This is a genomic window from Streptomyces sp. NPDC107454 (assembly GCF_055582885.1).
This window is the reverse complement of record NZ_JBVJPA010000013.1, coordinates 171,686-227,921: the sequence shown is the minus strand read 5'-3', so window position 1 is coordinate 227,921 and position 56,236 is coordinate 171,686. Positions and strand designations below refer to the sequence as shown.

49 protein-coding genes and 1 pseudogene (1 of these 50 only partly in view) are annotated in these 56,236 nt (G+C 71.7%); 28 read left to right on the top strand and 22 right to left on the bottom strand.

Features of this window, described 5'->3' with window-relative positions:
- The first annotated feature begins 172 nt into the window (after nucleotides 1-172).
- From groL to ACZ69M_RS32035, 4 genes are all read left to right on the top strand, one after another.
- Nucleotides 173-1,795 (top strand): chaperonin GroEL, encoded by a 1,623-nt coding sequence (groL, locus tag ACZ69M_RS32050; protein ID WP_075027029.1) that lies wholly within the window; start codon nucleotides 173-175, stop codon nucleotides 1,793-1,795.
- Nucleotides 1,796-1,985: 190 nt separating this feature from the next.
- Nucleotides 1,986-3,110 carry an NADH:flavin oxidoreductase gene (locus ACZ69M_RS32045; protein ID WP_470055307.1) on the top strand — a complete coding sequence of 375 codons (1,125 nt, stop codon included), beginning with the start codon at nucleotides 1,986-1,988 and terminating at the stop codon, nucleotides 3,108-3,110.
- Between the two features lie 70 nt (nucleotides 3,111-3,180).
- On the top strand, nucleotides 3,181-4,062 hold the full coding sequence (locus ACZ69M_RS32040) for a metallophosphoesterase family protein (protein ID WP_470055305.1): 882 nt from the start codon (nucleotides 3,181-3,183) through the stop codon (nucleotides 4,060-4,062).
- Between the two features lie 41 nt (nucleotides 4,063-4,103).
- Complete coding sequence (locus ACZ69M_RS32035; RefSeq protein WP_470055303.1) at nucleotides 4,104-5,654, top strand: carboxylesterase/lipase family protein; 1,551 nt, start codon at nucleotides 4,104-4,106, stop codon at nucleotides 5,652-5,654.
- Between the two features lie 28 nt (nucleotides 5,655-5,682).
- Here ACZ69M_RS32035 and ACZ69M_RS32030 read toward each other — a convergent pair whose 3' ends face one another.
- Nucleotides 5,683-6,672 carry an NAD(P)-dependent oxidoreductase gene (locus tag ACZ69M_RS32030; RefSeq protein ID WP_470055301.1) on the bottom strand — a complete coding sequence of 330 codons (990 nt, stop codon included), beginning with the start codon at nucleotides 6,670-6,672 and terminating at the stop codon, nucleotides 5,683-5,685.
- A 59-nt stretch (nucleotides 6,673-6,731) separates the two neighbouring features.
- Here ACZ69M_RS32030 and ACZ69M_RS32025 point away from each other — a divergent pair, with 59 nt between their 5' ends.
- The 4 genes and pseudogenes from ACZ69M_RS32025 to ACZ69M_RS32010 all read left to right on the top strand — a co-directional run bounded on the left by ACZ69M_RS32025 (nucleotide 6,732) and on the right by ACZ69M_RS32010 (nucleotide 11,472).
- Nucleotides 6,732-7,082, top strand: a complete 351-nt coding sequence (locus tag ACZ69M_RS32025; RefSeq protein WP_470055299.1) for a MerR family transcriptional regulator — start codon at nucleotides 6,732-6,734, stop codon at nucleotides 7,080-7,082.
- Between the two features lie 244 nt (nucleotides 7,083-7,326).
- On the top strand, nucleotides 7,327-8,868 hold the full coding sequence (locus ACZ69M_RS32020; RefSeq protein ID WP_470055297.1) for a subtype B tannase: 1,542 nt from the start codon (nucleotides 7,327-7,329) through the stop codon (nucleotides 8,866-8,868).
- A 9-nt stretch (nucleotides 8,869-8,877) separates the two neighbouring features.
- A pseudogene (locus tag ACZ69M_RS32015) lies at nucleotides 8,878-10,018 on the top strand (CapA family protein).
- 95 nt (nucleotides 10,019-10,113) lie between these two features.
- The gene (locus ACZ69M_RS32010; RefSeq protein WP_470055295.1) at nucleotides 10,114-11,472 is read left to right on the top strand and encodes a phosphoribosyltransferase family protein; all 1,359 of its coding nucleotides are present in this window, start codon (nucleotides 10,114-10,116) and stop codon (nucleotides 11,470-11,472) included.
- A gap of 10 nt (nucleotides 11,473-11,482) precedes the next feature.
- Here the strand turns inward: ACZ69M_RS32010 and ACZ69M_RS32005 are convergent, their stop codons facing one another.
- The 4 genes from ACZ69M_RS32005 to ACZ69M_RS31990 form a co-directional block, all read right to left on the bottom strand.
- Entirely contained in the window at nucleotides 11,483-12,070 is a 588-nt protein-coding gene (locus ACZ69M_RS32005; RefSeq protein ID WP_352044081.1) for a hypothetical protein, read from the bottom strand.
- Nucleotides 12,067-13,515: a PTS transporter subunit EIIC gene (locus ACZ69M_RS32000; RefSeq protein ID WP_470055293.1), complete on the bottom strand. Its 1,449-nt coding sequence runs from the start codon at nucleotides 13,513-13,515 to the stop codon at nucleotides 12,067-12,069. Before ACZ69M_RS32000 ends, ACZ69M_RS32005 begins: the two co-directional genes overlap by 4 nt.
- Before the next feature lie 16 nt (nucleotides 13,516-13,531).
- On the bottom strand, nucleotides 13,532-14,479 hold the full coding sequence (gene murQ, locus ACZ69M_RS31995) for an N-acetylmuramic acid 6-phosphate etherase (RefSeq protein ID WP_470055291.1): 948 nt from the start codon (nucleotides 14,477-14,479) through the stop codon (nucleotides 13,532-13,534).
- Nucleotides 14,480-14,610: 131 nt separating this feature from the next.
- Nucleotides 14,611-15,534: a MurR/RpiR family transcriptional regulator gene (locus ACZ69M_RS31990; protein ID WP_352044084.1), complete on the bottom strand. Its 924-nt coding sequence runs from the start codon at nucleotides 15,532-15,534 to the stop codon at nucleotides 14,611-14,613.
- A gap of 55 nt (nucleotides 15,535-15,589) precedes the next feature.
- Here ACZ69M_RS31990 and ACZ69M_RS31985 point away from each other — a divergent pair, with 55 nt between their 5' ends.
- Together ACZ69M_RS31985 and ACZ69M_RS31980 are read left to right on the top strand one after the other, a co-directional pair.
- Nucleotides 15,590-15,985 (top strand): hypothetical protein, encoded by a 396-nt coding sequence (locus ACZ69M_RS31985; RefSeq protein ID WP_067371819.1) that lies wholly within the window; start codon nucleotides 15,590-15,592, stop codon nucleotides 15,983-15,985.
- Nucleotides 15,982-16,248, top strand: coding sequence for a DUF4031 domain-containing protein (locus tag ACZ69M_RS31980; RefSeq protein WP_470055288.1), 267 nt, complete (start codon nucleotides 15,982-15,984; stop codon nucleotides 16,246-16,248). The genes ACZ69M_RS31985 and ACZ69M_RS31980 overlap by 4 nt, the downstream gene beginning before the upstream one ends.
- A 40-nt stretch (nucleotides 16,249-16,288) precedes the next feature.
- On the opposite strand, the gene ACZ69M_RS31975 is transcribed toward ACZ69M_RS31980, so the two are convergent.
- The 3 genes from ACZ69M_RS31975 to ACZ69M_RS31965 are packed head-to-tail and all read right to left on the bottom strand — an operon-like array spanning nucleotide 16,289 to nucleotide 19,355.
- Nucleotides 16,289-17,392 (bottom strand): GNAT family N-acetyltransferase, encoded by a 1,104-nt coding sequence (locus ACZ69M_RS31975; protein ID WP_470055286.1) that lies wholly within the window; start codon nucleotides 17,390-17,392, stop codon nucleotides 16,289-16,291.
- Between the two features lie 20 nt (nucleotides 17,393-17,412).
- The gene (locus ACZ69M_RS31970) at nucleotides 17,413-18,642 is read right to left on the bottom strand and encodes a Cmx/CmrA family chloramphenicol efflux MFS transporter (protein ID WP_470055563.1); all 1,230 of its coding nucleotides are present in this window, start codon (nucleotides 18,640-18,642) and stop codon (nucleotides 17,413-17,415) included.
- Nucleotides 18,643-18,671: 29 nt separating this feature from the next.
- A complete protein-coding gene (locus ACZ69M_RS31965) occupies nucleotides 18,672-19,355 on the bottom strand; it encodes an HD domain-containing protein (RefSeq protein ID WP_470055284.1) in 684 nt (227 codons plus the stop codon).
- 672 nt (nucleotides 19,356-20,027) lie between these two features.
- Here ACZ69M_RS31965 and ACZ69M_RS31960 point away from each other — a divergent pair.
- Entirely contained in the window at nucleotides 20,028-20,732 is a 705-nt protein-coding gene (locus ACZ69M_RS31960) for a copper homeostasis protein CutC (protein WP_470055283.1), read from the top strand.
- A 22-nt stretch (nucleotides 20,733-20,754) separates the two neighbouring features.
- On the opposite strand, the gene ACZ69M_RS31955 is transcribed toward ACZ69M_RS31960, so the two are convergent.
- The gene (locus tag ACZ69M_RS31955) at nucleotides 20,755-22,797 is read right to left on the bottom strand and encodes a HelD family protein (RefSeq protein ID WP_470055281.1); all 2,043 of its coding nucleotides are present in this window, start codon (nucleotides 22,795-22,797) and stop codon (nucleotides 20,755-20,757) included.
- Between the two features lie 352 nt (nucleotides 22,798-23,149).
- Here ACZ69M_RS31955 and ACZ69M_RS31950 point away from each other — a divergent pair, with 352 nt between their 5' ends.
- Both ACZ69M_RS31950 and ACZ69M_RS31945 read left to right on the top strand, forming a co-directional pair.
- A complete protein-coding gene (locus ACZ69M_RS31950) occupies nucleotides 23,150-23,344 on the top strand; it encodes a hypothetical protein (protein ID WP_403689426.1) in 195 nt (64 codons plus the stop codon).
- 234 nt (nucleotides 23,345-23,578) lie between these two features.
- On the top strand, nucleotides 23,579-24,610 hold the full coding sequence (locus ACZ69M_RS31945; RefSeq protein ID WP_470055278.1) for a glycosyltransferase 87 family protein: 1,032 nt from the start codon (nucleotides 23,579-23,581) through the stop codon (nucleotides 24,608-24,610).
- On the opposite strand, the gene ACZ69M_RS31940 is transcribed toward ACZ69M_RS31945, so the two are convergent.
- Nucleotides 24,568-26,211: a DNA repair helicase XPB gene (locus ACZ69M_RS31940; protein ID WP_351308044.1), complete on the bottom strand. Its 1,644-nt coding sequence runs from the start codon at nucleotides 26,209-26,211 to the stop codon at nucleotides 24,568-24,570. The genes ACZ69M_RS31945 and ACZ69M_RS31940 overlap by 43 nt on opposite strands.
- 75 nt (nucleotides 26,212-26,286) lie before the next feature.
- Nucleotides 26,287-28,887, bottom strand: coding sequence for a helicase-associated domain-containing protein (locus tag ACZ69M_RS31935; RefSeq protein ID WP_470055276.1), 2,601 nt, complete (start codon nucleotides 28,885-28,887; stop codon nucleotides 26,287-26,289).
- 200 nt (nucleotides 28,888-29,087) lie between these two features.
- On the opposite strand from ACZ69M_RS31935, the gene ACZ69M_RS31930 reads away from it, so the two are divergent.
- Nucleotides 29,088-30,149: a hypothetical protein gene (locus ACZ69M_RS31930; RefSeq protein ID WP_470055274.1), complete on the top strand. Its 1,062-nt coding sequence runs from the start codon at nucleotides 29,088-29,090 to the stop codon at nucleotides 30,147-30,149.
- A gap of 55 nt (nucleotides 30,150-30,204) precedes the next feature.
- Nucleotides 30,205-30,876: an HAD family hydrolase gene (locus ACZ69M_RS31925; protein WP_470055272.1), complete on the top strand. Its 672-nt coding sequence runs from the start codon at nucleotides 30,205-30,207 to the stop codon at nucleotides 30,874-30,876.
- Here ACZ69M_RS31925 and ACZ69M_RS31920 read toward each other — a convergent pair.
- A complete protein-coding gene (locus tag ACZ69M_RS31920) occupies nucleotides 30,852-31,118 on the bottom strand; it encodes a hypothetical protein (RefSeq protein ID WP_470055270.1) in 267 nt (88 codons plus the stop codon). The two genes, ACZ69M_RS31925 and ACZ69M_RS31920, sit on opposite strands and share 25 nt — an antisense overlap.
- 206 nt (nucleotides 31,119-31,324) lie before the next feature.
- Between ACZ69M_RS31920 and ACZ69M_RS31915 the strand changes: the two genes are divergently transcribed.
- Nucleotides 31,325-31,708, top strand: coding sequence for a cold-shock protein (locus tag ACZ69M_RS31915; protein WP_352044096.1), 384 nt, complete (start codon nucleotides 31,325-31,327; stop codon nucleotides 31,706-31,708).
- A gap of 94 nt (nucleotides 31,709-31,802) precedes the next feature.
- Here the strand turns inward: ACZ69M_RS31915 and ACZ69M_RS31910 are convergent, their stop codons facing one another.
- From ACZ69M_RS31910 to ACZ69M_RS31895, 4 genes are read right to left on the bottom strand one after another with little or no spacing between them, the layout of a single operon-like run.
- Nucleotides 31,803-32,666 carry a 1,4-dihydroxy-6-naphthoate synthase gene (locus ACZ69M_RS31910; RefSeq protein ID WP_470055268.1) on the bottom strand — a complete coding sequence of 288 codons (864 nt, stop codon included), beginning with the start codon at nucleotides 32,664-32,666 and terminating at the stop codon, nucleotides 31,803-31,805.
- Nucleotides 32,644-33,381, bottom strand: coding sequence for a futalosine hydrolase (locus ACZ69M_RS31905; protein WP_470055266.1), 738 nt, complete (start codon nucleotides 33,379-33,381; stop codon nucleotides 32,644-32,646). The genes ACZ69M_RS31910 and ACZ69M_RS31905 overlap by 23 nt, the downstream gene beginning before the upstream one ends.
- Nucleotides 33,382-33,407: 26 nt before the next feature.
- On the bottom strand, nucleotides 33,408-33,893 hold the full coding sequence (locus tag ACZ69M_RS31900; RefSeq protein WP_382183447.1) for a DUF2771 domain-containing protein: 486 nt from the start codon (nucleotides 33,891-33,893) through the stop codon (nucleotides 33,408-33,410).
- A gap of 59 nt (nucleotides 33,894-33,952) precedes the next feature.
- Entirely contained in the window at nucleotides 33,953-35,383 is a 1,431-nt protein-coding gene (locus ACZ69M_RS31895) for an MFS transporter (protein ID WP_470055264.1), read from the bottom strand.
- Nucleotides 35,384-35,859: 476 nt separating this feature from the next.
- Between ACZ69M_RS31895 and ACZ69M_RS31890 the strand changes: the two genes are divergently transcribed.
- From ACZ69M_RS31890 to ACZ69M_RS31875, 4 genes are all read left to right on the top strand, one after another.
- Nucleotides 35,860-36,786 carry a DUF3027 domain-containing protein gene (locus ACZ69M_RS31890; RefSeq protein WP_470055262.1) on the top strand — a complete coding sequence of 309 codons (927 nt, stop codon included), beginning with the start codon at nucleotides 35,860-35,862 and terminating at the stop codon, nucleotides 36,784-36,786.
- Nucleotides 36,787-37,095: 309 nt separating this feature from the next.
- Nucleotides 37,096-40,311 (top strand): sacsin N-terminal ATP-binding-like domain-containing protein, encoded by a 3,216-nt coding sequence (locus ACZ69M_RS31885; protein ID WP_470055260.1) that lies wholly within the window; start codon nucleotides 37,096-37,098, stop codon nucleotides 40,309-40,311.
- 238 nt (nucleotides 40,312-40,549) lie between these two features.
- On the top strand, nucleotides 40,550-41,332 hold the full coding sequence (locus tag ACZ69M_RS31880; RefSeq protein ID WP_470055258.1) for a DUF5707 domain-containing protein: 783 nt from the start codon (nucleotides 40,550-40,552) through the stop codon (nucleotides 41,330-41,332).
- Between the two features lie 111 nt (nucleotides 41,333-41,443).
- Nucleotides 41,444-42,208, top strand: a complete 765-nt coding sequence (locus ACZ69M_RS31875; RefSeq protein WP_470055256.1) for a calcium-binding protein — start codon at nucleotides 41,444-41,446, stop codon at nucleotides 42,206-42,208.
- A gap of 10 nt (nucleotides 42,209-42,218) precedes the next feature.
- Here ACZ69M_RS31875 and ACZ69M_RS31870 read toward each other — a convergent pair whose 3' ends face one another.
- Together ACZ69M_RS31870 and ACZ69M_RS31865 are read right to left on the bottom strand one after the other, a co-directional pair.
- Nucleotides 42,219-44,618, bottom strand: a complete 2,400-nt coding sequence (locus tag ACZ69M_RS31870; RefSeq protein WP_470055254.1) for a cation-translocating P-type ATPase — start codon at nucleotides 44,616-44,618, stop codon at nucleotides 42,219-42,221.
- Between the two features lie 133 nt (nucleotides 44,619-44,751).
- Nucleotides 44,752-45,030, bottom strand: coding sequence for a DUF2530 domain-containing protein (locus ACZ69M_RS31865; RefSeq protein WP_403689396.1), 279 nt, complete (start codon nucleotides 45,028-45,030; stop codon nucleotides 44,752-44,754).
- A 322-nt stretch (nucleotides 45,031-45,352) separates the two neighbouring features.
- Between ACZ69M_RS31865 and ACZ69M_RS31860 the strand changes: the two genes are divergently transcribed.
- Nucleotides 45,353-46,804, top strand: a complete 1,452-nt coding sequence (locus tag ACZ69M_RS31860; protein ID WP_470055252.1) for an NCS2 family permease — start codon at nucleotides 45,353-45,355, stop codon at nucleotides 46,802-46,804.
- Between the two features lie 39 nt (nucleotides 46,805-46,843).
- Here the strand turns inward: ACZ69M_RS31860 and ACZ69M_RS31855 are convergent, their stop codons facing one another.
- On the bottom strand, nucleotides 46,844-47,029 hold the full coding sequence (locus ACZ69M_RS31855; RefSeq protein ID WP_403689393.1) for a ribbon-helix-helix protein, CopG family: 186 nt from the start codon (nucleotides 47,027-47,029) through the stop codon (nucleotides 46,844-46,846).
- A gap of 143 nt (nucleotides 47,030-47,172) precedes the next feature.
- Here ACZ69M_RS31855 and ACZ69M_RS31850 point away from each other — a divergent pair, with 143 nt between their 5' ends.
- The 3 genes from ACZ69M_RS31850 to thpR all read left to right on the top strand — a co-directional run bounded on the left by ACZ69M_RS31850 (nucleotide 47,173) and on the right by thpR (nucleotide 49,896).
- A complete protein-coding gene (locus tag ACZ69M_RS31850) occupies nucleotides 47,173-47,610 on the top strand; it encodes a MarR family winged helix-turn-helix transcriptional regulator (RefSeq protein WP_054235179.1) in 438 nt (145 codons plus the stop codon).
- Nucleotides 47,611-47,954: 344 nt separating this feature from the next.
- Entirely contained in the window at nucleotides 47,955-49,238 is a 1,284-nt protein-coding gene (locus tag ACZ69M_RS31845) for an MFS transporter (protein WP_470055249.1), read from the top strand.
- An 85-nt stretch (nucleotides 49,239-49,323) separates the two neighbouring features.
- Nucleotides 49,324-49,896, top strand: a complete 573-nt coding sequence (gene thpR, locus ACZ69M_RS31840) for an RNA 2',3'-cyclic phosphodiesterase (protein ID WP_470055247.1) — start codon at nucleotides 49,324-49,326, stop codon at nucleotides 49,894-49,896.
- A 250-nt stretch (nucleotides 49,897-50,146) separates the two neighbouring features.
- Here the strand turns inward: thpR and ACZ69M_RS31835 are convergent, their stop codons facing one another.
- Entirely contained in the window at nucleotides 50,147-51,139 is a 993-nt protein-coding gene (locus tag ACZ69M_RS31835; RefSeq protein WP_470055245.1) for an aldo/keto reductase, read from the bottom strand.
- A gap of 60 nt (nucleotides 51,140-51,199) precedes the next feature.
- Entirely contained in the window at nucleotides 51,200-51,328 is a 129-nt protein-coding gene (locus ACZ69M_RS31830; protein ID WP_470055243.1) for a hypothetical protein, read from the bottom strand.
- A gap of 138 nt (nucleotides 51,329-51,466) precedes the next feature.
- Here ACZ69M_RS31830 and ACZ69M_RS31825 point away from each other — a divergent pair, with 138 nt between their 5' ends.
- Complete coding sequence (locus ACZ69M_RS31825; protein WP_470055241.1) at nucleotides 51,467-52,402, top strand: MerR family transcriptional regulator; 936 nt, start codon at nucleotides 51,467-51,469, stop codon at nucleotides 52,400-52,402.
- A 52-nt stretch (nucleotides 52,403-52,454) separates the two neighbouring features.
- A complete protein-coding gene (locus tag ACZ69M_RS31820; protein WP_470055239.1) occupies nucleotides 52,455-52,904 on the top strand; it encodes a nuclear transport factor 2 family protein in 450 nt (149 codons plus the stop codon).
- Here the strand turns inward: ACZ69M_RS31820 and ACZ69M_RS31815 are convergent.
- Nucleotides 52,892-53,566: an SGNH/GDSL hydrolase family protein gene (locus ACZ69M_RS31815; protein ID WP_470055237.1), complete on the bottom strand. Its 675-nt coding sequence runs from the start codon at nucleotides 53,564-53,566 to the stop codon at nucleotides 52,892-52,894. The two genes, ACZ69M_RS31820 and ACZ69M_RS31815, sit on opposite strands and share 13 nt — an antisense overlap.
- Before the next feature lie 137 nt (nucleotides 53,567-53,703).
- Here ACZ69M_RS31815 and ACZ69M_RS31810 point away from each other — a divergent pair, with 137 nt between their 5' ends.
- Nucleotides 53,704-54,693 (top strand): YncE family protein, encoded by a 990-nt coding sequence (locus ACZ69M_RS31810; protein ID WP_470055235.1) that lies wholly within the window; start codon nucleotides 53,704-53,706, stop codon nucleotides 54,691-54,693.
- Between the two features lie 135 nt (nucleotides 54,694-54,828).
- Nucleotides 54,829-56,236, top strand: partial view of a cellulase family glycosylhydrolase gene (locus ACZ69M_RS31805; protein ID WP_470055233.1) — the 5' portion only. Its footprint extends 104 nt past the window's final position; the window shows 1,408 of its 1,512 coding nt (coding positions 1-1,408); the start codon lies at nucleotides 54,829-54,831; its stop codon lies off the right edge, out of view.

Genomic DNA, 56,236 nt, shown 5'->3' with positions numbered 1-56,236 from the left:
CGAGTGCTAATCATTGGCGTTAGCACTCTGAAGGTGAGAGTGATAACGAAGGACCGGGTCGGTGAGGCCCGCAGGCCAGGTGGTGCAAGGAACCACGGGGCAGGCAGGCCGTCCGTCGCGGGCGCCAGCGCGGTCCGGAGCAATCCACCCCAGTCCGGGAGGACCACTTCACATGGCCAAGATCATCGCGTTCGACGAGGAGGCACGGCGCGGTCTCGAGCGCGGGATGAACCAGCTCGCCGACGCCGTCAAGGTCACCCTTGGCCCCAAGGGCCGCAACGTCGTCCTCGAGAAGAAGTGGGGCGCCCCCACGATCACCAACGATGGTGTTTCCATCGCCAAGGAGATCGAGCTCGAGGACCCGTACGAGAAGATCGGCGCCGAGCTGGTCAAGGAAGTCGCCAAGAAGACGGACGACGTCGCCGGTGACGGTACGACCACGGCGACCGTTCTCGCCCAGGCGCTCGTCCGCGAGGGCCTGCGCAACGTAGCCGCCGGTGCCAACCCGATGGCTCTCAAGCGCGGTATCGAGAAGGCCGTCGAGGCCGTCTCCGGTGCCCTCCTTGAGCAGGCCAAGGATGTCGAGACCAAGGAGCAGATCGCTTCCACGGCCTCCATCTCCGCCGCCGACACCCAGATCGGCGAGCTCATCGCCGAGGCGATGGACAAGGTCGGCAAGGAAGGCGTCATCACCGTCGAGGAGTCCCAGACCTTCGGTCTGGAGCTTGAGCTCACCGAGGGTATGCGCTTCGACAAGGGCTACATCTCGGCGTACTTCGCCACCGACATGGAGCGTATGGAGGCCGTCCTCGACGACCCGTACATCCTGATCGCCAACTCGAAGATCAGCAACGTCAAGGACCTGCTGCCGCTCCTCGAGAAGGTCATGCAGTCCGGCAAGCCGCTGCTGATCATCGCCGAGGACGTCGAGGGCGAGGCCCTGTCGACCCTGGTCGTCAACAAGATCCGTGGCACCTTCAAGTCCGTCGCCGTCAAGGCTCCGGGCTTCGGTGACCGCCGCAAGGCCATGCTCGGCGACATCGCCATCCTCACGGGCGGCGAGGTCATCTCCGAGGAGGTCGGCCTCAAGCTGGAGAACGCGGGTCTGGACCTGCTGGGCCGTGCCCGCAAGGTCGTCATCACCAAGGACGAGACCACGATCGTGGACGGCTCCGGCTCTGCCGACCAGGTCCAGGGCCGGGTCAACCAGATCCGTGCCGAGATCGAGAACTCCGACTCGGACTACGACCGCGAGAAGCTCCAGGAGCGCCTGGCGAAGCTGGCCGGCGGCGTGGCCGTCATCAAGGCCGGTGCCGCCACCGAGGTCGAGCTCAAGGAGCGCAAGCACCGCATCGAGGACGCCGTTCGCAACGCGAAGGCGGCCGTCGAGGAGGGCATCGTCGCCGGTGGTGGCGTGGCCCTCATCCAGGCCTCCTCGGTCTTCGAGAAGCTCGAGCTCTCGGGTGACGAGGCGACCGGCGCCAACGCCGTGCGGCTCGCCCTGGAGGCCCCGCTCAAGCAGATCGCCGTCAACGGTGGTCTCGAGGGTGGCGTCATCGTCGAGAAGGTGCGCAACCTGCCCGTCGGCCACGGCCTGAACGCCGCGACCGGTGAGTACGTCGACATGATCGCCGAGGGCATCATCGACCCGGCGAAGGTGACGCGCTCTGCCCTGCAGAACGCCGCCTCCATCGCCGCGCTGTTCCTGACCACCGAGGCCGTCATCGCCGACAAGCCGGAGAAGGCCGCCGCGGCCGCTCCGGGCGGCATGCCGGGCGGTGACATGGACTTCTGATCCTTCCGAGGACCGGTTTTCCTGCCGAGGGCGGTACCCCCTGGAAACAGGGGGTACCGCCCTCGGGCGTGTCCGGGGTCACAGGGCGAGGTGCCCGGCGGCCGGAATGACATGACCGGCCGGGGAGTTGTCGCTGACGCATGATCGATGCATACGCACATACCAACCGGTACCCGAGGAGCCCCCACACGTGTCTACGACTGCCCCCGCCTCCCGCGCGGCCGAGATCCTGTCCCGCCCTGTCTCGCTGAACGGCCTGACGGTCCCGAACCGGATCGCGATGGCACCGATGACCCGGCAGTTCTCCCCGGGCGGCGTCCCCGGTGAGGACGTGGCCGGGTACTACGCCCGCCGCGCCGCCGCGGGCGTGGGCCTCATCGTCACCGAGGGCACGTACGTCGGCCACGACTCGGCCGGGCAGAGCGACCGTGTGCCGCGCTTCCACGGCGAGGAGCAGCTCGCGGGCTGGGCGAAGGTCGCCGACGCCGTGCACGCGGCGGGCGGCACGATCGTTCCGCAGCTGTGGCACATCGGCATGGTGCGCGAGGCGGGACAGCCGCCGTTCGCGGACGCGCCGGCCGTCGGCCCGTCCGGCATCGGCTCCGCGGACGCCGAGGTCACCGGCAAGGCCATGACCCAGCAGGACCTGGACGACGTCGTCGAGGCGTTCGCCAAGGCCGCGGCCGACGCCGAGCGCATCGGCTTCGACGGAGTCGAGCTGCACGGCGCGCACGGCTACCTCATCGACCAGTTCCTGTGGTCGGGCACCAACCGCCGCACCGACACGTACGGCGGCGACCCCGTGGCCCGTACGAAGTTCGCGGCGGAGATCGCGGCCGCGGTCCGCGCCGCCGTGTCGCCCTCCTTCCCCGTCCTCTTCCGCTACTCCCAGTGGAAGCAGCAGGCGTACGACGCCCGGCTCGCCGAGACCCCGGAGGAGCTGGAGGCGATCCTGACCCCGCTGGCCGAGGCCGGTGTGGACGCCTTCCACGCCTCCACGCGCCGCTACTGGCTCCCCGAGTTCGACGGCTCCGACCTCAACCTCGCCGGCTGGACGAAGAAGCTGACGGGCAAGCCGGTCATCACCGTCGGCTCGGTCGGCCTCGACGGCGACTTCCTCAAGGGCTTCCAGGGCGAGGGTGCCCCGGTCAAGGGCATCGACGAACTCCTGGACCGCCTGGAGCGCGACGAGTTCGACATGGTCGCCATCGGCCGCGCGCTGCTCCAGGACCCGGAGTGGGCGGCGAAGGTGCTGGACGGGCGCTTCGACGAGCTGAAGGCGTACGACGCGGCGGCGCTGCGCACCCTCAGCTGAGCCTCTGGGACTCCCCCCGGCCAGGGCGGTGCCCTGGCCGGGGGGTCCCACTCCCGCTAGCGTTCGGCGCATGCGGATTCTGCATCTGTCGGACACCCACATCGACCGCACCGACGCCCCGAACCGCCACGGCGTCAACGCCACCGAGTCCCTGCGTCTGATGCTCAGCGAACTCCGCCACCAGCGGGACGTGGACGCCGTCGTCGTCAGCGGCGACCTCGCCGACGACGGGTCGCCCGAGGCGTACGCCGGTGTGCGCGGCCTGCTGGACGGGTTCGCCGTGCGCATGGACGCACCGGTCTTCTACAGCACCGGCAACCACGACGAGCGCCAGGCCTTCGCCAAGGTGCTGGGCAGCGGGCACGTGGCGCCGGACGGCACCGACCGTGCCGAGGCCGTCGTCCCGTCCGACGAGCGGGAGCGGGCGGCCGTGAGTCTGGTCGACGGCTACCGGTTCGTCACGCTCGACTCGCTGGTGCCGGGCAGGATTCACGGACACCTCGGCGGCGGGCAGCTGGACTGGCTCCGTGAAGTCCTGCGGACGCCGGCGCCGCACGGCACGGTCCTTGTCCTCCACCACCCTCCGATCACCCTCGACGTCGAGGTCCAGCGGGTGTTCGGGCTGCGCAATCCGGCGGACCTGGCCGACGCGATCCGCGGGACGGACGTCCGGGTCATCCTCTGCGGCCACTTCCACCTCCAGATCCTCGGCTTCCTGGAGTCGACGCCGGTGTGGGTCACCCCGGGCGTCGTCAACCGCATCGACCTCACCACCGCCGCCGGCACCGAACGTGCCGTACGCGGGGCGTCGGCGTCTCTCGTGGAACTGGACACCCCGGGCGGTCCGCTCTTCCACACCTTCCACGCACGCGATCCGCGGGCGCACGAGACCGTCTACGAACTGGACGGGGACCAGACGCGTTCCTTCCTCGAGGGATACGGCACCGGCTGACGACCGGTCTCCCGCACGCAGCCTTCAGCAAGGAGTCATCCATGACGACAGCCGCATCCCGACAGCCCGCCGCCGGGCCCGCCGAGCCCGTGGTGCGTACCGCCGCCGGTGCGGTACGCGGGCGGCGGGAGGACGGCCTGGCGGTCTTCCGGGGTGTCCCGTTCGCCGAACCTCCGGTGGGAGAGGCGCGGTTCGCCGCGCCGCGCCCCGCGCGGGCCTGGGACGGGACACGGGAGGCGTACTCCTTCGGGCCGCCGCCCCCGCAGGAGGCGGGAATCCAGGGCCGCACCGGTGTGCTGGACGCTCCGACGGGCGACGACTGGCTGACGGTGAACGTCTGGACGCCGGACCCGGACCCGGCCGCCCGCCGCCCGGTGATGGTGTGGATCTACGGCGGTGCCTACAAACTCGGTCACTCCGGCAGCCCCGGGTACGACGCCCGGCTCATCGCCCGCGAGGGTGACCTCGTCGTCGTCACCTTCAACTACCGCGTCGGCATCGAGGGATTCGTCCGGATCGAGGGGGCGCCCGCCAACCGGGGCCTGCTCGACCAGGTCGCCGCCCTGGAATGGGTGCGCGAGAACATCGCGGCCTTCGGCGGCGACCCCGGCCAGGTCACCGTCTTCGGGGAGTCGGCCGGTGCCGGTTCGATCGCCTCACTGCTGGCCATGCCGCGCGCGGCCGGGCTGTTCCGGCGGGCGATCGCGCAGTCCGTGCCGGGCACGTTCTTCTCGGACGAGCTGGCCCGGGACATCGCGGCCGCCCTCGCCGCCGAGGCGGGCCTGCGTCCGACGGCCGCCGACCTGACCACCGTCGACCCGCGTCAACTGACCGAGGCGGGGGCGGCGTTGGGCGCCAAGATGCGGACGTACGAGGAGAGGTGGGGGCCGGTGGTCCATACGCTGACGCCCTTCTCGCCGGTCGTCGACGGTGACGTACTGCCGACCACTCCCTGGCGGGCGCTGGCGTCCGGCACGGCCCGGGACGTGGAACTGATCGCCGGTCACAACCGGGAGGAGTACCGGCTGTTCGTCGGGCTCGGCGGGCAGCTCGGAAAGATCACGGAGGAGGCGGCGGCAGCCGCGCTGCGCAGGTTCGCGCCGGGCCCTGACGGCGAACGGGCCTACCGCGCCGCCTTCCCCGAGGCCTCGCCGGGAGAGTTGTACGAACGCGTCCAGACCGACTGGCTGTTCAGCATGCCCTCGCTCCACCTCGCCGAGGCGCAGATCGCCGGGGGTGGACGTGCGCACGTCTATGAGCTGACCTGGCCGGCCCCGGGCAACGGCGGCGTCCTGGGTGCCTGCCACGGCCTGGACATCCCGCTGCTGTTCGGCACGTTCGGCGCGGACCTCGGCATGCTGCTGTTCGACGGCGCCGAGCCCTCGCCGGAGGCCCAGGCGCTGTCGTCCCGCTTCCGGACGTCCTGGACCGCGTTCGCGGCGACGGGCGATCCGGGCTGGCCGGCCTTCGACGGTGAACGTCGGATGACGCAGGTGCTCGACACCGATCCGTCGGTCACCGGATACCCCGAGGAGACGTCGAGGCGGCTGTGGGAGGGGCACGGGTTTCCGGCCCTCCCGTTGGTCCGGTGACAGAGCCGGGCGGTTCTTCCGGGTCGGCTCAGTCCGCGTGGTCCTTGAGCTTTGCGGTGGCTCGGGGCTGGGGACTTGAGCGTCGGGGGGCTGGTCGGAGCCGGGTGCGCAGGACCGTGGCCAGGCGGGGAAGTCCGTCCGGTCCGTGGCCGGCGGCGACGGCCCGGTCGGCGGCGCCCTTCGCCGCGGTCAGCGCGCCCACCTCCAGGCCATGGGCGGTGGCCGCGTCGATCAGGTGGGCGATCGTCGTCGCCGCCGAGGCGATCGTGGAGCGCTCACCGGGGTAGTCGCCGGTGCGGAGCTGGCCGGCGAATCGCGGGATCATCTCGGACAGCAGACCGCTGATCCCGAGGGCGAACGGGGCGAGGTCGTCGGGTGCGATGCCCTCGGCCGAGGCGAGGGCGAAGGCGTGCGCGACGCCGTACACCGACGTGGTGAACAGGTCGAGGAGCGCCACCTCGTATGCCGCCGCCCGGCCGGGATCGGCACCGAGATACGTACCGGTGCCGCCCAAGGCGGCCATCGTGTCCCGTACCGCCTCGTGGACCTCGTGCGCCCCGCTGTAGAGGACGGCGGTGGCCGCCGTGCCGACGACCTGGGTCGGGGTGAGGATCGCGCCGTCCAGGTAGCGGATGCCGTGCGCGGTTGCCCAGTCCGCCATCGAGCGGGCTCGGGCCGGCTCCCCGCTGGTGAGGTTGGTGAGCAGGCGCCCCTCCCAGCGCGCCGGCGCGACCGGCTCCAGCACCGCTCGTACGGCGTCGTAGTCCCGCAGACAGGCGACGACCACCCGCCCGGCACCCACCGCGTCCGCCACCGACCCGGCGACGGCGGCACCCCGGCCGGGCAGGTCGCCGGCCCGGCCGGGGGTGCGGTTCCACACCGTCACCGGGTGACCTGCCGCCAGGAAGGCGCAGGCCAGGGCGCGGCCCATCGGGCCGAGGCCGAGGACGGTGACAGGGGCGGGCGGGGCGGACGGATCGGGGTACGGCCGGGTGGTGTCCTGTGTGGATGAGGTCATGCTTCGACGCTAGACATTCACGTTGACGTGAGAGTCAAGTCCCTGTTGGACTCGGCCTCATGAGGATTGGTGAGCTCTCACGGCGTACGGGTGCGAGCCCGCGGGCCCTGCGCTACTACGAGGAGCAGGGGCTGCTGACGCCGACCAGACTGCCGAGCGGATACCGGGAGTACGGCGAGCGGGACGTGACGACCGTGCGGCGCATCCGGGTCCTGCTCTCCGCCGGACTCGGCACGTCCGTCATCGCGGAGATCGTGCCCTGCGTCCAGGACGACACCGTCGTCCTGGCGGGCAAGTGCCCGGAGCTCCTCGAAGGACTCGCGCAGGAGCGCGGGCGGATCACGGCGACGATCGACGACCTGACCGCCGCGCGTGACATCCTCGACTCCCTCGTCGGCCGACCCCTCTAGCCACCCCTCTTCGGCCGGTTCGGCCGGATCGTCAGCCGGATCGAAATCGCGCCAAAATTGCTGACAATTTTGTGGGCGATTGGTTCGGTTTGCTGGTCGGCGCGGCAGGACGCCCGTGGTTGCGGCTGGCCAGGGCGGTGGCCGGATCCCGGTGCCGTCACGGGAGGCACAAAGGAACGCTTAAGGAACGGCTGTTGTCCTGGGGCCTCGTTGTTCGAACGAGCCGCGAAGACAGGAGACGGCAGTGAAGCGTAGGACAGTGGTCATGGGGCTCACCGCGGGTGCCGTGGTGCCGGCGGTCGGGTTCGCTTCAAGTGCGCGGGCGGCGAGCCGAACGTCAGCGGCGTCGTCCGCGGCGTCCACGGACTCCTCCCTGGTCTTCGATCCGGGCAGCTGCACGGAGTTGACCACCAGCATCACGGACACCACCGGCACCGCCCACGAGGTCGTCTACCACTTCTACAAAGTGGCCTCGTACGTGGCCGACCCGGTGGACGCCACCTATCAGTCCCTCAACGTCAGCGTTCCCGTGAGGATCGACGGGAGCGTCGTGGACGCGTCCGGCGCCCCCATCCTCTTCGCCAACCAGGTCGGCGGTTACATGCCCTCGTCCGTCGCGAACGCCACGGGCGTCGGCGCGGGCGGCGGGATGGGTCCAGGCGGCCCGGGCGGCCCCGCTCCCGCTGCCGACTCCGCCGCGAGCCGCCAGCAACTGGCGCTCGCCGCCGGGTACGTCGTCGTGGAGCCGGGCGCACGCGGGCGGTCGCTGGTCGACTCCAGCGGGACGTACTACGGCACCGCGCCCGCCGCCATCGTCGACCTCAAGGCCGCGGTGCGGTACGTGAAGTTCAACAAGGGGCGCATCCCGGGCAACGTGGACCGGATCGTCTCCTGCGGCACCAGCGCGGGCGGCGCGCTCTCCTCGCTGCTCGGCGCGTCCGGCGACAGTCCGGCCTACCACCCCTACCTGGAGGAGCTGGGCGCGGCCGACGCGAGCGACGCCATCTTCGCCACCGGTGCCTGGTGCCCGATCACCGACCTCGAACACGCCGACATGGCGTACGAGTGGAACTGGGGCGCCAACGCGCTGAGCAGCGGCTCGACCGTCGACCAGACCGTTTCCAAGGCGCTGGCCGGCGCGTACGGCGACCATCTCGCCTCCCTGCGGCTGACGGCGAAGGGCTTCGGCACCCTTACGGCGCGCAACCTCGACGAGTACCTGGTCAGGACCCACCTGGAGCCGTCGGCCACCCAGTACCTCGCGGCGCTGTCGGACGCGGATCGCGCGACCTATCTGGCCGCGAACCCGTTCATCACGTGGTCCGGCGGCAGGGCGGCCTTCTCCTGGGCCGATTTCCTCACCCATGTGGGCGCCCGCAAGAAGGACACCCCGGCGTTCGACGCCTTCGACCTGTCCGCCGGGGAGAACAACGAGTTCGGTACGGGGACCACCGCCAACCGGCACTTCACCCTCTACAGCCTGCGCCACGAGGAGGGCGCCAGTGCGCGCCTCGACGGTGACATCCCCGCGAAGCTCCATCTGATGAACCCGATGCACCACCTCGTGGACAAGGCCAACGAGAACCGGTCGAAGCACTGGTGGATCCGCCTCGGCACCAAGGACAGCGACACCGCGCTCACCGTCGCGAGCAACCTCGCCGCCCGCCTGAAGAACCTCGGCGACGACGTCGACACCTCGTACTACTGGGACGCCGGTCACGGCGCGGACAACGACCCGGGCGACTTCGTCAAGTGGATCGCGACGGTGTCGGGCCACAGGTCCTAGCCTGGAGGCATGGGCGGTGGCCTCGTCACGCTGTTCCTGGCCGGTGATGTGATGCTCGGCCGGGGAGTCGACCAGATCCTCCCGCACCCCGGCGATCCGAAGCTGCGCGAGTCGTACGTCAAGGACGCCCGCGCCTATGTGGAGCTGGCCGAGGCGGCGAACGGCGTGATTCCCCGCCCGGCCGGCTTCACCTGGCCCTGGGGCGACGCGCTGGACGTGCTCGCCGCGGTGGCCCCCGACGCCCGGATCCTCAACCTGGAGACCGCCGTCACGCGCAACGACGAGGCCGCGCCCGGCAAAGAGATCCACTACCGGATGCACCCGGCCAACCTGCCCGCCCTCGCCGCCGCCCGTCCGCATGCCTGCGCTTTGGCCAACAACCATGTGCTGGACTACGGCCGCGGCGGGCTGGAGGAGACCCTCGGCGCCCTGGCGGACGCGGGTCTTCGCGCGCCGGGAGCGGGACGGGACGCCGACGAGGCCCGGCGTCCCGCCATCGTCCCCGTCACAGGAGGCCGGCGCGTCCTGGTCTTCTCCGTGGGAGTGGCCTCCAGCGGCATACCCCGCGGCTGGGCCGCCACGGCACAGCGCAGCGGGGTCGACTTCGTCGCCGAGCCGTCGGACGCCGCCGCGGCCGGGATCGCGACCCGGCTGCGTTCGGCCAAACGGCCGGGCGACATCGTGGTCGTCTCGGTCCACTGGGGCTCCAACTGGGGCTACCTCGTCCCCCGTGACCAGGTCCGCTTTCGGCCATGCGCTCGTCGACGGCGGCGCGGACGTCGTGCACGGGCACTCCTCGCACCATCCGCGGCCGCTGGAGTCGTACCGGGGAAAGCTCATCACCCACGGCTGCGGCGACCTGATCAACGACTACGAGGGCATCGGCGGCTACGAGGAGTACCGGGACGATCTCCGGTTGCTGTACTTCGTCACCGTGGACCCGGACGACGGCAGGTACCACGACGTGCGCGTCGTCCCGATGCGGTCCCGGCGGATGCGGCTGGAGCGCGCGACGGCCGAGGACTCGCGGTGGGTGCGGGACGTGCTGAGCCGGATCAGCCGGACCTACGGCTCACGGGTCGCACTCGACCCGGACGGCACCCTCACCGTCCGGCCGGCCCTGGGAGCCGTGCGTGGCAGCGCCCCATAATGGACTTGTCCGCCCGGAACGGACTTGTCCGCCCGGCAGTGCGGACCGGACTTCACTCGGGACCCGAGGAGCTCACCTCACCCCGGGAGGCGACCATGTACTTCGCTGATCGAACCGACGCGGGCCGGCAGCTCGCCGCCCGGCTGCACCACCTCAAGGGCCAGGACCTCGTCGTCGTGGGACTTCCCCGCGGCGGCGTCCCGGTCGCCGCGCAGATCGCCGAGGCCCTCGGCGCCCCGCTCGACGTCTGCCTCGTGCGCAAGCTGGGGGTGCCCTTCCAGCCGGAGCTGGCCATGGGCGCCATCGGCGAGGAGGACGTCCGCGTCATCAACGAAGAGGTGCTGCGGGGGACGGGTGTGACGGACCGTGCCCTGGCGGCGGTGGAGGAACACGAGCGCGGCGTCCTGCAGCAGCGGGCCCGCCGCTACCGGGGCGAGCGGCAGCCGGCCAGGTACGAGGGACGGACGGTCCTGGTGGTGGACGACGGGCTGGCGACCGGCTCCACGGCACTCGCGGCCTGCCGGATCGCGCGCGCCCGCGGCGCGTCCCGGATCGTGCTGGCGGTTCCCGTGGCCCCGCACGACTGGTCGGCCCGCCTCGGAGGCGCGGCGGACGAAGGCGTCTGTCTGCACACACCCCGGCTGTTCTACGCGATCGGCCAGTTCTACACGGACTTCGGGCAGACGAGCGACGAGGAGGTCATCGCCTGCCTGGAGCACAACCGCGCGGCGCACGCCACGTCCGACGCACCGCCGGCCGCGGGCAGCGCCTCCCCGGAGCACGCTCCCCCGCCCGCTGACGAGGAGGTCCGGATAGCGGCCACGGGCGCCGCGCTCGACGGGCGGCTGACTGTCCCCCGCGGCGCCCCCGGGATCGTCCTCTTCGCCCACGGCAGCGGCAGCGGCAGGAAGAGCCCGCGCAACCGCTTCGTCGCCACCGGGCTGAACCGCGCCGGTCTCGGCACCCTTCTGTTCGATCTGCTCACCGAGGCCGAGGCGGTGAACCGGGACAACGTGTTCGACACGGAGCTGCTCGCCCGCCGCCTGATCCAGGCGACCGCATGGCTGCGTGAGCAGCCCGGCGTCCAGGGCATGGAGTTCGGTTACTTCGGTGCCAGCACAGGCGCCGCCGCCGCGCTGTGGGCCGCGGCGGAGCCCGCGGCGGACGTCGCGGCAGTCGTCTCCCGCGGGGGCAGGCCGGATCTGGCCGACGCCAGGCTGCCGGAGGTGAAGGCTCCGACGCTGCTCGTCGTCGGGGGCCGCGACCACGTCGTACTGGACCTCAACCGGCAGGCGGCGGCGCGCCTGAGCTGTGAGCATCAGCTGGCCGTCGTCCCCGGTGCCACCCATCTCTTCGAAGAACCCGGCACCCTGGAATCGGTCACCGAGCTGGCCACGGACTGGTTCAGTGGACACCTCGCCTCCGCCGTCCCGAGCGCGGGAGCCCGCAGGTGACGCGGATCGGCTACAGGTTGCCCATCGGCTCGATGTCCACCTTCACCGGTGTGCCCCAGATGCGCAGCACCTCGTAGTCCGTGAACTCGTGGACCAGGCGGTAGGCCATGCCGGGGCGCGGGGTGCGGCGCTCCGCGGCGAGATACCGCTCCGCCTCGACGCGGTCGCGGCGCGGGGTGCCGCACAGCTGCCACGCCTGCCCTGTCCACACCTCCGGCAGCCAGCGCTGCTGGGGCTGGGGGCGGTCGGCCCGCACGCCGTACCGCGACATCGTGCGCTCGGGTGCGTCGTCGGCGCCGCCGGGGCGGCCCTGCGGGAAGGCGTCGTTGACCTCGGTGCGGCGGGCGGTGCGCCGCCGTGTCTCGCAGAGCAGACAGAGGTCGACGGCGCCCTCGTCCACCGGGCCACTGGGGTGCTCGGCGCAGCGCGTCGTGGGCACCGCCGTCGTCACCGTCTCCTCCAGCAGGTCCAGCGCCCGCTTCAGGTCGGCCTTCACCTCGTGCAGCTTCGCGTCGGGCGTGTCGGCGTTCAGCGCGTCGCCGTGCTCGCCGAGCACGCGCAGGGCGCGGCCGAGGGCGGTCAGCTGTGCGTGGTTCACGGTGGTGGATTCCCTCCCGGGTCGGTGTCCTGCCCCTCCTTCGAAGAATCGCACACGCCACTGACAGTGCCCCCGAGGCCGAAGAAGTACGTCGCCGCGAACCCCACCACATACCCGGTGAGCAGCCCGCCCGCGTAGATCGCCGCCGTCAGGGCCAGTCCGCCCGTGCCCTTGAGCAGGGGGAACAGGGCCCAGCCCGAGGGGCCGATCGCCGTGGAGCCGATCTTGTCGCCGAGCATCGAGAAGAAGCCGACGAACGCGCCGCCCGCCGCCCCGCCCGCGCAGGCGGTGACGAAGGGGCGGCCGAGGGGGAGCGAGACGCCGTAGATCAGGGGTTCGCCGACGCCCAGGAGGCCCGCGGGCAGCGCCGACCTGATCGTCGTACGGAGGGACTGGTCGTGGTGGAGGCGGACGTAGACCGCGAGTGCCGCGCCGACCTGCCCGGCGCCCGCCATCGCCAGGACGGGCAGCAGGACCGTGTAGCCCTGCTGCTGGATGAGGGTGGTGTGCAGCGGGATGAGGGCCTGGTGCAGGCCCAGCATCACCAGGGGGAGGAACAGGCCGCCCAGGACCAGGCCCGCGAAGACGCCCGTGTGGTCGAGGAGCCAGTTCGCACCCGTCCCGATGGCCGTCGACAGCTCGCCGGCCGTGTACATGAGGACGTAGAGGGTCACCAGGCCGGTGAGCAGGACCGTGAGGGTGGGGGTGACGAGGACGTCGAGGGCTTCGGGGACCCAGCGGCGGCACCACTTCTCCACGTACGTTCCCAGGAGCGCGGCGGCCAGTGCGCCCAGTACCCCGCCCTGGCCCGGCGCCAGGGTCATGCCGAAGGCCGTCACCTTCGCGACCCCCGCGTACACGACGATCGCCGCCACCGCCCCGCCCAGGACCGGGGTGCCGCCGAACTCCTTCGCCGTGTTGTGGCCGACGAACACCGCGATCAGGGCCATGAAGCCGGAGGCGATCGCGGCGAGGGCGGGGGTGAGGGAGGGGAGCCACCCCAGATTGACCAGCAGGCCGCCCAGGCCCGCGACGACTCCGCAGCCGATCAGGGCGGGGATCAGGGGGACGAAGATGTTCGCGATCCGGCCGAGGAGGAGTTTGAAGGGGGTCGCGTTGCGCTGCTGCCGGGCCGCCTTCCACTCGGCGCCGCGTGCGGCCAGCGCGTCGGCCGTGCCGGCGACGAGCGCCTCGAACTCGGGGGTCACCCGCGCGACCGTGCCCGGCCCCAGGACGATCTGGTGGCCGGCGTCGTCCGCGACCACGCCCAGGACGGCGGGCAGGGACCTGAGAGCGTCCTCGCGTACGAGCGTCCGGTCCCGCAGGCCCAGGCGCAGGCGGGTCATGCAGTGGGCGACGGAGGTGACGTTCGCGGCGCCGCCGACCAGGGGGAGGATCGCGGCGGCCGTGGCGGCATGGGGGGTGAGGTCGTTCGCTGTGCGCACTCCACGAGGGTGCTGGTCAGCCCGTCGATGCGGCGAGCGCCGCGCGCAGATGGCCGTCGCTCTCCTCCAGAAGGCGGGCCGCCGTGGACCCGTCCACGCCGCCGAGGATGGTGAGGATGGCGTTCTTCACCTCGCCGTCGGTGGCCGCGAGGGCCTGTTCGATCTCCTCGTCCGAGGCGCCGGTCGCGAGGGCGACGATACGGCGGGAGCGGGCCCGCAGCTTCTCGTTCGAGGCGCGGACGTCGACCATCAGGTTCCCGTACGTCTTGCCGAGACGGATCATCGTGATCGTCGAGAGCATGTTCAGGACGAGTTTCTGCGCCGTGCCCGCCTTGAGGCGGGTCGAGCCGGTCAGCAGCTCGGGCCCGACGACGATCTCGATGCCGTGCTCGGCCGCGGCGGCCAGCGCGCTGTGCGCGTTGCAGGACAGGCCGATCGTCAACGCGCCGTGCGCGCGGGCGTGTTCGACCGCGCCGACGGCGTACGGGGTGCGGCCGGAGGCGGAGACGCCGACCACCGTGTCGTCGGGGGTCAGGGAGAGCCCCTTCAGGTCCGCCTCGGCCAGCTCCTTGGAGTCCTCGGCGCCCTCGACCGAGGTGACCATGGCGCTCGGGCCGCCCGCGATCAGGCCCACGACCTCGGACGGGTCGGTGTTGAAGGTGGGCGGACACTCGGAGGCGTCCAGCACGCCGAGGCGGCCGGCGGTGCCCGCGCCCGCGTAGATCAGCCGGCCGCCGCGGGACATGCGCTCGGCCACGGCGTCGATCGCGGCGGCGATACGGGGCAGCTGGGTCGCGACGGCCGTCGGCACGGTCGCGTCCTCGGCGTTCATGATCTTCGCGATCTCCAGCGTCGGCAGCCGGTCGATCTGGGACAGCTCGGGACGGAACGCCTCAGTGGTCAACGTCTCCAACTCGGCCCGCAGGGAGTGGTAGTTGGAGGAGGCGTCGGCGGTGGAGGTCATGACGAACGGCTCTTTTCAGCGCGGGGTGGTGAAGGCGCGCGCCCTGAGGGGCGCGGGGAACTGCGCGACCAGCCACAACGGGCCCGCAGCGTAACGACGGCATCCAGTTTTTCCAGGCTCCCGGCGGAGCACTAGCGCATACGGCCGCGCGGGCTATGTCGGTGCGCCAGCGCCTCGTACGACGCGGACAGCGCGGGCGCCGCCGTCTCGTACGTCCGCTGGGCGACTCCCACGAACAGGCAGTCCACCACCAGCAACTGGCTGGTGCGCGACGACATCGCCGCGGGACGCAACTCGCTCTCGCGGGCCGTGGACGTGGTGAGTATGTGATCCGCGTACTGCGTGACGGGCCCGTCCGGGCGGCCGGTGATCGCGACCGTCGTCGCCCCGCGTTCGAAGGCGACCCGCAGCGGCTCGATGACGTCGCCCGTCGAGCCGGAGTGGGTGATCGCGATCGCCACGTCCTTGGCCCGCAGCTGCACCGCGTTGGTGACGGCGAGGTGCGGATCGCTGTGCGGGTGGGCTATGAGTCCGATGCGCAGCAGCTTCTGGGCCAGGTCCTGGGCGACGAGGCCGGACGCGCCGACGCCGTAGATGTCGATCCGGCGGGCGGCGGCGAGCGCCGTGACGGCCGCGCCCAGCTGGACCGTGTCGAGCCCCGCCGCGGTGTCGGCGAGGGTCTGCTGCTCGTCGTACGCGAGTTTCGCGACGACGTCCGCGATGGGGTCGTCGACCGCGATGTCCGCGGTGACGGCGGGCGCGCGGCCCGACTGCTGCTGGGCGGCGAGGCCGGCGAGCGCGAGGCGCAGGTCGCGGTAGCCGGGGTAGCCCAGCAGGCGGGCGGTGCGCACGACCGTGGCCTCGCTGGTGCCGGTGAGCTCGGCGAGGCCGGTGACCGTGAGGGCCGCGCAGCCGGCCGGGTCGCCGGCGACGGCCTCGGCGACCCGTTGCATGGAGCGGGTCATCGACGGGGCGAGCGTCCGCACCTTGGCCGCGAGGGCGGCGGGAGCGGGCGGAGCCTCACCGGCGAAAATTTCCTTCACGTCTGGGGTCACTTGTGAAAGATATTTTCTGCTGGGGTATGCGGTCAAGGGTGCGCACAATGGGTGCATGGATCCCACCAGCCATCCCGTCAGCCCCTTGGAGCAGGCGTTGCACGCGGCCCGCGCCCTCGTTCTCGCCGATCTCGTCGCGGGTGAGGTCGCCGAGGCGGATGTCGTCTCGCTCGTCGAGGACTCGGTGGTGCAGCGCCGCTGGTGGGTCGAACAATGGCCGGAGGGCGTCGGTTATGTGGCCGGGCTCGTCGCCCAGGACGTACAGGACGCGTTGCTGGAGCGGTACGGGCGGTGGCCGCTGTGTCCGGTCTGCGGCTCGGGCGACCCGCACGCCCTCGACGTCGAGCCGGAGCTCGGGCCCGACCCGCACTGGGTCTGCCACAAGGCGGGCGTGAAGGTCGCGTCCGTGGGATGCCTGGGGTCGGCGACCGGCGAGATGCCGTCCTCGTGACCGTCTACATCGACCCGCCCATCTGGCCGGGCCACGGTCGGCTCTGGTCCCACCTGGTCAGCGACGTCTCGTACGACGAACTGCACCTGTTCGCCGCGGACTTGGGCATACCTCCGCGCGCCTTCGAGCGCGATCACTACGACCTGCCCTCCCACCGGTACGCGGACGCCGTGCGCGCCGGGGCGGTGGAGGTCAGCAGCCGCGAGGTGGTGCGGCTGCTGTACGGGGCGGGGCTGCGCCGGCGCAAGTACGTCGGTCGGTAGTCGGTAGGAGGACCGCCCGGCCCCTCCCGGTGGGCGGAGGTCAGTCCGTACGGGCGTACACCCGCAGCGAGGGATCCTGCGCGCGCAGCTCGTACGCGTACTCCTCCTCGTCCTCGCTCACCCGGGTGAAGCCGGCGCGCGCGATGACCCGCTGGGAGGGCGCGTTGGTCCGCTCTATGGCCGCGAAGAGGATGTCGAGCTCGTCGTGGGCGAGGGCCCAGGCGGCCAGGGCGCGCAGGGCCTCGGTCGCGTAGCCGTGGCCGCGGGCGTTCTCGGCGAGGTCGTAGCCGACTTCCGCGCGGCCGTCCTCGTCGGGGGCGCCGTGGAAACCCATCGCGCCGACCGCCCGGCCGTCCTCGCTCCGTACGAGCACGAACATGCCCCACTCCGGGCGGTGCACCCCGCTCTCGTACGCCTTCAGGACCATTCCGGCGGCGTCCCGCGTGCCGTCGAAGGGGCCGCCCTCGATCCACTCGAAGCCGCCGGTGCCACCCGCGCGCAGATCGGCGGCGGCCGCCGGGGTGACTCCTTGGAGCGTGAGCCGTCCGGCCTCGATCACCAGGTTGTTGCTCCAGCGCCACTCGGTGAGCGGGGCGCGGCCCGGCAGCTCGCCGCGTCCGGTGGCCCACAGGAGCGTGGGCCACGGCTCGGACCCCGGCCTGACGTGCGGAAAGATCCGGGAGAGTACGTCCGCGCAGAGCTCGGCCGGCGGCTCGTAGGCGACCCCGAGACCCTGCGCGATGTCATGCGTGTGCAGCAGCACCTCGGTGACACCCATCGCGGCGAAGCCCTCGCGGTTCGCGCTGCGGAACGGATACGGGTGGAAGGCACGCACCTCGCGCGGCGTGGTGCGCACGACGGCGGCGAGCAGGGCGCCGGTCGTCTCGATCACGTCGACGACGCCCGCGTTGTCGGTGCCGTCGTCCAGGGTGATCTCGAAGGGCACGTACGCCGTGGTGGCCCGCCCCGCCAACTGGCCCGCGTACGCGAGGAGATCGTCGGCGATGTGCTCGGCGGTCTTCCGGCAGCTCCACTCGAGACGGCCCGCCCCGACGCCGTCCCAGTCCCGCCCGGCCACCGCCCGCAACAGCGCGACGGCGCCCGCGACGGCTTCCTCCACCTGGTCCCCACCCATGGATCGCATGCGGCTGAGGATAGGCGCGGTCAGACGTCGTTACGTACTGGATTGTTGGTCCTGTCCGCGTTTTCGGCCTTCTTGTTCATGGACACCACCACGCGGGAGGCCCGGGTACGGCGCTGGAGGCGCAGCGAGACCGCGGCCACCCCCAGGCCCGTCACCGTCATGGCCGCGCCCGCCCAGGCCGTCGCCGCGTAGCCGAGACCCGCGTCGATGACCGTGCCGCCGACCCAGGGGCCGCCGGTGTTGCCGAGGTTGAAGGCGGCCGTGGTGGTGGCTCCGGCCAGGGTGGGGGCGGCCCCGGCGAGGTTGAAGAGCCGGGCGTTGAGCGCCGGGGCGGTGAAGAAGCAGGTGACGCCGAGGAGGAAGGAAAGAGCCACGGCAGCGATCGCGTACTGCCCGAGGAGCGCGAGCGCCACGAGGACGGTGGTCGAGGCCGCGGTGCCGGAGAGGAGCACCCCGAAGAGGTGCGCGTCGGCGACCCGCCCGCCGATCGTCGTACCGATCAGCGCCCCGACCCCGAAGAGCGCGAGCACGCTCGGCACCCAGCCGTCGTCGAGCCCTGCGACATCCGTGAGCAGCGGGGAGAGATAGCTGAACGTGCAGAAGACCCCGCCCGCGGCGAGCATCACGAGAGCGACGGTGAGCCAGACCTGCGCGTCACCGTATATGGAGACTTCCCGCCTGAGCTGCGGCTTCTTGTCGGGGAGCGGGATGCGGGGGATGAGGGTGACGACCCCGACCAGAGCGATCGCGGAGGCCGCGCCGACGGCCCAGAACGCGGACCTCCAGCCGAGATGCTCGCCGAGGAAGGCACCGGCCGGAACCCCGAGCACGTTCGCGATCGACAGACCGCCGATCATCACCGCGAGCGCGCGGGCCCGGGAGGTCACCGGGACCATCGCGATCGCCACCGCCGCGCCCACCGCCCAGAAGCCCGCACAGGCGAGGGCGCTGACGATCCTGGAGGCGAAGAGCACGGCGTACGTCGGCGCCAGCGCGCCGGCGATCTGGCCGAGCCCGAAGACGGCGATGAGCGAGACGAGGGTGGTACGGCGGGGGAGGCGGAGGGTGGCCACGGCGAGCAGCGGCGCGCCGACGACCATGCCTATGGCGAACGCAGATATGAGCAGACCCGCCTGCGGAATCGTGACACCCATGTCGTCGGCGATGGGCGGCAGGAGCCCCGAGAGCATGAACTCGCTGGTCCCGAGGGCGAAGACGGAGAGGGCGAGGATGTAGACGGCGAGGGGCATACGGGGGCCGGGCGGCGGACCTGGACGGCTCACTTGGCGGCCTTCCGGGACGGGTTCGGTGAGTCCGGGGCGGTTTCGGTGAGGTGGGCGAGCTCGCGCCGGATGTTCTCCCGGGCCCGCTCCTCCCACTCCCGTGTTCCGTACGGCGTCCTGAACAGCCTCGGCAGGTCGAGGAGTTGACGCAGCACGGCCGCCCGGCCCGCCCGGAACGCCTCGTCCGGGACGAAGGCGTACTCCTCGCGGACGGCGGCGGTGTAGGCGGCGTAGGCGTCCGGGGCCGAGGCGAGGATCGCGAGGTCGGCGTCGCAGAGGACCTGGCCGTTGCGGTCGTCGTCGGCCGGGGCGTGGGTGACGGTGAGCCGGACCAGACGCCCGACCTCGGCCGACTTCTCCTCCCCTACCCCGGCCTCGGGGAGGGCGCGTTCGGCGAGGCGGGCGGAGCGTTCCTCGTTCTCGGAGCGGTCGGGGAGGTAGACGGCGTCGTGGAACCAGGCGGCGAGGCGGACGAGGGCGGGGTCGTCCGCGTACTCCTCCAGTACGTCGATGTGGTCGAGGACCGCGGTGAGGTGCGCGACGGCGTGATAGCGGCGCTGTGGCTCCCCCCAGCGGGCGAGGAGGTTGTCCGCGTACGGGGCAGGGTCGGGGCCGCCGGGTGAGCGGGCCCCGTCGAGGGCATGGGACCAGCGGGTGCGCAGCGCGTCGAGGTCGGGCATACACCGATTCTCCCGCTTGGGCGGACCTGTCCGGCGGACGGGCTGAGTGATGCGGGCCGGGGTGGGTGGTGTGTCCCCCCCGAGGACAGGTGGTTCCTCGAACGCCGGACGGGCTGAGGCTTTCAGGGCCGCGGGGAACTGCGCGACAAGCCCCCACCATCCCGCAGGCGAAGCACTACACGCGGACGGGGAATTCGGGGCGGAGCCCCGTCTTGGGGGCGCGGGGAACTGCGTGATCGGCCCTGGCTGTCCCGCGGGCGACCGTATTCGGGTGGACGGGTTTTCGGGGCGAAGCCCCGTTTCGGGGCCGCGGGGAACTGCGCGACAAGCCCCCACCGTCCCGCAGGCGAAGCACTACACGCGGACGGGGAATTCGGGGCGGAGCCCCGTCTTGGGGGCGCGGGGAACTGCGCGACAAGCCCCCACCGTCCCGCAGGCGAAGCTCTACGCGCGGACGGGGAATTCGGGGCGGAGCCCCGTCTTGGGGGCGCGGGGAACTGCGCGATCGGCCCCCGCCGTCCCGCGGGCGAACGCCTGCGGGTGGACGGGGATTCGGGGCGGAGCCCCGATGGTGTGCCTCGGGAAACGGCGAGGCCTTCTCGCGGTGGTCGCCAGGCGCGGCGTACCCTGAGATTGGACTAGACCTGTAGCCGCCCCAGAGGAAGAGGCCCCATGAGCGAGCGCAAGCGTGCAGTTCTGGAGGTGATCGCTCTCGGCGTGGAGGACGCGGTCGCCGCCCAGGCCGGAGGCGCCGACCGGCTGGAGCTGGTCACCGACATGGCCGCCGACGGGCTCACCCCGCCGGTGGAGACCTTCGCCGGGATCCGCGCCGCCGTCGACATCTCGCTGCGCGTGATGCTGAGGCGTGCGGACGGCTTCGCGGCGGGCGGCGCGAGGGACGTCGACGCGCTCGTACGGGTCGCGGGGGAGATGCGGGCCGCCGGAGCGGACGAGTTCGTGCTCGGCTTCCTCGACGAGCACGGCGGTCCCGACCTGCCCGTCGTGGAGCGGATCGTCGCCGAACTGGACGGCTGCCCCTGGACGTTCCACCGCGCGATCGACCGCGCCGCCGACCGGGACTCCCTGCGCAAGCAGCTCGTGGACCTGCCGGGCCTGGACGCGTACCTCACGGCGGGTTCCCCGGACGGCGTGGACGACGGTTTCCCGACCCTCCTCGCCGAGGCCGCCCGCCGCACCGAACCCGGTTACGAGCCCCGGATCATGGTGGGCGGCGGGCTGCGTCTCGATCATGTTCCCCGGCTGAGGGCCGCGGGGATCGACGCCTTCCACATCGGTGGGGCGGCCCGTCCCGGCGGATGGAACGGACCGGTGACGGTGGCGGCCGTACGCGAGTGGCGGCAGGCCCTGGACGCGTAGCGGACGATACGGACCAAACGCCCTAGCCCAGTTGCTCCGGCAAGGGGGCCGCGTGGGTGACGGTCAGGCCCGAGACCGCTCGGGTCAGGGCCACGTACAGGCGGCGCAGTCCGGTCCGCTCGTCCGGCTCGCCGTCGACCACGGCCCGCGGCTCGTCCAGGACCACGTAGTCGTACTCCAGGCCCTTGGCGAGGGAGGCGGGGACGAGGGTGAGGCGGGTCTGCGCCGTCGTCTCCTCGCCGGGGCCCAGGTACGTGAGGCCCGCCGCCGTCAGCGCCTCGGTGAGCGCCGGGATCCGGGCGTCGGCGGCGATGAGACCGACCGAACCCTCGTTGCGCAGCAACTCCTCGCAGGCGTCCACGACCTGTTCGTCGGCGGTCGTCGGCCGCACCTCGAAGAAGCCCGGGTTCTCGCGGACCGACGCCACCGGGGTCAGGCCCGGCGCGATGTGCGGCAGCAGCCGGGAGGCGTAGGTGATGACGTCGGTGGGGACGCGGAAACCGGCGGTCAGCTCCTCGATCACCGCTTCCCCCTTGCCGAGGTGTGTGAGGGCCTCGTCCCAACTCCTTGTCGCCCAGGGGGTCGTGCCCTGTGCGAGGTCACCGAGCACGGTCGCCGAACCCGTCGTGCAGCGCCGCCCCACCGCCCGGTACTGCATCGGCGACAGATCCTGCGCCTCGTCGAGCACGACATGACCGAGGGAGTGGGTGCGCTGGACGAGATCGGTGGCCTCGTCGATCAGCACGGCGTCGGCGGGCGACCACCTGGCCGACTTCACCGACCGCACCGGCTTCGACCAGAGGATCTCCTTCTGTTCGTCCTCGTCGAGGATTCCGTCCGCGTGGACGGCCAGGAAGTCGGCGTCGGTGAGCAGGCGAAGGACCAGCTTGGCGGGGTCGACCGGCGGCCAGATCGCCTTGACGGCCGCCTTCACCGCGGTGTTGCGGGCCACGGCGTCCTGCACCCGGTCGTCCGGTGCCTCGCCCGAGCGCTCCATCTGGACCAGCACGGCGTGCGCGATCCGCTGCGGAAGGGCGTCGCGGGCGGCGCCGTACCGGATGTCGCGGTCCAGCAACTCCCCGACGATCGTCTCGAGTTCGTACGCCGGGACACGCCAGCGCCGCGAGCCGCGCACGACCACGACGCCCTCGGTCGGGAGCGTCACGTGCGAGCGGACGGCCCGGCGCAGCACCTCGGCCATCCGGGCGTCGCCCTTGACGACGGCGGCGGTCGCGTCGTCCGTCCCGCGTACCTCCACATGCGCGACGAGGTCGTCGACCGTCGCCTGCCTGACCTCGAGCTCGCCCAGCGCGGGCAGCACCTGCTCGATGTAGTGCAGGAAGGACTTGTTCGGCCCGATGACCAGGGTGCCGGTGCGGGCCAGCCGCTCCCGGTGGGCGTAGAGGAGGTAGGCGACGCGGTGCAGGCCGACGGCCGTCTTCCCGGTGCCGGGGCCGCCCTGCACGCAGACGGAGCCCGCGAGACCCGACCGTACGATCTCGTCCTGTTCCGGCTGGATGGTCGCCACGATGTCCCGCATCGGGCCGACGCGCGGGCGCTCGATCTCCTGCTGGAGCAGCTTGCTGGTCGCCGCGGTCTCGGAGGGGTCGGACAGGTGCTCGTCCTCGTACGCCGTGAGGTCGCCGCCGGTGTACCCGAAGCGGCGGCGCAGTCCGACGTCCATCGGGTCCTTCTTCGAGGCCCGGTAGAACGGCTGCGACACCGGCGCGCGCCAGTCGATGACCATCGGGTCGCCCTCGGCGTCGTGCACATGCCGGCGCCCGATGTAGAAACGCTCACCCTCCGCGCCCTCCGCCTTGTCGGCGCCTGGTGCGTGCAGATAGTCGAGCCGGCCGAAGAACAGCGGGGTGTGGCTGAGGTCGGCGAGGGCCTTGATCCGCTCGTCGATCTGGCGCTGGAGGACCGCGGCGTTCACCCAGTTCGCGGTGACGTCTGCGATGTCGAGGTTCTCCACGTCCTCGCGCATCGCGCGCAGTGCCGCGCGGGACGAGCCGAGGTGGGCGCGCTCGCGGGAGAGGGGGTCCTGGGCGGGTGGGGTGGACAACGTGGTGCCTCCGGAAGACCTGCTGCGTGTGAGTGGGTACGGCGGTCGAGCCGTTGGATGCTGTCCGGTTTCCGGCCGGGCGGCGGCACTCCGTCGAGGGAGGCGGGCAAGAGCGGAGATTCTAGGTCAGGGGAGGAGGTCCGGGCCAACTCTTTTTCGCGGATCGCTCGCGGCATCGTTCGCGGAAGCGTTCGCGGCGTCCTGCGCGGCATCAGGGATGCGACCCCCATATCCCTAGGGGTCGCCGTCCGTCGTGAGGCGTACACGCAGAGGCCTGGAGGCGTACGAGGGGCCGCCGAGGTTCGGTCCATAGGCCGACGCCATATGGGGTCGCGCATTCCATCATGGATACATGAGCGCAGCAACCTTCACCCCAGGCCCTTCCCAGCGCGGTCCCGCCGCTCATGGCGCGACCGCCTTCTCCGCCGCCCACCACCGCCACCGTGTCGGCGACGCCCTGCACGCCGTCAAGGTCTTCGTGGGCGCGGCGTTCGGCGTGGTGCTCCTCGGGGAGTACGAGGAGGAGGCGGGCGTACGACGCCGGTGAGCCGTCCGCCGGGGTGAACCGTCCCGGCACTAGGGTCACTCCGTGCTTCAGCGGAACGTGACCGATCGCTCACTCGACGAAGTTCTCCCGTTCTCCGGCCCTCGTCCTTCCGACCCTCGTCTCCCCGTCTCCCGTTTCTCCGCCTCCCGCCTCCCCGCGTCTCTTCTTCCCTTCCTCCTGCTTGCCACTTCCCTCGCCGCGTTCGCCGCGCTGTGTCTTCTCCGGCGCACCCCGATGGCCGACGCGCTCGTCTACCGGGCCGAGGGTGCGGCCGTCGTCCACGGCACGGATCTCTACGGGTTCAGCGTCACCGAGTGGCAGCTGCCCGCCACGTACCCGCCCTTCGCGGCGATGCTCTTCGTCCCGCTGGCCTGGCTCCCGCTGCCCGTCCTCAAGGCCGCCTTCGTCGCCGGGAACGTGGCCCTGCTGGCCGTGCTGGTCCGGCTCTCCTGCCGTCTCGCGGGCCTGCCGACGCGGCTGCCCGCGCTCTGCGCCGCCACCGCGCTCGCCCTGTGGCTCGAACCCGTCTTCCAGAGCGTGCTCTTCGGCCAGATCAACCTCGCCGTCGCCTGCCTGATCCTCTGGGACCTGACACGGCCGCCCGGCGCGCCCGGTAAGGGCATCGCCCTCGGCATCGCGGCCGGGGTGAAACTGACCCCCGCCGTCTTCGTTGCGTATCTGCTGCTCAGGGGCCGGCGACGGGAAGCGGCCACCGCTCTGGCGGCCTTCGCCGGGACCGTACTCCTGGGAGCGCTCGCCCTTCCCGGCGCGAGCGTGGACTTCTGGACCCGGCGGCTCTACGAGACCGGCCGCGTCGGCAAGGTGTGGATCGTCGACAACCAGTCGCTCCAGGGGCTGATCGCCCGGGCGCTGGGGGACCCGGCACCGGGTCCGCTGTGGGCCGTACCCGCGCTGGCCGTCGCGTCGGCGGGACTGTGGCTGGCCCGCCGCGCGCGCACCGACCGCGAGGGCGTCCTCCTCACCGCCCTCACGGCCCTGCTGATCTCACCCATCAGCTGGTCGCACCACTGGGTGTGGTGCGTCCCGCTGATCGCCGTGCTGTACGCCGAACACGGCCCGCGCCCGGCCGCCGTCACCGCCGCGGTCTTCACGGCCCGCACCCTCTGGCTGGTCCCCCACCAGGGCGATCTGGACCTTCGGCTGCCCTGGTGGCAGCAGCCGTTCGCCTCGCCGTACCCCCTGCTGGGGCTGGTACTGCTGGTTCAGTTGTCGGCCAGGAGCTCGTCGGCGTCGACGATCCGGTAGGCGTACCCCTGCTCCGCCAGGAACCGCTGCCGATGGGCGGCGAAGTCCTGGTCGATGGTGTCGCGGGCGACGACGGAGTAGAAGTGCGCCTGGTGGCCGTCGGCCTTCGGGCGCAGTACGCGGCCGAGGCGCTGGGCCTCCTCCTGGCGCGAGCCGAAGGTGCCCGACACCTGGATGGCGACGGTCGCCTCCGGCAGGTCGATGGAGAAGTTGGCGACCTTCGACACGACGAGCACGCTGATCTCGCCCTCCCGGAAGGCGTCGAACAGCTTCTCCCGCTGCGCGTTGCTGGTCTCGCCCTTGATGACGGGCGCGTTCAAGTGCTCGCCCAGCTCGTCGAGTTGGTCGATGTACTGGCCGATCACGAGGATCTGCTGCCCCGCGAACTTCCGTACCAGCGCCTCGGTCACCTTCCGCTTGGTCGCGGTCGTCGCGCAGAAGCGGTACTTCTCCTCGGTCTCGGCGGTGGCGTACGCGAGCCGCTCGGAGTCGGTGAGATTGACGCGGACCTCGACACAGTCGGCGGGCGCGATGTACCCCTGCGCCTCGATCTCCTTCCAGGGCGCGTCGAACCGCTTGGGCCCGATGAGCGAGAAGACGTCCGACTCGCGCCCGTCCTCGCGGACCAGGGTCGCGGTCAGGCCCAGCCGCCGTCGCGCCTGGAGATCGGCCGTGAACTTGAAGACGGGCGCGGGCAGCAGGTGCACCTCGTCGTAGACGATGAGTCCCCAGTCCCGGGAGTCGAACAGCTCCAGGTGGGGATAGACGCCCTTCCGCTTGGTCGTCAGCACCTGGTAGGTGGCGATGGTGACCGGGCGGATCTCCTTCCGCGTCCCGCTGTACTCGCCGATCTCGTCCTCGGTCAGCGAGGTCCGCTTCACCAGCTCGTGCTTCCACTGCCGGGCGGAGACGGTGTTGGTGACGAGGATGAGCGTGGTGGCCTTGGCCTGCGCCATGGACCCGGCGCCGACGAGCGTTTTCCCGGCTCCACAGGGCAGGACGACCACGCCCGACCCGCCGTGCCAGAAGTTCTCCACGGCCTGCTTCTGGTACGGCCGCAGCGCCCAGCCGTCCTCCGCCAGCTCGATCGGGTGCGCCTCCCCGTCGACGTAACCGGCGAGGTCCTCGGCCGGCCAGCCCAGCTTCAGCAGCGTCTGCTTGATCTGCCCGCGCTCGGAGGGGTGCACGGCCACGGTGTCCGGGTCGATCCGGTTGCCGACGAGCGGGATGATCCGCTTCGACCGCAGGATCTCCTCCAGGACGGGCCGGTCGGTGGTGGTCAGCACCAGCCCGTGGGCCGGGTGCTTGCTGAGGGTGAGACGGCCGTAACGGTCCATCGTCTCGGCGATGTCGACGAGCAGCGCGTGCGGCACGGGGTAGCGGCTGAACTCGACGAGCGCGTCGACGACCTGCTCGGCGTCGTGGCCCGCGGCGCGCGCGTTCCACAGGCCGAGCGGCGTCACCCGGTAGGTGTGGATGTGCTCGGGCGCGCGCTCCAGCTCGGCGAACGGCGCGATGGCCCGACGGCAGGCGTCGGCCTGCTCGTGGTCGACTTCCAGGAGCAGGGTCTTGTCGCTCTGGACGATGAGGGGTCCGTTCACACCCGTCCCTTTCTGCGTGCCGTCACCCCGCGCGGATGACCGGCCAAACGTCCAGTGTGCCTCAAGGGGCGGTGATCACGGCTGGTCGTCGGCGAGCTCGGCGACCCCCGTCACGCGGTGCAACGGATAGGTGCGGACCTCGTCCGCGGTGTGGTCGTACGCCGTCACGAAGCCGCCCTCCACCCGGATCGGGGCGATCACGCGCTGGCTGGCGGCGCCCTCGGCGTTCACATACCCGATCCACACCGCCTCACCGGTCATGACGGCGGCCTGCATGGTGGCGAGGGTCTCGGCGGAGCTGGTGCGCGGCAGCTCGCCGGTGCCCGGCGCCGGTGCCTGCGTGTCCTTGCGCGGGGTCGTGGAGGCCAGGTCACCGGCGCGGATGGCGCGGATCGCGGCACCGAGGAGGGTGGCGTCGGGTACCGGCGGACCGTCCGGGACCGGCACGGGGGCGGAGCGCGGCGGGGTGCGATGGGCGTGCGCGCGGGTGATCAGCACATCGCCCTCGGCGGACTCCGCGGCGGGCGCGAAGCCCATCGAGCGCAGGCCCTCCAGCAGGGCCGCCGGGTCGGCCTGGGCGGCGAGCACGGTGGGTGCGAGGCGGCGCAGCCGCAGTCCCTGCGAGCGCTTGTCGGCGAGGATCTCGCTCAGCAGCGCGTCGTCGTCGCAGCGGACGTACGCCGAGGCCGCTCCGATCCGCAGATGGCCGTGCCGGCGCGCCACGTCGTCGATCAGATAGGCGAGCGGCTGCGGGACGGGTGTGCGGGAGTGGGCCGCGAGGAACGCGTGCAGGTCCGAGGCCGACCGGCCCGCGTCCAGAGCGCGCCGTACCGACCCCGGGGTGAAGCGGTAGACCGTCGCCCCGCCCTTCGACTCGACGTCCGCGAGCACGCCGAGCGTGTCGGCGAGGGGCCGCTCCAGCGGGCCGGGGGCGACGGCGGTCAGGTCCGCCTGGAGGAGGACGTGGTCCAGGGGCTCGGGCAGCAGCGGGGCGAGGAGCCGGGCGGCGTGGGCGACGGCTGCGGCCTGCTCGGCGGGGGAGCGCGGGGTTTCGGAGAGGGGGGTCTCGACGGCGGGGCGGTGGTGCTTGTGGGCGGGGAGCTTGTCGCCGGGACCGGACGGGGCGCGCGTCCCGGTCTCCCGCACGCTCCCCGACGGCAGCCCCAGCAGCGCCCGGCCCTGCGCCGAGAGGGCGCCCCGGCCGGTGACTCCCAGCAGCTCCGACTCGGAGAGCGTCCACCGGGCGAGCCGGGCCCGCAGATCCTCGGCCGTGCTCCGGTCCCCGCGCAGCGGACGCTCCCACTGGAGGTGGGCGAGGACCGAGTCCGGGGTGGCGGCGGTGCCCTCGGGCAGGGTGGCGAGGAGGGCGAGGACGCGGTGGCGGACCTCGGGGGCCGCCGAGCGGTCGAGGCCGGGCCCCAGCGCCGACAACGTACGGTCCTTCGTGTCCCGCCCGCCGATCAGGCCCGCCGTACGGGTCGCGGCCAGCCACGCCGAGGCGAGCGTGGCCCACCGTTCGGCGGCGGGCCTCTCCAGCCACTCGTCATAGGCGGGGGTGGCCGCGTACCGCTCGTCGGCCTCCCCGTCCGAGGCCAGCAGTCCCGCCGCGTAGGCGAGCTCGACCCAGAACGCGGCCACCGGCTCCGCGACGTCCAGCGCCACCGCCGTCCGCTTCAGGTCCCGCACGCTGAGCCCACCGGCGCGCAGGACGGCGGGCCCGCCCTCGTGCCAGTCCTTGAGCAGCTCCTCGACGGTGGCGAGCGCCGTGTACGCCTGGCCCGCCGCCGCGCTGTCCACAGCCTGTGGACGGTGCGTCCGCGCGGCCTCGACCGCCGGGGCCACCGGTTCCGTCGCCCGGTGCGCGCGGCCCGCCCGCAGATGCAGGGCGACCTCCCTGGGCAGTACGACCGTGCCGGGCGCCGTCGGCAGCAGCAGCCCGCGGTCGATCAGCCAGCGCAGATGGCGTGCGGGGTCGGCGGTCACCTGGCCGTAGGGCGGCCCCCACACCAGCCGGGACAGCACCTCCACCGCCTCGGCCGGGGCGGTGTCGAGGAGCGTCGACATCCGGGCCCTGTCGGTGAACAGCGCGGTGAGCGAGGTGACGGCGGAGACGGCGTCGTGGGTGGTCGGCAGTCCGGCCTCGGCCACGATCTCCTGGATGCGCCCCGGGGACATCCCGGCCGTGGCTTCGGCGACGGTCGGGCCCAGGCCGGTGGGGGACGGGTGCTGAGGAGACGGTGCGAGCAGCTCGCGCGCCGTCCGGACGAGGCGCAGGCGGTCGTCGGGGCCCCACACCAGGGCCTGCTCGCGGAGCGTCCCCAGAGCGCGCGGGAACGCCGCCGTGACCGCCGGGTCCTTGTCGTCGCCCGCCAGCAGTGCGAGCAGTTCGTCGTGCGCCGCCGGGTCCGACGCGACGGCGAGGGCCTCCGCGGTCTGGAGCGCGAACCGGTCCAGGCGCTCCAGGGCGCGGACCACCGAGGCGCGGGTGCCGGCGCGGGTGGCGAGCTGGGTGAGGTCCGTGGGGACGGGGGTGATGAGGTCGGGGCGGGTGCGGAGGAGGGCCGACAGGGAGGCGTCGTCCCGGGCGCGGAGGGCTTCCGCGAGGGAGCGCGGAGCGGTGCCCTGCGGGGCGGGGTCCGGGGTTCGGTCCGGCGTGGGGTGCTCCTCTGTGCTCATCCGCTCAACGGTAGTGGTTTCTCGCCCCCGCCGCCCCTACCCGTCCCATCCCCGGGGCTGCGCCCCGGACCCCGGGTGTGTTGCCCACCCACCCGTCGGCCGAAGAACCCACCTGGGGGTCTGGGGGCGAAGAACTCGGGGTGTACGCGGTACCGTCGTGGCCGCGGGGTCTACAACGTGCGCGCCCCGGAGGGGACTTCGTGGGGATTGAGAGCGACCAGCTCGTATTCGACTATCTGAGCCGCGTCGGAGACCTGGCCCAGCAGCGCCAGCTGCCCTCGGCCACCCGCATGCGACTCGTGTCGGAGCTGCGCAACGAGATCGACCGACGCCGGGCGAAGGCCCCCGTCGACAGCCCGGCCGCCGTCCGCCGCATCCTCTCCCGCCTCGGCACCCCGGACGACATCGTCGCCGCAGCCCGCGAGGGCGCCTCCGAGGCCGGTACGGACACCTGGGCCGCCGTCCCCACCCAGCGCGCCGGCGAGGACGCCGACCGCCCCAAGGGCCTGCGCCGAGTCGTCCCGAGGCCGCGCCCGGCGGAACCGAAACCCGCGCCCCGCCCCACCGAGGCCGACGACGCCCCCTCCCCGCCCCACCTCGCGAGCACGCACGAACTGGGCGACAGCTCCGCGGATCCGGACTGGTGGCGCAAGGACACCAGCCCGTTCGGGCTGGGGGACAACGTGCCGGGATTCGTCGGCGGCGTGGAGATCCCCGAACTCCTCAAACCGCCACCGCAGCACGAGGACGACGACGAGGACGCGACCGGGGACGAGGACGATCCGGCCAAGTCCGCCAAGTCCTCCAAGTCCTCCGGGTCTTCCAAGCCCTCCAAGTCGGCCAAGGCACCCAAGACCGAGAAGCCCGCCCCCGCCGAAGACCCCGACGTCGCCGCCGCGCCCCGTCGCCGGCTCCCCCGCCCCGGCAACTGGAGCAACCCCCTCCTTCTGCTGGCCGCCGTCCTCCTCGTCGTCGGCGCCGCCCTCGGCAACTGGTTCGCCCTCGGCCTCGGCTGGCTCATCGCCTGGGCCTCCCGCCGGCTGAGCCCCGTCGAGTCGAAGTGGGCCGTGCTCGGCATGCCGGGGCTGGCCGTGACGGCGGGCGTCGTCTGGCTGTGGGGCCGTACGGACGGCCGCTGGGGCGATCCGATCGTCAAGGGGCACATGAACGAGGCGGTCGCGCAGACCTGGCCGTGGGTGGTCAGGGGCGCGGCCGTGGCCTCGGCGCTGTACCTGGTGTGGCGCTCACAGCGACGCCGCTGACCCGCGCGAGCGACCGCCACCGGCCATCACATGGGCACATGGGCGCGTGGGCACAATGGTCCATATGCCTATCGCATCGACGACCCCCCGGACTCCCCACCTGCTGACCGTCGGCTTCGACCTCGACATGACCCTGATCGACTCCCGCCCCGGCATCCACGCCTGCTACCAGGCACTTTCGGAGCGCACGGGGACGTACATCGACTGCGACCTGGCCGTCACGCGGCTCGGACCGCCGCTGGCGGAGGAGTTGATCAACTGGTTCCCGGCGGACCAGGTGCCCGCGATCGCCGACCTCTACCGCGAGATGTACCCCGGGCACGCCATCACGGGCACACTCGCGATGCCCGGCGCCCGCGAGGCCGTCGCGGCGGTCCGCGCGGCGGGCGGGCGCGCGGTCGTCGTCACCGCGAAGTGGGAGCCCAACGCCAAGCTGCATCTGGACCACCTGGGCATCGACGCCGACGCGGTCGTCGGCAACCTGTGGGCCGAGCAGAAGGCGCAGGCGCTGCGGGAGCACGGCGCGAGCGTGTACGTCGGCGACCACACCGGCGACGTCCGCGGCGCGCGCACCGCGGACGCGTACTCCGTCGCGGTCGCCACCGGCCCGTGCGACGCGGCGGAGCTGCGCGCGGCGGGCGCGGATGTCGTGCTGGCCGACCTGACGGAGTTCCCGGCGTGGCTGAGCGACTACCGGGGGGATTACCGGGAGGCCGTACGGGCCTGAATCGCGCGGGCCTGACGGCGTCCCGCGGCGATGGACCGGAACACCCCCGCCGCGGCGATCAGGAAGCCGACGCCCATGAGCATGCTCAAGCCGAACATGTACGTCGGAAAAGGCGTCGTATGGAGGAGTAGCGGGGCCACGGTGACGAGTGTGGCCACGGCTCCGACGAAGAACACGATGGCACCGGCACGGATCAGCCGGTCACCGGGCTCGGTGGAATTCGGTTGGGTTTTGTCACGCACCGGACCAGGGTAGTTCCCAGCGCGAAGGAACAATCCGGCGACGTCTTGTCACCGGCCCCGGGACCATTAGCCTTGGTACCGGCGGGTCCGACGACCCGCTGTAGTGCTATCCGGGGCAGTTTCCGACCGTTGCCCGTGCAACGGCCCGAGTGTGCGCCCGTGCAGTTTCAGAGCAGTTCCCGACGAGTACGAGGACGAGGACAGACGTGCCTACCGGCAAGGTCAAGTGGTTCAACAGCGAGAAGGGCTTCGGCTTTCTCTCCCGCGACGACGGCGGCGACGTCTTCGTTCATTCCTCGGTCCTGCCCGCCGGAGTAGATGTGCTCAAGCCCGGCCAGCGCGTGGAGTTCGGCGTCGTCGCCGGACAGCGCGGTGACCAGGCGCTTTCGGTGACCATCCTGGACCCGACCCCCTCCGTCGCGGCCGCCCAGCGCCGTAAGCCGGACGAACTGGCCTCCATCGTGCAGGATCTGACGACCCTTCTCGAGAACATCACGCCGATGCTGGAGAAGGGCCGCTACCCCGAGAAGACCTCCGGCAAGAAGATCGCGGGCCTTCTGCGAGCGGTCGCCGACCAACTCGACGTATAGCCCGCGGGCGGGCGGCGGAAGGAAGCGCCGGAGGCGTGTCCGGGCCGAGGGGCTTGAACTGCCCCCCGGCCCCGTCCATGCCGTCGGCCGGGGATCAGGGGAACGACAGGGCGTCGGGTCCGAGTGCCGGGACCAGTCCTTCGGCGGCGGCGCGGGTGAGCAGACCCCGGATCGCGGCGTAGCCGTCCTCCCCGAGGTCGGCGGTGAACTCGTTGACGTACAGGCCGATGTGCTGGTCGGCGACGGCCGGGTCCATCTCCTGGGCGTGTTCGAGGACGTAGGGGCGGGAGACCTCCGGGTCGTCCCAGGCGGCGCGGACCGAGGCACGGACGGCGTCGGCGAGGCCCTTCAGACGCTCCTCGCCCAGCGCGCGCTTGGCGATGATCGCGCCGAGGGGGATGGGCAGTCCGGTCGTGCGCTCCCAGTGCTCGCCCATGTCCGCGAGCTTGTGCAGCCCGTAGTTCTGGTACGTGAAACGGGCCTCGTGGATGACGAGTCCGGCGTCGACCTTCCCGTCCCGTACCGCCGGCATGATCTCGTGGAAGGGCATGACGACGATCTCGCCGACCCCGCCGGGAACGGTGTCCGCGGCCCAGAGACGGAAGAGCAGGTAGGCGGTCGACCGCTCGCTCGGCACGGCGACCGTGCGCCCGGTCAGGTCCGCGTCCGGCTCACGGGTGAGGACCAGGGGCCCGCAGCCCCGGCCCAGCGCGCCCCCGCACGGCAGCAGCGCGTACTCGTCGAGGACGTACGGCAGGACGGCGTACGACACCTTCAGCACGTCGAACTCGCCGCGCTCGGCCATGCCGTTGGTGATGTCGATGTCCGCGAAGGTCACGTCGAGCGCGGGCGCGCCCGGGACGCGGCCGTGGGCCCAGGCGTCGAAGACGAAGGTGTCGTTCGGGCAGGGCGAGTACGCGATCTGCAGCGTCTTCTCAGGGCTGGTGGTCTGGGTCATGTGGGTTCCAACTCTCCAGGACGGGCGCGAGCTTCCCGAACGCCTCGGTGAGGGCCGCGAGAGCCTCCCCGATGCGCCAGGCGGCGCGGTCGCGCGGCCCGACGGGGTTGGAGACCGCGCGCATCTCCAGTACGGGCACACCGTGCGCGGCGGCCGCCTCGGCGACGCCGAAGCCCTCCATGGCCTCGGCGAGGGCGCGCGGGTGGCGGGCCCGCAGCTCGGCGGCGCGCGCGGCGCTGCCCGTCACGGTGGACACGGTCAGTACGGTTCCGGCGCGTCCACCCGTGGCCGACACGACTTCTCGTACGAGTGATGGTGGAGGACGGTGGCTGACGGTCCCGAACCCGAGCTCGGTGACCGGCAGGAACCCGTCCCCGGTCTCGGCGCCGAGGTCCGCCACGGTGATCTCGTCGGCGACGACGAGAGATCCCACCGGAGCCTCCGGCTGAAAACCGCCCCCGATCCCGGTGGAGACGACGAGGTCGTAGGGGGCGCCGTCCAGGGCGGCCGCGGTGAGGGCGCCCGCGGTGGACGCGGCGGCCGGAGCGGGCCCCACCCCGGCGGCCAGCAGATCGAGGCTCACGCGGGCGGACGTGCTGTCGCCGGCGGCCGGTGACAGCCGCTCCAGGGTCGCCCCGGGCAGCCGCAGCGAACGGCCGGTGGCAGTGAACGCCCCGGCCACCGCGTCCCTCTCCACGGGAACGGCGGTGGCCACCAGCACCTTCAGCCCAGCGGCAGCGATCAGGCGTCCTTCTTGAACTTGAAGGTCCACAGACCGGTCACCGTCTTGTCGCCCTCCTTGATGGAGACCAGCGTGGAGTTGCCGCTCGCGCCGTACTGCGCGTTGAAGAACACGCTGCCCGGGATCGTGCGGTACGTCTTCTTGCTGGAGTCGGTCAGCGGCTGACCGTTCATCAGGATCGTCCAGCCGTTGTCGGCGATCTTCGGGTCCACACCGAACCGGACGGTCTCGTCGGGGTCGACCTTGATGGACTTGATGTCCGTGCCCTTGAGGCACTTGGCCAGGTCCGCGGCCTTCACCTCCTTGCCGTCGTTGTAGCAGTCGGTCTCGGAGCTGACGGAGTTCTTGCCGACCGTGATGGTGGCCAGCGGCGTCGGCTTGTCACAGGCGGACAGGACGAGAAGTCCGGCGGAAACGGCGCCGAGAGCGGCAACGGCGCGACGGCGATGTCCATTGGCGGCTCTGCCGCGGGGCAGGGAGGTCATGGCCGAAGGCTATCGGGCACGTCCACCGCTCTCCCCACGTGGGGTACGGCGTGCCGCCGTCAGGCCACGCGTGAGCGCGCCTGGCCCCCGCGCCGCGCCGCGCCGAGCAGCCCCCGCGTGGTGGTCAGCCATCCGACGGCGACGATCGCGGCGGCCACCGACAGGCCGAGCGTGCCGTTGAGGGGCAGCACGATGCCGATCGCGCCGCCGAACACCCAGGCCACCTGCAACAGCGTCTCCGAGCGCGCGAACGCCGACGTACGGACGAGTTCTGGCACGTCCCGCTGGATCAGCGCGTCCAGAGAGAGCTTGGCGAGCGCCTGCGAGAACCCCGCGACCGCCGTCAGACAGGCCACCAGGAAGGCCCCGAAGAAGAGGGCGGCGGTGATCGCGGCGCCCAGCACACACGCGACGACCGTCACGATGATGATCTCCGGGGCGCGCGATTTCAGCCAGGCCCCGACCGCCGTGCCGAGCGCGTTGCCCGCGCCCGCCGAGACGCCCACTATCCCGAGCGAGACGGCCGCGCTCTCGCCGGTGAGCGGGTGCTCGCGGAGCAGGAAGGCGAGGAAGAAGATCAGGAAGCCGGAGAGGCAGCGCAGGGCCGCGTTGGCGCCGAGGGCGTGGGTGACGGCCGTGCCGACGGTGCGCAGTCCCGGCCGCCGCAGCTTGTCCTTGATGAGCTGCGGTCCGTGCAGATGCTCCTCGTCCGCGACCAGCAGCGCCCGGTCCTCGCCCTTGGCCGAGTCGACCTTGGGCGGCAGCGTGAACGACAGGAACGTGCCCGCGATGAAGATGACGAAGGCGCCGTAGAGCGGATAACGCGGGCCGAGGGCCTGCAACCCCGCCCCGATCGGCGCGGCGATGCCGGTGGCCAGGAGTCCGCCCAGGGTGACCCGGGAGTTCGCCTTCACCAGGGAGAACCGGGGTGGCAACAGCCGTGGCACCACGGCGCTTCGTACGACCCCGTACGACCTGGACGCGACCAGCACGCCCAGCGCGGCGGGATACAGCTCCAGGCTGCCGGTCACGACCGCGCCCGACAGCAGCAGCGCGAGCAGGGCCCGGGCGAACATCGCGCCGGCCATCGCGGCCCGGCGGCCGTGCGGCAGACGGTCCAGAAGCGGGCCGATCACCGGGGCGAGGACGGTGAAGGGCGCCATGGTGATGGCGAGGTAGAGAGCGACGCGCCCCCGTGCCTCGTCGGTGGGCACCGAGAAGAAGACGGTGGAGGCGAGCGCGACGGTGATCATGACATCGCCGGCGCCGTTCACCGCGTGCAGCTCGATCAGTTTCCCGAGGCCGGATTCGCCCGCCCCGTGGGCGTGCGTCGCCTTGCGGATCCCGCGCGCCGTTCCGGTCACCGGGAAATGCAGGGCACGGCCCATCGCGCGGACGGAACCGGTCATCCGGCCCGATCCGCCACTTCTGGTGCCTCCCTTGGCAGCGCCGACACCGGCGGCTCCTTGGGGCGACCTCGCGGCTGCCACTCCGCAATAGTGCCCCGAGAACTGCGTACGTAGTGGGGTTACCGCGCGTATGGCGGCCGAGTGGGCTGGTGACGGGCCGTATGCGGGGCGCGTGTCGGGGTGCCGAACCGGACCGGGGCGGGGGCGAGGAGCGTTTTCCGGCCGACCGCGACGGTTGTGCGAGGTTCTTTTCGATCCGTACGAGAGGGCGTGTGGGGTGCGAAAACACTGCCTCGGAGCGGTCCGGAAACCTGGCGCGGAGTGCGGAAGCGCCCCGCCGGTGTGGGCCCAGGGCTCAGGAGAAGGTAGCGTGCGTAGCGCGCCTGCGGCGGTTGTTCTCGGCCGCGCGCCTCTCGGTCATCCCGCAGAATGGATGACGTAGGTGCGCCCGAGTGCGATCGGGCGTGGACGTCGACGCGGCCCACCGGTCCGCTCCGTCCGCACTCCCGCCGAGGAATGGCGCACCCGTGAGACGGCGTAGGAGAGAAGCGATACCTGTGAGCGCAGCGACAACGCGAAGCCGCACCCCCGACCGCCTGTGCGCCGAGGCCGTCGACCTCGCGCGCACCGCCGCCGAGGAGGCCGCCGCCCCCGGCGTAGTCGGCGAGCACGTGGGACTGGTCTCCGAGGGGGACCGCGTTGTCACGCACTACTTCGAGTGCAAGGAGTTCGGGTACCGCGGCTGGCGCTGGGCCGTCACCGTCGCCCGTGCCTCCCGCGCGAAGGCCGTCACGCTCGACGAGACGGTGCTGCTGCCCGGCCCCGACTCCCTGCTCGCCCCCGAGTGGGTGCCGTGGAGCGAGCGGCTGCGTCCCGGGGACATGGGCCCGGGCGACCTGCTGCCCACGGACGCCGAGGATCTGCGTCTGGAGCCCGGTTTCTCCGGCGAGGACGAGCCCGCGCCGAACTCCGCGGTCTCCCAGGACATGGCGGAACTGGTCGAGGCGGAGGACGCCGAGGTCACCGCCGGTACCCCCGCGCACCTGCCGTTCGCCCCGCGCCGCGGCTCGATCGCGGCCGTCGCGGAGGAACTCGGCCTGCGCCGGGCGCGTGTCCTCTCCCGTTACGGCCTGCATGTCGCGGCCGACCGCTGGGAGGAGTCGTACGGCCCCAAGACGGCGATGGCCCAGGCCGCCCCGGCGTCCTGCGTCAGCTGTGGCTTCCTGAACCCCATCGGGGGCTCGCTCGGGCAGGCGTTCGGTGTCTGTGCGAACGAGTTCTCTCCGGCGGACGGGCGTGTCGTCTCGCTCTCCTACGGCTGTGGCGGCCACTCCGAGGCCGCGGTCATGCCCAAAACTCCCCGCCCGGCCCCTCCGGTCATCGACGAGACCCAGGTCGACCCCTTCCCCCTGCGCCCGTCCCCGGACTCCGGTTCGGTCTCCCTCACCCCCGACGAAACCGCAGCCGAACTGGGCCACTCGTAGGGTCCCTCGCCCCCGCCGCCCCTACCCGTCCCCTCCTCACTCGGGGGCTCCGCCCCCAAACCCCCGATCGGCCTGAAGGATGCGCGCAGCGCCCCGTCAGGGGCGCGGGGAACTGCGCGACCAGCCCCCACCGGCCCGCAGACACAGGGGATCTGTGGGTGGGGACTGCGGGGCGTAGCCCCGGTTCAGGACCGCCGGCGGCTCGCACGCACCGTGGGCCGGGCCGGAACCCCTTCCGCCGCGCGGTACCTTCGTGCCGCGGCCGGGCCCAGCGCTCGCGATCGCGCGAAGCGAGAGGGAGAGTGAACCGTGAGCAAGTTCGTGCGGCCGGCAGCCGAGGGCGCGGACCCGTTCGGCACGGCCCGCCTGCGCCGCGGCGTGCAGGACGCCTGGGCCACCAGCCCGGCCCGGTTCCGCGAGGACGCCAACGCCGAGGAGGACCTCGTCCTCGGCGGCTACCGGGACCGGCTCGTCGTGGAGCTCGCCCAGAACGCCGCCGACGCGGCAGCCCGCGCCGGCGTCCCCGGCCGTCTCCGCCTCACCCTCCGCGACGGAGTGCTCCTCGCGGCCAACACCGGCGCCCCCCTCGACGCGGCCGGCGTCGAATCGCTCGCCACCCTCCGCGCCTCCGCGAAGCGGGACGCGCACGACACCGCCGTCGGCCGCTTCGGCGTCGGCTTCGCGGCCGTCCTCGCGGTGACCGACGAGCCCGCGGTGGTCGGCCGGCACGGCGGCGTGCGCTGGTCCCTCGCCGAGGCCCGCGAACTGGCGGCGGACACCGCCCGCCACAGCCCGGGCCTCGGGGACGAGATCCGTCGGCGCGACGGCCATGTGCCGCTGCTGCGGCTGCCGTTCGCGGCCGAGGGCACCGCCCCGGAACCGTACGACACCGTAGTGATCCTCCCGCTGCGCGACCCCGCCGCCGAGGGCCTCGCCGAGCGCCTCCTGCAGAACATCGACGACGCCCTCCTGCTCGCCCTCCCGGGCCTGGAGGAAGTGATCGTCGAGGTCGGGGAGGGCGACGAGGACGTACGCACGCTGCGGCGCCGCGGCGACGAGCACGGCGTCACCATCGAGGACTCCCGCCACGGCAGCACGCCCTACCGCACCGTCTCCCACCACGGCCCCCTCGACCCCGTCCTGCTCGCCGACCGCCCGGTGGAGGAGCGCCTGCGCCCCCACTGGTCGGTGACCTGGGCCGTCCCGGTGGACGAGGACGGCACGCCCGCCCGGCCCCGTACCAGCCCCGTCGTGCACGCGCCCACCCCCAGCGACGAACCCCTCGGCGTGCCGGCCCTCCTCATCGCCTCCCTCCCGCTCGACACCACCCGGCGCCATGCCGCGCCCGGCCCGCTCACCGAGTTCCTGGTGGAGCGCGCCGCGGACGCCTACGCCGAACTCCTCGCCGCCTGGCGCCCCGTGGACACCGGGATCATCGACCTCGTGCCCGGCCCCCTCGGCAAGGGCGAGCTGGACGGCACCCTGCGCCAGGCGATCCTGGACCGGCTGCCGCGTACCGCCTTCCTGCCGCCCGCCGTCCCGCAGGCCAAGGACCAGGACACTCCGGTGGACTGGCCCGAGGGCGAGAGCGACGCGACCGGGGCCGGGATCGGTCTCGCGGAGATCGCGGAGAACCCGGACGCCCTGCGGCCGCGCGACGCCGAGGTCGTCGAGGGCGCCGGTGCCGACACCGTCCGCGTCCTCGCCGAGGTGATCCCCAGCCTGCTGCCCGCCGGTCTGGAACGCCGGGTGGAGCTGCGGACGCTGGGTGTCGCCCGCGTCCCGCTCACCGAGGCCGTGGACCGGCTGGCCGGCCTGGAGAAGGACCCGGGCTGGTGGCGGCGGCTGTACGACAGCCTCGCCGGCGTCGACCCGGACCGGCTCTCCGGCCTGCCCGTACCGCTCGCCGACGGCCGTACGACCATCGGCCCCCGCCAGATCCTGCTGCCGCTCCCCGAAGGGCCCACTCCGGACGACACCTGGGCCGCCACCTCCGACGCCCTCGCCCGCCTCGGCCTCAAGGTCGCCCACCCGGACGCCGCCCACCCTCTCCTGGAGAAGCTGGGCGCCCTCCCGGCCACCCCCCGCGCCGTCCTCACCACCCCGCAGGTGCGTGCCGCCGTCGCCGCCTCCCTCGACGACGAGGGCGCGGCCTGGGACCAGGAGACCCCGGACACCGAGGAGCTGGCGGACCTCGTCCTCGCCCTCGTCCGTGACGCCGGCCTCGAACCCGGCGACGAACCCTGGCTGGGCGCTCTCGCCCTGCCCGACGAGGAGGGCGAACTCCTCCCCGCGGGCGAACTCGTGCTGCCCGGCAGCTCCTTCGCGCAGGTCATGCGCGAGGACGAACTCGCCTTCGTCGACGGCGAGCTGGCCGACCGCTGGGGCGAACAGCCGCTGGCGGCCTGTGGTGTGCTCGCCAACTTCACCCTCGTCCGCGCCACCGACGTCGTCCTCGACCCGGACGAACTGGAGCCTCGCGACTCGGACTTCGCCGAACCCGACGACGCGGGTCTGCTGGACGCCGTCGACGTGTGGTGCGAGGACGTCCTCGACCGGCTGCCCGACGCACCGGTGCCGCCGGTCGCGACGGAGATCGTCGCCGTACGGGACCTGGACCTGGTCGACGACGACCGCTGGCCGCAGGCACTCGCCCTGCTCTCCCGGCCGCCCCTGCGGGACGCGCTCACCCAGCCGGTGCGGATCCTCCTCCCGGACGGCACGCACGAGATCGTCCGGCCGTACACGGCGTGGTGGCTGCGCGACCACCCCGTCCTCGACGGCCGCCGCCCGGCCGGTCTGCGGGCGGAGGGCGGCGACCCCCTCCTGCACGGCCTGTACGACGCCGCCGACGCCACCGGTTTCGACGACGAGCAGGTCCTGCGGGCGCTGGGCGTACGCACGTCCGTGGCCGCCCTCCTGGGCGAGCCCGGTGGCGCCGCCGAACTCCTCGACCGGCTCGCCGACCCCGACCGCGAGGTCTCCGGAGCGCAACTGCACGCTCTCTACGGGGCCTTGGCCGACCTCGATCCCGAACAGGTGACCCTGCCGGACGAGTTGCGGGCCGTGGTGGACGGCGAGGTGGCCGTGGTGGACGCCGCCGACGCCGTGGTCGTCGACTCGCCCGACCTGCTGCCCTTCACCGGCGGCATGCCGCTGCTCCCCGTACGGCCCGCGCGCGCCGCCGATCTCGCCGAGCTGTTCCAGGTGCGGCGGCTCAGCGAGTCGGTGACCGGCGAGGTGACCTCGGAGGGCACCGAGCACGACGTACCGGAGTCCGTGCGGGTCCTGCTGGGCCCCTCGACCCCCACCTCGTACGTCGAACACGAGGAACTCGTCGTCGACGGCACCGAATTGGACTGGCGCCGCACGCGGGACGGGGTGCTGCACGCCGCCACCCTGGAGGGCGTGGCGGCCGGCCTCGCCTGGGCGGCCGGACAGTGGCCGCGCCGCTTCGAGGTCGCGGCCCTGCTGGAGGACCCGTCCCGCACGGAGGAACTGGCCCGGGACCGCTGGTTCGACTGAGCTCGGGCAGGGGCCCGTCGGAGGGTGTGCGCGGTCGTCCGCGTCCCCTCCGGCGGGCTCGCACTGTGACCTTCGTCATACCCGCACAAAGGTTCCACGGGCCGTACAACCATTCGCTCGCCTCGCGAATCTGATCACCCGAGTCAACAGACTCCACGATCACTTGGGCCCCAAGGGAAGACGAGCCGTGAGGAACGACCACTCACCACCGGGGCCCCTTTCTCCACTTGGGGATCGCATGCGCATCCGCGCCACTGTGGCCGCCGTCTCCGGCGCCCTGGCCCTCTCCGCCTTCGTCGTACCGGCCGCCCACGCCGACGACGTCCATGGCGACACCAAGATCTCCAACGTCGTCGTCAACGGCGGCAAGGGGGTCGTCTTCGGCACGACCACGAAGAAGACCTTCACGGTCACCTTCACGGCCACTGACAACTCCGGCATCAAGATGGCGCTCGCGGTGCTGTACCACGGCGCGAACATCGACGACTCCGACAACGGCGCCGTTCCGAACGAGAACGGCGGCGCGAAGGCCACCTGCACCGCGGTCAGCAGCACGACCTCGAACTGCAAGGAGACCTTCACGATCCAGGCCAACGAGCAGCTGCTCAACGCGCACGCGGGCACCTGGAAGGTCTGGGCGATCGCGCAGGCCAAGGACAACAACTACGTCCAGAAGGACAACGCCAAGAGCTTCTACGTCCAGCGCGCCTCCAAGCTGACGGTCAACGCGGCTCCGGAGCCGGTGAAGAAGGGCAAGACCATCACGGTCACCGGTGCCCTGACCCGCGCCGACTGGCAGACCGGCAAGTACACGGGCTACACGGGCCAGCCGGTGAAGCTGCAGTTCAAGAAGAAGGGCGCCGGCGCCTACACCACGGTCAAGACGATCAAGACGACCTCGGGTGGCGCGCTGAAGACGACGGCCACGGCGTCCGTCGACGGCACCTTCCGCTACTCCTTCGCGGGCACCACGACGACCCCGGCCGTCAGCGCCACGGGCGACTACGTCGACGTGCAGTAGTCACCACCAGCTGCTTCGTGCTTCTCCCCGCGTCCCATCCAGGGGCGCGGGTTCGTCGTTTGGCACCTCGCCCGGTTCGTCAGCGGGCACCTCAACCCATGGGGGGAATCCATGCGCAAGCGCACCACCACCGTCGCCCTGCTCGCGTCCTTCGCCGCAGCCGGAGCCGCTCTGGCGCCCGCGGCCTTCGCGGACGGCAGCCAGGGGGACACGAAGATCACCAAGGTCGTCGTGAACGGCGGCAAGGACGTCGTCATCGGCGCGGCGACCGTCAAGAAGTTCACGGTCGCTGTCACCGCCACCGACGACAAGGGCATCAAAGGCGCCGACATCACCCTCAACGGCCCCGGCTACGGCATCCTCACCACGTCCTCGGTGAAGTGCGTCGCCGCGAGCGCCACGACGTCGACCTGCTCCACCAGCTTCACCGTCGACCCGCGGGTGTACGACGTCACGAGCGACCAGGCGGGCACCTGGTACGTGGACGCCTGGGTCGACGCCAACGGCGACGACTCCAACTTCATCTGGAAGGAGAAGGCGGGCAGCTTCAAGCTCCAGCGCCTCTCCAAGCTGACGGTCAACGCGGCCCCGGAGCCGGTGAAGAAGGGCAGGACCATCACGGTCACCGGTGCCCTGACGCGCGCGAGCTGGGAGTACGGGAAGTACGTCGGCTACACGGGTCAGTCGGTGAAGCTGCAGTTCAAGAAGAAGGGCGCCGGCGCCTACACCACGGTCAAGACGATCAGGACGACCAGCGGCGGCGCCCTGAAGACGACGGTCAAGGCGTCCGTCGACGGCACCTACCGCTACGCCTTCGCCGGCACCACGACCACCCCGGCGGTCAACGCCACCGGTGACTACATAGACGTGCGCTGACCCACTCGGGCTACGCCGGGAAGCGGCGGTCCACCCATTTCCACAGGAACTCCAGGGTGGCCGCCGCCACCACCGAGATGCCCACCGCGATCCACGGCATCTGCACGCCCACCAGCTTCAGGGCGAAGAAGTGCTGGAGCCACGGCACGATCAGCACGACGAGGAACGCCAGGCCCATCGAGGCCACCAGGGCGACGCGCCACCAGGTGTACGGGCGGGCGATGATCGCCAGCACCCACATCGAGATCAGGAACAGTGTCAGCGTGGCGGCGCTGGTCTGCGCGTCCAGCTCGCCAGGACCGGTGTAGTGGTGACGGGCCACCAGATACGTGATGAAGGTGGCGACGGCCGCGACGACGCCGCCGGGGATCGAGTACCGCATGACCCGCCGGACGAAGTGCGGTCTCGCCCGCTCCGTGTTGGGCGCGAGCGCGAGGAAGAACGCCGGGATGCCGATGGTCAGCGTGGACAGCAGGGTCAGGTGCCGGGGCAGGAAGGGGTATTCGACCCGCCAGCACACCACCAGGATGGCCAGCAGCACCGAGTAGACCGTCTTCACCAGGAAGAGGGACGCGACGCGGGTGATGTTGCCGATGACCCGGCGGCCCTCCGCGACCACCGAGGGCAGCGTCGAGAAGCTGTTGTTGAGCAGCACGATCTGGGCCACCGCCCGGGTCGCCTCCGAGCCCGAGCCCATGGACACGCCGATGTCGGCGTCCTTCAGGGCGAGCACGTCGTTCACGCCGTCGCCCGTCATCGCCACCGTGTGGCCGCGTGACTGGAGCGCGCCCACCATGTCCCGCTTCTGCTGCGGGGTGACCCGTCCGAACACCGTGCCCTTGTCCAGCGACTTCGCCATCTCCTCCTTCTCGTCGGGAAGGTGGCGCGCGTCCACGACAGTGCCGCTCAGGCCGAGCTTCCCGGCCACCGCGCCCACCGATACCGCGTTGTCGCCGGAGATGACCTTCGCCTTGACGTCCTGCTCGGCGAAGTAGCGCAGGGTGTCCGCCGCGTCCGGGCGCAGCCGCTGCTCCAGGACCACCAGGGCGGTGGGGCGGGCGCCCTCCGTCACCTTGGGGTCGTCGAGGTCCTTCGAGGCCTTGGCGAGCAGCAGCACCCGCAGCCCGTCCTCGTTCAGCCGGGCGGTCTCGGCGAGCGCCGGATCCCCGTCGGGCAGCAGGACGTCGGGGGCGCCGAGCAGCCACGTACTCGACTCGCCGTTGCCCTCGCTGAAGGACGCCCCGCTGTACTTGCGGGCCGAGGAGAAGGGCAGCGACTCGGTGCAGCGCCAGTCCTCGGTGTCCGGGTAGGAGTTGATGATCGCCTGGAGGGAGGCGTTCGGGCGCGGGTCGGACTCGCCGAGCGCCCCGAGGGCCTTGCGTATGTACGTCTCGTCGGCGCCCTGGACGGGCCGCAGCTCGGTGACGTCCATGCCGCCCTCGGTGAGGGTGCCGGTCTTGTCGAGGCAGACGGTGTCGATGCGGGCGAGGCCCTCGATGGCGGGAAGTTCCTGCACGAGGCACTGTTTCCGGCCAAGCCGGATGACGCCGATCGCGAAGGCCACGGAGGTGAGCAGGACCAGGCCCTCGGGGACCATCGGGACGATCCCGCCGACCGTACGGGCGATGGAGTCCTTGAAGCCGTGCTGCTTGACCACGAGCTGGCTGATGACCAGACCGATCGCGGTCGGGATCATCATCCACGTCACGTACTTGAGGATCGTGGAGATACCGCTGCGCAGCTCGGAGTGGACCAGTGTGAACCGGGACGCCTCCTCGGCGAGCTGCGCCGCGTACGCCTCCCGGCCCACCTTCGTCGCGGTGAACGCGCCGCCGCCCGCGACCACGAAGCTGCCCGACATGACCTCGTCGCCCGCGTGCTTGACCACCGGGTCCGCCTCACCGGTGAGCAGTGACTCGTCGATCTCCAGACCGTCCGCCTCGACGCACGAGCCGTCCACGACGATCTTGTCCCCCGGCCCGATCTCGATCACGTCGTCCAGCACGATCTCCGACGTACCGACCTCGCCCGCGACCCCGTCCCTGCGGACCGTCGGCTTCGCCTCGCCGATCACCGCGAGGGAGTCCAGGGTCTTCTTGGCCCGCCACTCCTGGATGATGCCGATCCCGGTGTTGGCGATGATCACGTACCCGAACAGGCTGTCCTGGAACGGCGCCACGAACAGCATGATCAGCCAGAGCACACCGATGATCGCGTTGAACCGGGTGAAGACGTTGGCGCGGACGATCTCGCCCATGGAGCGGCTGCTGCGCACGGGGACGTCGTTCACCTCGCCGCGGGCGACCCGTTCGGCCACTTCGGCGGCGGACAGCCCCGGGGCCCGCTTGGGGGCGGGCAGGGGCACGGGGTGAACAGGGTCGAGTTCGGCGCCCGCGTCGATGTGCGTCATGCATTCGACGGTACGTGTGGAAATACGGCTTCACCCGCCGAGTGCCCCAAAGATCCGACCAGGGGAGGACCGGGGTGGCGGCGCATGATGCCGTGGTTGTAGGGGGAGCTGGTTACTCCGCAGCAGCGGCCGGTTACTCGGTAGTGGCGGAGGGCTGTTGCTCCGCTTCAGTGGCGGCCCTCTTGAGGGCGGCGTCGCGCCCACGCACGTACCAGATGCCGATCAGGCCGAGGCCCGCGCCGGCCAGGCAGGTCCACAGCCACCACAGGTGCCCGTGGTCGTCGAACCAGCCGTAGAACGGCAGCTGCACCACGAAGAGGACGAACCAGAGGATCGTGCCGCCGGTGATGGTGGCGACGACGGGGCCCTCCAGGGGCTCCGGCGCCTCGTGCTTGGGGGTCCACTTCGCCATGGACACAGCTTACGAGGCCGTTCGCCCCGGCTCCGCCGGACCCGTGCGGGCCCTTGTATACCAACGGTCTACGCGCGGAGATAGCGATTTCAGACTCATATGTTCATACTGAAACGGTCCGAGTCTGGCTCTTTCTGTTCGTACGAAACTCCAACAGAAACATCTGGGAAACCTGTTGGTGATCGCGCGGCGGCCAGACTCGATCATGTTTCCCCCCAGCCCGGCGCCTTCCCCCAAGTTCTCGGCTTCGCTCGAGCAGGGGGTACCCCCATCGCCCGGCGCCAGTCCTGGCCCGCAAGGCCCCGCACGTATGAGGTCACCCATGTCCACCTCGGCCACCACCAAGGCCCCCGCCCCGGACCAGCCGGGGTCCGGCCCCGCGCAGGGTGCGCTGGACCGCTACTTCAAGATCTCCGAGCGCGGCAGCTCCCTGCCCCGCGAGATCCGCGGCGGTTTCGCCACCTTCTTCGCGATGGCCTACATCATCGTGCTGAACCCGATCATCCTGGGCAGCGCGAAGGACATGTACGGGCACCACCTGGACAACGGCCAGCTGGTCACCGCGACCGCCCTGACCGCGGCCTTCACCACGCTGCTCATGGGCGTCATCGGCAACGTGCCGATCGCGCTGGCGGCGGGCCTCGGCGTGAACACGGTCGTCGCCCTCCAGCTCGCCCCGCGGATGTCCTGGCCGGACGCCATGGGCATGGTCGTCCTCGCGGGCTTCATCGTGATGCTCCTTGTCGCGACCGGTCTGCGCGAGCGCGTCATGAACGCCGTGCCGCTGGGCCTGCGCAAGGGCATCTCGATCGGTATCGGCCTGTTCATCATGCTGATCGGCCTGGTCGACTCCGGTTTCGTCTCGCGCATCCCGGACATCGCCCAGACCACCGTTCCGCTCCAGCTCGGCGCCGACGGTCACCTCAACGGCTGGCCCGTCCTGATCTTCATCCTCGGCACGCTGCTCACGCTCGCGCTGATCGTGCGCAAGGTGCCCGGCGCCATCCTCATCTCGATCGTGAGCATGACGGTCCTCGCCTTGATCATCAACGCCGTCGCGAAGGTCCCGTCCTGGGGTCTGACCACCCCGAAGTGGCCCGGCAACCCGGTCGCCACCCCGGACTTCGGTCTCGTCGGCAAGGTCAGCCTCTTCGGCGGCTTCGGCAAGGTCGGCGTGCTGACCGGCGTCCTCTTCGTCTTCACCGTGCTGCTGTCGTGCTTCTTCGACGCGATGGGCACGATCATGGGCATCGGCGACGAGGCCAAGCTGACGGACGCGCGGGGCAACATGCCCGGCATCAACAAGGTCCTCTTCGTCGACGGCATCGCGGTCGCCGCGGGCGGCGCCACCTCCTCCTCGGCCACCACCTGCTTCGTGGAGTCCACGGCGGGCGTCGGCGAGGGCGCGCGCACCGGCTTCGCGAACGTCGTCACCGGCGCGCTCTTCGCCGTGGCCCTCTTCCTGACCCCCATCGCCACGATGGTCCCGTCCCAGGCCGCGACCCCCGCCCTGCTCGCGGTCGGCTTCCTGATCCTCTCCGGCTCGGTCAAGGAGATCGACTGGGCGGACTACACGATCGCCATGCCCGCCTTCGTGACCATGGTGATGATGCCGTTCACCTACTCGATCACGAACGGCATCGGCATGGGCTTCATCACCTTCGTGGTGCTGCGCCTGGCCGCCGGCCGCGCGCGGGAGATCCCGGTCGCGATGTACGTCGTCTCGGCGGTGTTCGCCTTCTACTACCTGATGCCGGCCCTGGGCCTGACGTAAGCGGTCCCCGGGGGGTCACGCGAGCGGCCCCACGGGGTCTCACGTGACCCCGCCGTAGAACTTCTCCGTCTCCTCGACCGCGGTCTGGAACCGCTCGTCGAAGTCATCGCGAATGAGCGTCCGGACGACATAGTCCTGGACGCTCATTCCGCGTTTGGCGGCATGGTGTCGGAGCCGGTCGAGCAGCTCCCCGTCTATCCGCAGGCTGAGCACGCTGGTCCCCATGCAGTCGAGGGTCGCGGGAGCAGGAGGGACGAGGGGTCACTTTCTGGAGGCGACTCACTCATATGGGTGACGTAAAGGTTCAGTGGCCCGTGTCACGGGCATCCTGTGGCTCTTTAGAGAGGGTAATGAGTTACCCTAAAGACATGGCTGACCTCACCCATGGCGACGACGCTGCCGCCGTGAACGCCCTGCGCTCCGCAGTAATGCGGCTGTCGCGTCGACTCAAGCACCAGCGGGTCGACGAGTCGCTGAGCCCGACCGAGATGTCGGTGCTCGGCACCCTCGCCCGCTGTGGCACCGCCACACCCGGCGAGCTCGCCCGTAAGGAGCATGTGCAGCCACCGTCGATGACCCGCATCGTCGCGTTGCTGGAAGCCAAGGGCCTGGTCAGGCTGGAGCCGCACCCCGAGGACCGGCGCCAGAAGGTCGTCACCCAGACCGACAAGGCCGAGGCGATGCTCGAGGAGAGCCGCCGCAAGCGCAACGCGTTCCTTGCCGGACTGGTCGAGGCCCTCGACGAGGACGAGTGGGCGAAGGTCCGCGAGGCCGCGCCCGTCCTCGAAAAGCTCGCGCAACTGTGACAGGGGCGCACACCCGGCCCGGGCCCGCACGCGACAGGCGCGACTTCGGCGCGGGCGCCGCGCGGCGGTCGCAGCCGCGCACGGCGGACCGCCGGATGTGCGCCGGCCACGGTGCCCCGTGCACCGCCAGGGGCACGCCGTGACGGCCGTGCGCACTGCCCCGCACGCCCCGCCGTGCCCGAACCTCACCGTGACAGACGCGGCCGCGCCCGCGTGCAATGACGTCCCACGCTAGGAGGCGAATCCCTTTGAGTACGGGATCCGGAATACCTTCCGCCCCCGGACCAGCCACCCCCGACTCCCCGCCCGTCCCCGAGAATTCCTCCCGTTCCCCCCGCTCCTCGATGTTCAGCTCGCTGAGGATCAGGAACTACCGGCTGTTCTTCCTCGGCCAGGTCGTCTCCAACACCGGCACCTGGATGCAGCGCATCGCGCAGGACTGGCTGGTCCTGAGCCTCACCGGCTCCTCCGCCGCCGTCGGCATCACCACCGCGCTGCAGTTCCTGCCGATGCTGCTCTTCGGGCTGTACGGCGGCGTCCTCGTCGACCGCCTCCCCAAGCGCCCCACCCTGCTGGCCACCCAGACCGCCATGGGCGTCACCGGCCTCGCGCTCGCCTTCCTGACCCTCTCCGGCCACGTCCAGGTCTGGCACGTCTACCTGGCGGCCTTCGCCGTCGGCCTCGCCACGGTCGTCGACAACCCCGCCCGCCAGTCCTTCGTCTCCGAGATGGTCGGCCCGGGCCAGCTGCAGAACGCCGTCAGCCTCAACTCCGCCAACTTCCAGTCCGCCCGCCTGGTCGGCCCCGCCGTCGCGGGCGTCCTGATCACCGGCGTGGGCACGGGCTGGGCGTTCCTCTTCAACGGCCTGTCCTTCGTGGCCCCCATCGTCGGCCTGCTCCTGATGCGCGCCCGCGACCTGCACTCGGTCGAGCGGGCGCCGCGCGGCAAGGGCCAGCTCCGCGAGGGCCTGCGCTATGTCGCCGGCCACCCCGAGCTGATCTGGCCGATCGTCCTCGTCGGCTTCATCGGCACGTTCGGCTTCAACTTCCCGGTCTGGCTCTCGGCGTACGCGGACGACATCTTCCACGCGGGCGCCGGCGGGTACAGCCTCTTCAACACGCTGATGGCGGTCGGCTCGGTGGCCGGCGCGCTGCTCGCCGCCCGCCGCGGCACCGCGAGACTGCGCATCCTGATCGCGGCGGCCATGGCCTTCGGCATCCTGGAAGTGGTGGCGGCCCTGGCCCCGTCCTTCTGGCTCTTCGCCCTCCTCATGGTCCCCATCGGGATCTTCGGTCTCACCGTCAACGTCACGGCGAACACCGCGGTCCAGATGGGCACCGACCCGGCCATGCGCGGCCGGGTGATGGCGTTGTTCATGATGGTCTTCATGGGCGGTACGCCCCTGGGGGCGCCCCTGGTCGGCTGGGTCACCGACGCCTACGGCGCCCGGGTCGGCTTCGCCCTCGGCGGCCTGGTCTCGGCCGTCGCCGCGACCACCGTCGGCCTGGTCCTGGCCCGTGTCGGCGGCCTGCGCCTGTCGGTGGGCTGGCACCACGGCCACCCGCAGGTCGGCTTCGTACCCAGGGAACCGGGGGAGCAGAAGGAGCGGCTGGCCACGTCGGTGTGACGCCGGCCGCCGTACGGTTGCCCGGCCGTACGGCGGCACGGCGCGAGGGTGGCCCGCTGATCCATTCCCTGGAAGGGTGCCGTGCATGAGACTCTTTGCGGCCGTGCTGCCACCTCAGGCAGCGGTGCGTGAACTCGGCACGCTGGTGGACAAGTTGCACCGTCTGCCGGGCGCGGACGGACTGCGCTGGACGGGCCGCCCCGGCTGGCACTTCACCCTCGCCTTCTACGGCGAGGTGGCGGAAGAGCTCGTCCAGCCCCTGTCGGACCGCCTGGCCCGCGCGGCCCACCGCACCCCCTCCTTCCCCCTCGCCCTCCACGGCGGCGGCCACTTCGGGGGCCGGGCGCTGTGGACCGGGGTGTCGGGAGACGTCCCCACGATGCGGCTGCTGGCCGACCGGGCGGAGGCGGCTGCGCGGAAGGCGGGCGTCGGGACCGGCGAGCACCGTCGCTACCGCCCGCACCTGACGCTGGCCCGCAGCCGCGACACCGCGGACTTCGCCCCGTACGTGGCCGTCCTGGACGCCTTCGCCGGGCGGGACTGGACGGTCCGGGAGCTGTGTCTCGTACGCAGCAATCTGCCGATGTCAGGAGTGTCGGGGGAGCAGCCGCGCTACGAGACGGTGGGGCGCTGGCCGCTGGACGGGGCAGGCGGCTGAAGGCCGTCGGGGGCGGCCGGTTAACCTCGATGGCGTGAACCCGAAGACCCGAAACCAAATCATGGCCGGTGTGCTCGTGCTGATGTTCGTCGTGGTGGCGCTGGCGGCGGCCGTCAAGTAGGGCCGGCCGGGCCACTTCGCCGGTCGGCCGGAACACGGCGCCGCTTGTCCGCCCGCGGGCAGGCCGTGGCCGGTCGCGCGGTTCCGCACGCCCCTTGAGGGGCGCCCGGGCGGGCGCCCCTGGGGAGCGTTACCAGGCGAAGGCCTCCGGGGACGGGCCCGGACCCGGGAAGATCTCGTCCAGGCCGGTCAGCAGCTCGTCCGACAGCTCCAGCTCGACCGCGCGCAGGGCCGAGTCGAGCTGTGCGGCGGTACGGGGGCCGACGATGGGGCCGGTGACGCCGGGACGGGTCAGCAGCCATGCCAGGGCGGCCTCGCCGGGCTCGATCCCGTGCTTGTCGAGCAGATCCTCGTACGACTGGACCTGCGCGCGGATGGCCGTGTTCGCGAGGGAGTCGGCAGCCCGCCCGCTCGCCCTGCGCCCGCCCTCGACCTCCTTCTTGATGACGCCGCCGAGCAGTCCGCCCTGCAACGGCGACCAGGGGATGACCCCGAGGCCGTACTCCTGCGCGGCCGGGATGACCTCCATCTCGGCGCGCCGCTCGGCGAGGTTGTAGAGGCACTGCTCGCTGACGAGACCGATGGTGCCGTGGCGCCGGGCGGCGATCTCGTTGGCCTGGGCGATCTTGTACCCGGGGAAGTTGCTGGACCCCACGTAGAGGATCTTGCCCTGCTGCACCAGTACGTCGACGGCCTGCCAGATCTCCTCGAAGGGAGTGCGGCGGTCGATGTGGTGGAACTGGTAGACGTCGATGTAGTCGGTCTGCAGCCGCTTGAGGGAGGCGTCCACGGCCCGTCGGATGTTGAGAGCCGACAGCTTGTCGTGGTTGGGCCAGGCGTCGCCGTCGGCGGCCATGTTCCCGTACACCTTGGTGGCGAGCACGACCTTGTCGCGCCGCTCACCGCCCTTCGCGAACCAGTTCCCGATGATCTCTTCCGTACGGCCCTTGTTCTCGCCCCAGCCGTACACGTTCGCGGTGTCGAAGTAGTTGATTCCTGCGTCCAGCGCCGCGTCCATGATGGCGTGGCTGTCGGCTTCGTCGGTCTGCGGACCGAAGTTCATGGTGCCGAGGACGAGTCGGCTGACCTTGAGTCCCGTGCGTCCGAGCTGCGTGTACTTCATGACTCCCTAGCCAACGACGTGGAGTGCGCTCTAGGCAAGGGAGGCGTGCGGAGCGGGGGCTCAGTCGCGGGGGAACTCGTCGGTTTTGAGGGTGAGGCCGACCACGGTGGTGGCGAGATCGACGGAGACGTCCAGAGTCAGTTCGCCACTTTCCTCGGCCATCTCGATCCTGTCTTCAAGGAAGGTCATCGTGGCGTTCCTCCCCGGCTGCCCCACGAACGAGTACAGCCGCGCGGTACAACGATACGCACGGTGACCCGGTTAGGCAGGGATCAGTTCCCGGCGGTCACTTGAGTCTCCCGTAGGGGGAGGCGGCAGGGTGGGGGCATGGACGGCGGCATGAACGACCCCCTCGGTCCGCTCTGCTCGATCGGCGAGCTGGCGCGGCGGACCGGGCTGACGGTCAAGGCGATTCGGTTCTACTCCGATCGGGGCATCGTGCCGCCGACCGGCCGCAGTCCGGCCGGCTACCGCCTCTACGGCGCCGACGCCCTCGCGCGTCTGGATCTCGTGCGGACCCTGCGTGAACTGGGAGTAGGACTTCCGGACATCCGGAAGGTCGTGGCACGCGAGCTCTCGCTCTCCGAGGTCGCGGCAGCGCACGCGGACGCGCTCGCCGTGCAGATCCGCACCTTGCGGCTGCGGCACGCGGTGCTGACGGCGGTGGCCCAGCGCGATTCCGACCCCGAGGAGATGGATCTCATGCACCGGTTGGCGAGGCTCTCCGAGGACGAACGCCGACGTCTGATCGACGACTTCCTCGACTCCGTCTTCGCGGGGCCGGCCGGCTTCGGCGCGTTCGTCGGGATCCGGCGCTCGTTCACCCCCGAACTGCCCGACAATCCCGAACCCGAACAGATCGCGGCCTGGGCGGAGTTGGCCGAACTGTCCCAGGACGGGGAGTTCCGGGCCCTCGTGCGGCGGTTGGTCGAACATGTGCAGACGGAGCTGGCGGGAGCCCGGGGCGGCGGGCCCCGCCCCGGGCTGGTCCCGGCCGTTCGTGAGCTGGTCGGCCCGGCTCTCGCGGCGGGGATCGAGCCGGGAGACGGCGCCGCCGCGCCGGTCGTCGAGGCGCTCCTCGCTCACGACGTACACGTCCTGCCCCGGCTCGAAGCCGTCAACGACCCGCGCAGGGAGCGGTACGCGGAGCTGCTCGCCGTCATCAACGGCTGGCCGGCACCGGAGAGTTCGGCGCCCGTGCTGGACTGGGCCGTCGAGGCGCTGCGCGTCCGGGTGTCCGTGGGCGGTGCCGGGTGTCCTTGACGTCCCCTCACGTCCTTGACCTCAATCGTGGTTCAGGTAACAGGGTGGGGTGATGACTGCTGAGACCGTTCACTCCGATCACCTCGCCATCGCCACGCTCGTCAGCCGGTTCTTCCGGTCCCTGGATGCGGGGAAGATCGATGCGGCATGGGCGCGGGAGTACTTCACGGAAGACGTGCGAGAGCGGACCCCCATCGGTGACAGCGAAGGGCGGGACGCCGTGCTGCGGCATACCGTCGAGGCGCTCGGGCGGTTCGCCCGTACGCAGCACATGGCGACGGACGTGGTCGGCGAGGTGGCCGAGGACGGGGCCGCGGCCGCCGTGTCCTGGAACGCGTTGATGACGCACGTACACCACGACGGCACTGCCTTCACCGTGGGCGGTCACTGCCGGGCCGAGCTGCGGCGCACGCCCGACGGCTGGCGCTTCCGCGACACGGCCGTCGAGGTGATCTGGACGCAGGGAAGGCCACCGGCCGGCGTCGGCGGTCAGGCCGAGTAGGGCTCGCCCAGGTCCCAGGCCTGGTACATCGCCTCCGCGAAGGCCGCCGCGATCTTGTGCTCGCCGGCCGCGTTGGGATGCGTGCCGTCGTACGTGTCGTGGTGGATGTCGTAGCCGGGGGGCGGGGAGGCGAGGAGGACGGGGGAGCGGGGTTCGTCCAGGTCGGCCACCGCCTTCGCCAGGAGTTCGTTGAAGGCGGCGACCTCGGCGGCGAAGGGCGCGTCGGACTCCGCGCGGACGTTCGGTATCACCGGGAGGAGGACCAGGTGGATGCGCGGGTTCGCCGCACGGGCCTCGGCGACGAAGGCGCGGACGTTCGCGGCCGTCTGCACGGCGTTCGTGTAGAAGCCCAGGTCGATCAGGCCGAGGGAGACCAGGAGCACGTCCGCGCGCTGGGTGCGGACCGCCTCACCGATCAGGGGCACCATGTGCTGCCAGCCCTCGCCCCAGCCCGCGAGGTGGGCGCGCGGGAAGTCCGGGTCCGCGTACTCGTGGGAGTCGGGGGACTCCGTCGCCTTGTCGTACAGCGTCTCGCGCGGTCCGACGATACGGAACGGGCCCCCGTACGTCGCGCGCAGGTGCTGCCACATTCGGTAACGCCATGTGTGTTCGCCCGCGCTTCCGATCGTCATGGAGTCGCCGACGGGCATGAACCTGAGCATCCGCTCATCATGGATGATCGGGCGGGCGATCAGTAAGGGCCGTGTGGGGTGCGAGGTGTGAGGATGGACACGCCGGGGGCGGCGGCTCCCCGCGGGCTCACCGGGTCCCGGCGGCTCCGGGATGGCAGGCTTGGGCCATGCGCCGATCGCCCTCGTTCCTCGCCGGAGCCGCCTCCGCGGCAGCCGTTCTCGCCCTCGCGCTGCCGGCACCGGCCCTCGCCGCCGACGGGGACGGGGGGTTCACGATCAAGGATCCCCGGATCACCGAGTCGAGCGGGCTCGCCGCCTCGCATCTGCACCCCGGCATCTACTGGACCCACAACGACAGCGACGACGGTCCCTACCTCTACGCCGTCGACAGCAGGACCGGCGAGACCGTCGCCACCATCACCCTGCGCGGCGTGGGCACGCCGCGCGATGTCGAGGCCATCTCCCTCGGGCCCGACGGCGACCTCTACGTCGGCGACATCGGCGACAACCTCGGCGGCAAGTGGTCCTACGTGTGGATCTACAAGCTGCCCGAGCCGAAGGTGCTCAAGGACCAGACGATCCGGGCCACGCAGTACGTCGTGAAGTACGCGGACGGGCCCCGCAACGCCGAGGCGCTGATGGTCCATCCGAAGACCGGACGGGTCTACATCGCCGACAAGAACGAGGACGGCGGCCACCTGTACGAGGGTCCGGCCCGGCTCTCCACGTCGGGCACCAACATCTTCCGGCCCGTCGCCACCATCGACCTCTGGGTCACCGACGGCGCCTTCTCGCCCGACGGCGAACAGCTCGTCGTGCGCGGGTACTTCGGCGGGATCGCATACGCCTGGAACGACGGGAAGCTCAAGCGCCAGGGGCGGTTGAACGTGCCGCTCCAGCGGCAGGGCGAGTCGGTCACGTACACCCCCGACGGGTCCCAGCTCATGTACGGCAGCGAGGGCAAGGACAGTCCGGTCCAGCCCGGCTCGGTTCCCGGGGGCGGGTCCGGTTCCAAGTCGCCTTCGGGGGACGGGGGATCGGCGGCCGGTGGGAGCGACGGGGCCGGCGGCCTGAGCTCCGGTGCCAAGGGGGCACTCGCCCTCGCCGCGGTTCTGGCGGCGGGGTTCGGGCTGAAGAGGTTGCTGCGCAAGTCGTAGTCGCCCCATGGATGGCGCTGGATTCGGCCCAGGTTCTTGACGTGCTCATGAACCATCCGTTCCATGGAGGGTACGCGGCGCATGGGAGCGCTCCCATCCGTTCCGGCGCCGCGCCTCCCCGAGAGGAACCCGCACATGTTCCGCAGTTTGCGAAGAGCGCTGTGTGCCGTGGCCGCCGGGCTTCTGCTGCCGCTCGCGGCCGTACACGGGGCGCACGCCGTCACCGCGGCGGCGCCGGGCGCCGGGTACTGGCACACCAGCGGCCGTCAGATCCTCGACGCGGCAGGTCAGCCCGTACGGATCGCCGGAGTCAACTGGTTCGGCTTCGAGACCGGGAACTACGTCGTGCACGGCCTCTGGTCGCGCGACTACAAGAGCATGATCGACCAGATGAAGTCGCTGGGCTACAACACCGTTCGGCTCCCCTACAGCGACGACCTGTTCAAGGGCGGCGGCGCCGTCCCCAGCAGCATCGACTTCTCCAGCGGCAAGAACGCCGACCTGCAAGGGCTGAACTCGCTCCAGGTCATGGACAAGATCGTGGCCTACGCCGGTCAGGACGGCCTGAAGGTCATTCTCGACCGGCACCGGCCGGACGCGGGCGGGCAGTCGGCGCTCTGGTACACCTCGGCGGTTCCCGAGTCGACGTGGATCGCCGACCTGAAGGCCCTGGCGGCGCGGTACGCGGGCCGGGACACCGTCATCGGCATCGACCTGCACAACGAGCCCCACGATCCGGCCTGCTGGGGCTGCGGGGACACGGCGACGGACTGGCGGCTGGCGGCGCAGCGGGCCGGGAACGCCGTGCTGTCCGTCAACCCGGACCTGCTGATCTTCGTGGAGGGCGTGCAGACGTACGCGGGTGTCTCCGGGTGGTGGGGCGGCAATCTGATGGGCGCCGGCCAGTATCCGGTGCAGCTGAGCGTCGCCGGCCGGGTCGTGTACTCCGCGCACGACTACGCGACGAGCGTCGCCCAGCAGAGCTGGTTCAGCGACCCGTCCTTCCCCGACAACATGCCGGGCGTGTGGGACAAGTACTGGGGTTATCTGTTCAAGCAGAACATCGCCCCGGTGTGGGTGGGCGAGTTCGGGACCACGCTCCAGTCGACCGTGGACCAGAAGTGGCTGGCCGCGCTCGTCTCCTACATGCGGCCGACGGCCACCTACGGCGCCGACAGCATCTCCTGGACCTTCTGGTCGTGGAACCCCAACTCCGGTGACACGGGCGGGATCCTGAAGGACGACTGGGTGACCGTGGACACGGTGAAGGACGGGTATCTGGCGAGCGTGAAGGCGCCCGGGTTTCCGGGCAGTGGCGGGGGCGGCGGGGGCGGTGGCGGCAGTACGGCTGCCTGTGCCGCCGCCTACACCGTCAGCAGTGACTGGGGCAGTGGCTTCAACGCCGACGTGAAGGTGACCAACACGGGGACGACCGCTCTCAAGTCCTGGAAGGTGAGCTGGACCTGGGGCGGGGCGCAGCGGGTCACCACCATGTGGAACGCGAGCTACACGCAGGTCGGGGCGAGCGTCACCGCGTCGAACG

Bases quoted from the DNA above. Each gene is read 5' to 3' on its own strand.
- ACZ69M_RS31855 (WP_403689393.1), bottom strand. From the start codon at position 47,029: ATGGGGACCAGCGTGCTCAGCCTGCGGATAGACGGGGAGCTGCTCGAC.
- ACZ69M_RS32035 (WP_470055303.1), top strand. From the start codon at position 4,104: ATGACGACAGCCGCATCCCGACAGCCCGCCGCCGGGCCCGCCGAGCCC.
- ACZ69M_RS31845 (WP_470055249.1), top strand. From the start codon at position 47,955: ATGTTCAGCTCGCTGAGGATCAGGAACTACCGGCTGTTCTTCCTCGGC.
- ACZ69M_RS31860 (WP_470055252.1), top strand. From the start codon at position 45,353: ATGTCCACCTCGGCCACCACCAAGGCCCCCGCCCCGGACCAGCCGGGG.
- ACZ69M_RS31825 (WP_470055241.1), top strand. From the start codon at position 51,467: ATGGACGGCGGCATGAACGACCCCCTCGGTCCGCTCTGCTCGATCGGC.
- groL (WP_075027029.1), top strand. From the start codon at position 173: ATGGCCAAGATCATCGCGTTCGACGAGGAGGCACGGCGCGGTCTCGAG.
- ACZ69M_RS31970 (WP_470055563.1), bottom strand. From the start codon at position 18,642: ATGCCCCTCGCCGTCTACATCCTCGCCCTCTCCGTCTTCGCCCTCGGG.
- thpR (WP_470055247.1), top strand. From the start codon at position 49,324: ATGAGACTCTTTGCGGCCGTGCTGCCACCTCAGGCAGCGGTGCGTGAA.
- ACZ69M_RS31850 (WP_054235179.1), top strand. From the start codon at position 47,173: ATGGCTGACCTCACCCATGGCGACGACGCTGCCGCCGTGAACGCCCTG.
- ACZ69M_RS31950 (WP_403689426.1), top strand. From the start codon at position 23,150: ATGAGCGCAGCAACCTTCACCCCAGGCCCTTCCCAGCGCGGTCCCGCC.
- ACZ69M_RS31820 (WP_470055239.1), top strand. From the start codon at position 52,455: ATGACTGCTGAGACCGTTCACTCCGATCACCTCGCCATCGCCACGCTC.
- ACZ69M_RS31900 (WP_382183447.1), bottom strand. From the start codon at position 33,893: ATGACCTCCCTGCCCCGCGGCAGAGCCGCCAATGGACATCGCCGTCGC.
- ACZ69M_RS31985 (WP_067371819.1), top strand. From the start codon at position 15,590: ATGGATCCCACCAGCCATCCCGTCAGCCCCTTGGAGCAGGCGTTGCAC.
- ACZ69M_RS32040 (WP_470055305.1), top strand. From the start codon at position 3,181: ATGCGGATTCTGCATCTGTCGGACACCCACATCGACCGCACCGACGCC.
- ACZ69M_RS31960 (WP_470055283.1), top strand. From the start codon at position 20,028: ATGAGCGAGCGCAAGCGTGCAGTTCTGGAGGTGATCGCTCTCGGCGTG.
- ACZ69M_RS31880 (WP_470055258.1), top strand. From the start codon at position 40,550: ATGCGCATCCGCGCCACTGTGGCCGCCGTCTCCGGCGCCCTGGCCCTC.
- ACZ69M_RS31865 (WP_403689396.1), bottom strand. From the start codon at position 45,030: ATGGCGAAGTGGACCCCCAAGCACGAGGCGCCGGAGCCCCTGGAGGGC.
- ACZ69M_RS31935 (WP_470055276.1), bottom strand. From the start codon at position 28,887: ATGAGCACAGAGGAGCACCCCACGCCGGACCGAACCCCGGACCCCGCC.
- ACZ69M_RS32010 (WP_470055295.1), top strand. From the start codon at position 10,114: ATGTACTTCGCTGATCGAACCGACGCGGGCCGGCAGCTCGCCGCCCGG.
- ACZ69M_RS31815 (WP_470055237.1), bottom strand. From the start codon at position 53,566: ATGCTCAGGTTCATGCCCGTCGGCGACTCCATGACGATCGGAAGCGCG.
- ACZ69M_RS31925 (WP_470055272.1), top strand. From the start codon at position 30,205: ATGGTCCATATGCCTATCGCATCGACGACCCCCCGGACTCCCCACCTG.
- ACZ69M_RS31830 (WP_470055243.1), bottom strand. From the start codon at position 51,328: ATGACCTTCCTTGAAGACAGGATCGAGATGGCCGAGGAAAGTGGCGAA.
- ACZ69M_RS31810 (WP_470055235.1), top strand. From the start codon at position 53,704: ATGCGCCGATCGCCCTCGTTCCTCGCCGGAGCCGCCTCCGCGGCAGCC.
- ACZ69M_RS31965 (WP_470055284.1), bottom strand. From the start codon at position 19,355: ATGCCCGACCTCGACGCGCTGCGCACCCGCTGGTCCCATGCCCTCGAC.
- ACZ69M_RS31870 (WP_470055254.1), bottom strand. From the start codon at position 44,618: ATGACGCACATCGACGCGGGCGCCGAACTCGACCCTGTTCACCCCGTG.
- ACZ69M_RS31875 (WP_470055256.1), top strand. From the start codon at position 41,444: ATGCGCAAGCGCACCACCACCGTCGCCCTGCTCGCGTCCTTCGCCGCA.
- ACZ69M_RS32030 (WP_470055301.1), bottom strand. From the start codon at position 6,672: ATGACCTCATCCACACAGGACACCACCCGGCCGTACCCCGATCCGTCC.
- ACZ69M_RS31975 (WP_470055286.1), bottom strand. From the start codon at position 17,392: ATGCGATCCATGGGTGGGGACCAGGTGGAGGAAGCCGTCGCGGGCGCC.
- ACZ69M_RS31945 (WP_470055278.1), top strand. From the start codon at position 23,579: ATGGCCGACGCGCTCGTCTACCGGGCCGAGGGTGCGGCCGTCGTCCAC.
- ACZ69M_RS32025 (WP_470055299.1), top strand. From the start codon at position 6,732: ATGAGGATTGGTGAGCTCTCACGGCGTACGGGTGCGAGCCCGCGGGCC.
- murQ (WP_470055291.1), bottom strand. From the start codon at position 14,479: ATGACCTCCACCGCCGACGCCTCCTCCAACTACCACTCCCTGCGGGCC.
- ACZ69M_RS31835 (WP_470055245.1), bottom strand. From the start codon at position 51,139: ATGAAGTACACGCAGCTCGGACGCACGGGACTCAAGGTCAGCCGACTC.
- ACZ69M_RS31910 (WP_470055268.1), bottom strand. From the start codon at position 32,666: ATGACCCAGACCACCAGCCCTGAGAAGACGCTGCAGATCGCGTACTCG.